This window comes from Bordetella genomosp. 2, assembly GCF_002261345.1.
Classification (GTDB): Bacteria; Pseudomonadota; Gammaproteobacteria; order Burkholderiales; family Burkholderiaceae_B; genus Bordetella_A.
The window spans coordinates 784,224-840,187 of record NZ_NEVT01000006.1; the positions used below are offsets into that span (position 1 = coordinate 784,224).

The 55,964-nt window shown below is 67.9% G+C and carries 55 protein-coding genes (1 of these 55 only partly in view); 19 read left to right on the top strand and 36 right to left on the bottom strand.

Going from position 1 to position 55,964, the window contains the following annotated elements; translation table 11 throughout:
- The 12 genes from CAL24_RS13905 to CAL24_RS13960 form a co-directional block, all read right to left on the bottom strand.
- On the bottom strand, positions 1–348 hold the 5' portion of the coding sequence (locus CAL24_RS13905) for a TRAP transporter small permease subunit (protein ID WP_094806985.1). The gene continues 276 nt to the left of window position 1, outside the view; the window shows 348 of its 624 coding nt (coding positions 1–348); it begins with the start codon at positions 346–348; its stop codon lies off the left edge, out of view.
- 207 nt (positions 349–555) lie between these two features.
- Positions 556–1,650, bottom strand: a complete 1,095-nt coding sequence (locus CAL24_RS13910; RefSeq protein ID WP_028355578.1) for a TRAP transporter substrate-binding protein — start codon at positions 1,648–1,650, stop codon at positions 556–558.
- Between the two features lie 145 nt (positions 1,651–1,795).
- Positions 1,796–2,599, bottom strand: a complete 804-nt coding sequence (gene truA, locus CAL24_RS13915) for a tRNA pseudouridine(38-40) synthase TruA (protein ID WP_028355577.1) — start codon at positions 2,597–2,599, stop codon at positions 1,796–1,798.
- A 6-nt stretch (positions 2,600–2,605) separates the two neighbouring features.
- Positions 2,606–4,375 carry a type IV pilus assembly protein FimV gene (locus tag CAL24_RS13920; RefSeq protein ID WP_028355576.1) on the bottom strand — a complete coding sequence of 590 codons (1,770 nt, stop codon included), beginning with the start codon at positions 4,373–4,375 and terminating at the stop codon, positions 2,606–2,608.
- Between the two features lie 192 nt (positions 4,376–4,567).
- Entirely contained in the window at positions 4,568–5,698 is a 1,131-nt protein-coding gene (gene asd / locus CAL24_RS13925; RefSeq protein ID WP_028355575.1) for an aspartate-semialdehyde dehydrogenase, read from the bottom strand.
- Positions 5,699–5,968: 270 nt separating this feature from the next.
- Entirely contained in the window at positions 5,969–7,045 is a 1,077-nt protein-coding gene (gene leuB / locus CAL24_RS13930; RefSeq protein ID WP_028355574.1) for a 3-isopropylmalate dehydrogenase, read from the bottom strand.
- A gap of 38 nt (positions 7,046–7,083) precedes the next feature.
- On the bottom strand, positions 7,084–7,734 hold the full coding sequence (leuD, locus tag CAL24_RS13935; protein WP_028355573.1) for a 3-isopropylmalate dehydratase small subunit: 651 nt from the start codon (positions 7,732–7,734) through the stop codon (positions 7,084–7,086).
- A 10-nt stretch (positions 7,735–7,744) separates the two neighbouring features.
- Complete coding sequence (gene leuC / locus CAL24_RS13940; protein WP_028355572.1) at positions 7,745–9,148, bottom strand: 3-isopropylmalate dehydratase large subunit; 1,404 nt, start codon at positions 9,146–9,148, stop codon at positions 7,745–7,747.
- A gap of 140 nt (positions 9,149–9,288) precedes the next feature.
- Positions 9,289–10,131, bottom strand: coding sequence for a M48 family metallopeptidase (locus CAL24_RS13945; protein ID WP_081760474.1), 843 nt, complete (start codon positions 10,129–10,131; stop codon positions 9,289–9,291).
- 59 nt (positions 10,132–10,190) lie between these two features.
- Complete coding sequence (gene aroC, locus CAL24_RS13950; protein WP_028355570.1) at positions 10,191–11,249, bottom strand: chorismate synthase; 1,059 nt, start codon at positions 11,247–11,249, stop codon at positions 10,191–10,193.
- 106 nt (positions 11,250–11,355) lie between these two features.
- The gene (locus CAL24_RS13955) at positions 11,356–12,837 is read right to left on the bottom strand and encodes a protein adenylyltransferase SelO (protein WP_038853887.1); all 1,482 of its coding nucleotides are present in this window, start codon (positions 12,835–12,837) and stop codon (positions 11,356–11,358) included.
- Positions 12,834–13,217, bottom strand: a complete 384-nt coding sequence (locus CAL24_RS13960; protein ID WP_028355568.1) for a DUF2069 domain-containing protein — start codon at positions 13,215–13,217, stop codon at positions 12,834–12,836. Before CAL24_RS13960 ends, CAL24_RS13955 begins: the two co-directional genes overlap by 4 nt.
- A gap of 17 nt (positions 13,218–13,234) precedes the next feature.
- Here CAL24_RS13960 and CAL24_RS13965 point away from each other — a divergent pair, with 17 nt between their 5' ends.
- Both CAL24_RS13965 and CAL24_RS13970 read left to right on the top strand, forming a co-directional pair.
- Positions 13,235–14,584 carry a YihY family inner membrane protein gene (locus CAL24_RS13965; protein WP_094806986.1) on the top strand — a complete coding sequence of 450 codons (1,350 nt, stop codon included), beginning with the start codon at positions 13,235–13,237 and terminating at the stop codon, positions 14,582–14,584.
- Positions 14,578–15,039 (top strand): CBS domain-containing protein, encoded by a 462-nt coding sequence (locus tag CAL24_RS13970; RefSeq protein ID WP_028355566.1) that lies wholly within the window; start codon positions 14,578–14,580, stop codon positions 15,037–15,039. The genes CAL24_RS13965 and CAL24_RS13970 overlap by 7 nt, the downstream gene beginning before the upstream one ends.
- 9 nt (positions 15,040–15,048) lie before the next feature.
- Here CAL24_RS13970 and dusA read toward each other — a convergent pair whose 3' ends face one another.
- Positions 15,049–16,056, bottom strand: a complete 1,008-nt coding sequence (gene dusA / locus CAL24_RS13975; protein ID WP_094807275.1) for a tRNA dihydrouridine(20/20a) synthase DusA — start codon at positions 16,054–16,056, stop codon at positions 15,049–15,051.
- Positions 16,057–16,203: 147 nt separating this feature from the next.
- Between dusA and CAL24_RS13980 the strand changes: the two genes are divergently transcribed.
- Complete coding sequence (locus CAL24_RS13980; protein ID WP_094806987.1) at positions 16,204–17,172, top strand: homoserine kinase; 969 nt, start codon at positions 16,204–16,206, stop codon at positions 17,170–17,172.
- A 59-nt stretch (positions 17,173–17,231) separates the two neighbouring features.
- Positions 17,232–18,047, top strand: coding sequence for a BPSS1780 family membrane protein (locus tag CAL24_RS13985; RefSeq protein ID WP_094806988.1), 816 nt, complete (start codon positions 17,232–17,234; stop codon positions 18,045–18,047).
- Positions 18,048–18,082: 35 nt separating this feature from the next.
- On the opposite strand, the gene CAL24_RS13990 is transcribed toward CAL24_RS13985, so the two are convergent.
- From CAL24_RS13990 to CAL24_RS14045, 12 genes are all read right to left on the bottom strand, one after another.
- The gene (locus CAL24_RS13990; RefSeq protein ID WP_094807276.1) at positions 18,083–19,456 is read right to left on the bottom strand and encodes a replicative DNA helicase; all 1,374 of its coding nucleotides are present in this window, start codon (positions 19,454–19,456) and stop codon (positions 18,083–18,085) included.
- A gap of 9 nt (positions 19,457–19,465) precedes the next feature.
- Positions 19,466–20,296, bottom strand: coding sequence for a hypothetical protein (locus CAL24_RS13995; protein ID WP_028355561.1), 831 nt, complete (start codon positions 20,294–20,296; stop codon positions 19,466–19,468).
- A 93-nt stretch (positions 20,297–20,389) separates the two neighbouring features.
- The gene (rplI, locus tag CAL24_RS14000; protein WP_094806989.1) at positions 20,390–20,845 is read right to left on the bottom strand and encodes a 50S ribosomal protein L9; all 456 of its coding nucleotides are present in this window, start codon (positions 20,843–20,845) and stop codon (positions 20,390–20,392) included.
- Positions 20,846–20,860: 15 nt separating this feature from the next.
- On the bottom strand, positions 20,861–21,133 hold the full coding sequence (gene rpsR / locus CAL24_RS14005) for a 30S ribosomal protein S18 (RefSeq protein WP_012249960.1): 273 nt from the start codon (positions 21,131–21,133) through the stop codon (positions 20,861–20,863).
- Positions 21,134–21,208: 75 nt separating this feature from the next.
- Complete coding sequence (priB, locus tag CAL24_RS14010) at positions 21,209–21,532, bottom strand: primosomal replication protein N (protein WP_028355559.1); 324 nt, start codon at positions 21,530–21,532, stop codon at positions 21,209–21,211.
- 52 nt (positions 21,533–21,584) lie between these two features.
- Positions 21,585–21,968, bottom strand: coding sequence for a 30S ribosomal protein S6 (rpsF, locus tag CAL24_RS14015; RefSeq protein WP_028355558.1), 384 nt, complete (start codon positions 21,966–21,968; stop codon positions 21,585–21,587).
- 158 nt (positions 21,969–22,126) lie between these two features.
- Positions 22,127–23,041 carry a DUF817 domain-containing protein gene (locus CAL24_RS14020; RefSeq protein ID WP_094806990.1) on the bottom strand — a complete coding sequence of 305 codons (915 nt, stop codon included), beginning with the start codon at positions 23,039–23,041 and terminating at the stop codon, positions 22,127–22,129.
- Positions 23,042–23,049: 8 nt separating this feature from the next.
- A complete protein-coding gene (gene folE2 / locus CAL24_RS14025; RefSeq protein ID WP_028355556.1) occupies positions 23,050–23,847 on the bottom strand; it encodes a GTP cyclohydrolase FolE2 in 798 nt (265 codons plus the stop codon).
- Positions 23,848–23,994: 147 nt separating this feature from the next.
- Complete coding sequence (dxs, locus tag CAL24_RS14030; protein WP_028355555.1) at positions 23,995–25,875, bottom strand: 1-deoxy-D-xylulose-5-phosphate synthase; 1,881 nt, start codon at positions 25,873–25,875, stop codon at positions 23,995–23,997.
- 8 nt (positions 25,876–25,883) lie between these two features.
- Positions 25,884–26,795 carry a polyprenyl synthetase family protein gene (locus tag CAL24_RS14035; protein WP_094806991.1) on the bottom strand — a complete coding sequence of 304 codons (912 nt, stop codon included), beginning with the start codon at positions 26,793–26,795 and terminating at the stop codon, positions 25,884–25,886.
- Between the two features lie 4 nt (positions 26,796–26,799).
- Positions 26,800–27,066 (bottom strand): exodeoxyribonuclease VII small subunit, encoded by a 267-nt coding sequence (locus CAL24_RS14040; RefSeq protein WP_028355553.1) that lies wholly within the window; start codon positions 27,064–27,066, stop codon positions 26,800–26,802.
- Between the two features lie 85 nt (positions 27,067–27,151).
- On the bottom strand, positions 27,152–27,976 hold the full coding sequence (locus CAL24_RS14045; protein ID WP_038853891.1) for an IclR family transcriptional regulator: 825 nt from the start codon (positions 27,974–27,976) through the stop codon (positions 27,152–27,154).
- 103 nt (positions 27,977–28,079) lie between these two features.
- Here CAL24_RS14045 and CAL24_RS14050 point away from each other — a divergent pair, with 103 nt between their 5' ends.
- The 4 genes from CAL24_RS14050 (at position 28,080) to CAL24_RS14065 (ending at position 32,262) form a co-directional block, all read left to right on the top strand.
- Complete coding sequence (locus CAL24_RS14050) at positions 28,080–29,045, top strand: Bug family tripartite tricarboxylate transporter substrate binding protein (protein ID WP_028355551.1); 966 nt, start codon at positions 28,080–28,082, stop codon at positions 29,043–29,045.
- A 175-nt stretch (positions 29,046–29,220) separates the two neighbouring features.
- Positions 29,221–30,228: an acyltransferase gene (locus CAL24_RS14055; protein WP_028355550.1), complete on the top strand. Its 1,008-nt coding sequence runs from the start codon at positions 29,221–29,223 to the stop codon at positions 30,226–30,228.
- 132 nt (positions 30,229–30,360) lie between these two features.
- The gene (locus CAL24_RS14060; protein WP_094806992.1) at positions 30,361–31,509 is read left to right on the top strand and encodes an aromatic ring-hydroxylating oxygenase subunit alpha; all 1,149 of its coding nucleotides are present in this window, start codon (positions 30,361–30,363) and stop codon (positions 31,507–31,509) included.
- Between the two features lie 183 nt (positions 31,510–31,692).
- Positions 31,693–32,262 (top strand): phosphonate degradation HD-domain oxygenase, encoded by a 570-nt coding sequence (locus CAL24_RS14065; protein ID WP_028355488.1) that lies wholly within the window; start codon positions 31,693–31,695, stop codon positions 32,260–32,262.
- A gap of 9 nt (positions 32,263–32,271) precedes the next feature.
- Here the strand turns inward: CAL24_RS14065 and CAL24_RS14070 are convergent, their stop codons facing one another.
- Both CAL24_RS14070 and CAL24_RS14075 read right to left on the bottom strand, forming a co-directional pair.
- Positions 32,272–33,120, bottom strand: coding sequence for a sulfurtransferase (locus CAL24_RS14070; protein WP_094806993.1), 849 nt, complete (start codon positions 33,118–33,120; stop codon positions 32,272–32,274).
- Between the two features lie 54 nt (positions 33,121–33,174).
- A complete protein-coding gene (locus CAL24_RS14075) occupies positions 33,175–34,029 on the bottom strand; it encodes a DMT family transporter (RefSeq protein ID WP_028355490.1) in 855 nt (284 codons plus the stop codon).
- Positions 34,030–34,177: 148 nt separating this feature from the next.
- Here CAL24_RS14075 and htpX point away from each other — a divergent pair, with 148 nt between their 5' ends.
- A complete protein-coding gene (gene htpX, locus CAL24_RS14080; protein ID WP_028355491.1) occupies positions 34,178–35,059 on the top strand; it encodes a protease HtpX in 882 nt (293 codons plus the stop codon).
- A gap of 40 nt (positions 35,060–35,099) precedes the next feature.
- Here htpX and CAL24_RS14085 read toward each other — a convergent pair whose 3' ends face one another.
- Entirely contained in the window at positions 35,100–36,089 is a 990-nt protein-coding gene (locus CAL24_RS14085) for a quinone oxidoreductase family protein (RefSeq protein ID WP_028355492.1), read from the bottom strand.
- Between the two features lie 79 nt (positions 36,090–36,168).
- Positions 36,169–37,116 carry a DMT family transporter gene (locus CAL24_RS14090; protein WP_094806994.1) on the bottom strand — a complete coding sequence of 316 codons (948 nt, stop codon included), beginning with the start codon at positions 37,114–37,116 and terminating at the stop codon, positions 36,169–36,171.
- Positions 37,117–37,183: 67 nt separating this feature from the next.
- On the opposite strand from CAL24_RS14090, the gene CAL24_RS14095 reads away from it, so the two are divergent.
- The 5 genes from CAL24_RS14095 to CAL24_RS14115 all read left to right on the top strand — a co-directional run bounded on the left by CAL24_RS14095 (position 37,184) and on the right by CAL24_RS14115 (position 42,938).
- A complete protein-coding gene (locus CAL24_RS14095) occupies positions 37,184–38,041 on the top strand; it encodes a DMT family transporter (RefSeq protein WP_094806995.1) in 858 nt (285 codons plus the stop codon).
- 50 nt (positions 38,042–38,091) lie between these two features.
- Complete coding sequence (locus CAL24_RS14100; RefSeq protein WP_028355495.1) at positions 38,092–38,595, top strand: MarR family winged helix-turn-helix transcriptional regulator; 504 nt, start codon at positions 38,092–38,094, stop codon at positions 38,593–38,595.
- Positions 38,596–38,713: 118 nt separating this feature from the next.
- Positions 38,714–40,141, top strand: a complete 1,428-nt coding sequence (locus CAL24_RS14105; protein WP_432759296.1) for an efflux transporter outer membrane subunit — start codon at positions 38,714–38,716, stop codon at positions 40,139–40,141.
- A gap of 20 nt (positions 40,142–40,161) precedes the next feature.
- A complete protein-coding gene (locus tag CAL24_RS14110; RefSeq protein ID WP_094806997.1) occupies positions 40,162–41,352 on the top strand; it encodes an HlyD family efflux transporter periplasmic adaptor subunit in 1,191 nt (396 codons plus the stop codon).
- Positions 41,349–42,938, top strand: coding sequence for a DHA2 family efflux MFS transporter permease subunit (locus CAL24_RS14115; RefSeq protein WP_028355498.1), 1,590 nt, complete (start codon positions 41,349–41,351; stop codon positions 42,936–42,938). The genes CAL24_RS14110 and CAL24_RS14115 overlap by 4 nt, the downstream gene beginning before the upstream one ends.
- Positions 42,939–43,076: 138 nt before the next feature.
- On the opposite strand, the gene CAL24_RS14120 is transcribed toward CAL24_RS14115, so the two are convergent.
- Positions 43,077–44,147, bottom strand: a complete 1,071-nt coding sequence (locus CAL24_RS14120) for a tartrate dehydrogenase (RefSeq protein ID WP_094806998.1) — start codon at positions 44,145–44,147, stop codon at positions 43,077–43,079.
- Positions 44,148–44,285: 138 nt separating this feature from the next.
- Positions 44,286–45,794, bottom strand: coding sequence for an oxygen-independent coproporphyrinogen III oxidase (gene hemN / locus CAL24_RS14125; RefSeq protein ID WP_094806999.1), 1,509 nt, complete (start codon positions 45,792–45,794; stop codon positions 44,286–44,288).
- A 176-nt stretch (positions 45,795–45,970) separates the two neighbouring features.
- Here hemN and CAL24_RS14130 point away from each other — a divergent pair, with 176 nt between their 5' ends.
- The 4 genes from CAL24_RS14130 (at position 45,971) to CAL24_RS14145 (ending at position 50,222) form a co-directional block, all read left to right on the top strand.
- Complete coding sequence (locus CAL24_RS14130; protein WP_094807277.1) at positions 45,971–47,959, top strand: ribonucleoside triphosphate reductase; 1,989 nt, start codon at positions 45,971–45,973, stop codon at positions 47,957–47,959.
- 65 nt (positions 47,960–48,024) lie between these two features.
- Entirely contained in the window at positions 48,025–48,207 is a 183-nt protein-coding gene (nrdD, locus tag CAL24_RS14135) for an anaerobic ribonucleoside-triphosphate reductase (protein ID WP_028355502.1), read from the top strand.
- Entirely contained in the window at positions 48,170–48,931 is a 762-nt protein-coding gene (locus tag CAL24_RS14140; RefSeq protein ID WP_094807000.1) for an anaerobic ribonucleoside-triphosphate reductase activating protein, read from the top strand. The genes nrdD and CAL24_RS14140 overlap by 38 nt, the downstream gene beginning before the upstream one ends.
- A gap of 118 nt (positions 48,932–49,049) precedes the next feature.
- The gene (locus CAL24_RS14145) at positions 49,050–50,222 is read left to right on the top strand and encodes an NAD(P)H-dependent flavin oxidoreductase (RefSeq protein ID WP_283162972.1); all 1,173 of its coding nucleotides are present in this window, start codon (positions 49,050–49,052) and stop codon (positions 50,220–50,222) included.
- 33 nt (positions 50,223–50,255) lie between these two features.
- Here the strand turns inward: CAL24_RS14145 and CAL24_RS14150 are convergent, their stop codons facing one another.
- From CAL24_RS14150 to ubiU, 4 genes are read right to left on the bottom strand one after another with little or no spacing between them, the layout of a single operon-like run.
- On the bottom strand, positions 50,256–50,642 hold the full coding sequence (locus tag CAL24_RS14150; RefSeq protein WP_028355505.1) for a putative zinc-binding protein: 387 nt from the start codon (positions 50,640–50,642) through the stop codon (positions 50,256–50,258).
- Between the two features lie 15 nt (positions 50,643–50,657).
- Positions 50,658–51,074, bottom strand: coding sequence for a ubiquinone anaerobic biosynthesis accessory factor UbiT (gene ubiT / locus CAL24_RS14155; RefSeq protein WP_028355506.1), 417 nt, complete (start codon positions 51,072–51,074; stop codon positions 50,658–50,660).
- On the bottom strand, positions 51,071–51,955 hold the full coding sequence (locus CAL24_RS14160) for a U32 family peptidase (RefSeq protein WP_094807001.1): 885 nt from the start codon (positions 51,953–51,955) through the stop codon (positions 51,071–51,073). Before CAL24_RS14160 ends, ubiT begins: the two co-directional genes overlap by 4 nt.
- Before the next feature lie 5 nt (positions 51,956–51,960).
- Positions 51,961–52,977 carry a ubiquinone anaerobic biosynthesis protein UbiU gene (ubiU, locus tag CAL24_RS14165; protein ID WP_094807002.1) on the bottom strand — a complete coding sequence of 339 codons (1,017 nt, stop codon included), beginning with the start codon at positions 52,975–52,977 and terminating at the stop codon, positions 51,961–51,963.
- A gap of 175 nt (positions 52,978–53,152) precedes the next feature.
- Here ubiU and CAL24_RS14170 point away from each other — a divergent pair, with 175 nt between their 5' ends.
- Positions 53,153–54,961: an alkaline phosphatase D family protein gene (locus tag CAL24_RS14170; RefSeq protein WP_094807003.1), complete on the top strand. Its 1,809-nt coding sequence runs from the start codon at positions 53,153–53,155 to the stop codon at positions 54,959–54,961.
- 17 nt (positions 54,962–54,978) lie between these two features.
- Here CAL24_RS14170 and CAL24_RS14175 read toward each other — a convergent pair whose 3' ends face one another.
- Complete coding sequence (locus tag CAL24_RS14175) at positions 54,979–55,911, bottom strand: 2-hydroxyacid dehydrogenase (protein WP_028355510.1); 933 nt, start codon at positions 55,909–55,911, stop codon at positions 54,979–54,981.
- Positions 55,912–55,964 lie beyond the last annotated feature (53 nt).

Consider the following 55,964-nt stretch of genomic DNA (forward strand, 5'->3'; position numbering starts at 1 on the left):
CATCGGCCACGACAAGTACATGATCAGGATCGCCATGGGCAACAGGAAAAACACCACGCCGAAGATCTCGATGTAGATCTGCGTACGCTTGGACAGGCGCGAGGACAGGATGTCCACCCGCACGTGTTCGTTCTTGAGCAGGGTGTAGCCGGCCGTGAGCAGGAACATGGCACCGAACATGTACCACTGCAGTTCCAGCCACGCGTTCGAGCTCGTCTCGAACACCTTGCGGACCAGGGCGTTGCCGGCGCTCACCAGCACCACCAGCAGCGTGATCCACGTCACGGCTCGCCCCACCCGCAGGTTCAGCGCGTCTATGGCGCGCGAGATAGCGAGTAATGCTTTCATGATGGGAATAATGACCTAGAGTGAATTCACCGCGCGCCCGATGTGGCGCGGGGACATGGCATGCAATGGGTTCCCGGGGTGGCCGCGGTGCCGTCGGCATGCGAAGGCCCGCGCCAGGCCGGCTTGTGGCGGGCGCCGCGGGGGCTGAATCGGACGATTTTATCGCGTCGTCGACCCAGCCCGCCCGGGGCAGCCCGGCGCTGCCTGTTACTTGCGGCCGCTGACCGTGCCCATGAAGCCGTCGAAGCTGCCTTCGGCCACACGGAACCACGGGATCTCGTTGTCGCGGAAGGCCACCATGTCCTCGTAGATTTTCTTGAACATGGGATCCTTGGCCGAGAACTCCTCGTACACCTTGGTGGCCTCGGTATAGCAGGCGTCCATGACGGCCTTCGGGAAGGCCTTGAGCTGGGCGCCCTGCGACACCAGCCGGCGCAGCGCCGCGGGGTTCTCGGCGTCGTACTTGGCGATCATGTCGGCGGTCGCCGCGGCGGCCGCTTGCGAGAGGGCCGCCTGGTAGTGCTTGGGCAGCTTGTTGTAGGCTTCCTGGTTGACATACAGGGAGACCTGCAACGTGCCCTCCCACCAACCGGGGAAGTAATAGTTCTTGGCGACCTTGTGGAAACCGAGCTTCTCGTCGTCGTAGGGGCCGATCCACTCGGCCGCATCGATAGTGCCCTTTTCCAGCGAGGGGTAGATGTCGCCGCCGGCGATCTGTTGCGGCACCACGCCCAGGCGCGACAGCACGGCGCCCGCGAAGGCGCTGGCGCGGAATTTCAGGCCCTTCAGGTCATCGACCGACTTGATCTCGTTGCGGAACCAGCCGCCCATCTGCGTACCGGTGTAACCGCAGGGAAAATTGACGACGTTGTACTTCTGGAACAGCTCGCGCGTCAGCTTCAGGCCGTTGCCATGCCGCATCCAGGCGTTCATCTGGCGGGTATTCAGGCCGAAAGGCACGGCGCCGTCGAAGCACAGCGCGGGGTCTTTGCCGAAGTAGTAGTACGAAGCGGTGTGGCCGCATTCGATGGTGTTGTTCTGCACCGCGTCCAGCACTTGCAGGGCCGGCACGATCTCGCCAGCGGGGAAGGCGCGGATATTGAACTTGCCGTCCGTCGCCTCGGACACGTACTTGGCCAGATTCTCGCCGCCGGTATAGATGGCGTCGGCGCTGCGCGGGAAACTGGAGGCCAGCCGCCAGTTCAAGGTGGGGGAATCCTGCGCCAGGGCCGGCGCGGCAAGGGTGGCGCCGCCGGCTGCGGCGCCCAGGGTGGCCTTTTTGAGGAACGAACGGCGTTGCATTACTGAAGTCTCCTGTTTGGAAGCGATGCAGAGCGTGCCGTTCGTGTGGAACGGCCGCGAAAACGGCAGCTCGTGTAGAGGCTGCCGTTTTTTTCGTTCGCAATAATATAGGGATTCCCGATTACCGCGCTCCTGCTGATAACCCTTAAGTAAATGTAAAAGGAGACAGCAGCCGCGGCCCGCCATCGGCTTCGTTCAGTTGGAATTCAGCCGGATATTCGATGGCGGAAAGGTAGAGCCCGTCGGGCGCAAAGGTGGGAGCGGCCTGCCGGCGGTCGCGCACGGCCAGCACCGCGGCCATCCAGGCAGCCGGCTCGCGCCCCTGCCCCACCTGCAGCAAGGCGCCGATCAGGTTGCGCACCATGTGATGCAGGAAGGCGTTGGCGCGCAGGGTGAATACCAGGAACGGGCCGCGCTCGACGATGTCGAGCTGGTGCAGGGTGCGCACGGGATGGCGCGCCTGGCACTGCGATGAGCGGAAGCTGGAAAAGTCGTGCTCGCCGAGCAGCGCCCGGGCGGCCTGCCGCATGGCGGCGATATCCAGGGGCTGGAAGCACCAGCCGGCACGCCCCGCCCACAGCGGCGGACGCACCCGTCCGCGCCACAACAGGTATACGTAGGTGCGCGAACGCGCGGAGAAACGGGCGTGGAAAGTGTCCGGCACGGCCTGCGCCCACTGTACGGCGATACTGGGCGGCAGGAAGGCATTGACGCCCCGCACCCATGATTCGGGGCGGCGCGCCAGGTCGGTGTCCAGATGCACCACCTGCATCGCGGCATGGACACCGGTATCGGTGCGGCCGGCGCAGACGGTAGCCAGGCTGCCGCCGCCGGCAAAGCTGGCCAGGGCCGCTTCCAGCGTGTCCTGGACCGTCTGCCGGTGCGGCTGGGTCTGCCAGCCTTGCCACGGGGAGCCATCGTAGGCCAGCCCCAACGCCATGCGCGGCATGGGATGTCAGGCGCGCGGCCGGCCGGCAGGCGGCTCGTCGGACGGCGGCTGGTCCAGGTCCAGGTTGATGCCGTCCAGCTTGCGATTGAGCGCGGCGGTGTCGAGCACCGGCTCGCCATAAGAGGCTTCGTCCTCGTCCGCCCGGCGCGCGCCGGCACGGCGCAGCAACCAGGCGATGACGAGCACGATGAACGCCAGCGCCGCGGTGACGATGACGAGCAGGTTATCGGCCAGCCAGCCCGGCATGCTGCTGGCGGATGCCTCGCGCGCGGGATCTGCCGCAGCCTTCCCCTGGCCGGCCTGGTCTTGCCCGCCAGCCGCCGCGGGTGCGCCGGCCGCGCCTGGCGCGCCTGCACCGGCCGCGCCGGCGCCCGGTGCGGCAGCGGTCGTGCCGGAGCCGCTCGTTCCGGCCGCGCCGTTCACGCCGGCGGCGCCCGGCGCCGCCGCGGATCCGCTTGCCGCGCCAGTGCCGTTGGCGCTGGCTGCGGCATCATTGCCGCCAGCGGGCGCCGCGCCCTGGTGGGCATTGGCGCCCGCGGCGGCGCCCTCGGCCGCGCCCGCCTGGGCGCCGTTGGACGCGCCGGCGCCTGTCTGGGCGCCATTGGAAGAGCCGGCATCCGCCGTGCCGGGCGAACCGGACTGGCCGGATGCGCCCGAGTCGCCGGCGGCGCCAGACGCCTGGGTGCCAGCCTGGCCGGCCCCGGCCCCGGTGGCCGCGGCACCGGCCGCGCCCCCCGCCGTCGCACCGGCCTGGCCGCCCTTGCCGCCGGCGGCCTGGCTCAGCGCATCGACGTTGCCCTGCAATGTGTCGACGCGTTGTTGCGCGTCCTGCATGGCGCGCTCGCTGGACGTGCGCGCGTCGGCCTGGGCGTCGGCCGACGAGGTCGCGCTCAGGCGCAGCCGGTCTTGCGGCGTCGAGGAGACACCTGGCTCGGACGGGCCGCCCTGGCTCACCTGGCCGGCGGCGGCCCCGCCAGCACCAGCCACTGCCGCGCCAGCGGCGGCATCCGCGCCGGCCCGGCCGCGATAGCGTTCGAAGGCCGCCACTTGCTCGGCGAAAATGCGGCGCGCCTCGGCGGGGTCGATGGCGCGCACGGTGGCCGCGTCGGGAATCGACAGCGTCTCGCCGGCGCGCACCAGGTTCATGTTGTTCTGGATGAAGGCCTGGGGGTTGGCGCGCCAGAGCGCCACCAGCATCTGGTAGACGCTGGCGTCCGGCACGGCATTGCGACGGGCGATGCGGAACAGGTTGTCGCCCTGGCGGACCGTGACGGCGCCGGCAGAGGCGCCGGATGCGGCCGCGCCACTGCCCACGCGCGCCGGTTGCACGTCGGCGCCCGCCCCTCGCGGCGGCACCAGGATGGTGACCTGCACCTGGCGGTGCCCGGCGCTGGAGCGCACATCGAGAAGCAGATCGACCGCTTGCGTGGCCAGCGGCTGGGTCGACACGATACGTATGTTCTTGCGCGCGGCATCGGCGCCGTCCTGGATGCTGACCTGCACGCTGTCCAGCGGCACGGGCGGATTCAAGCCGGCGCGCTGCCACGCGGCCGGGTCGGCCAGCGATACCTGCAGCGAGGCGACCTCTTCCGGGCTCAGGCCCTGCAGCGGCACCACCACCTGCAACGGCGCGCCGGGCGCCGATACGACGCGCGAATGACCCACGCTGGCGGCCTGGGCCACCGTACCGAGCGACGCGCCGAGGGCCAGGGCCACCGCCCACTGCAGGGCTTTGGTACGAGGGGCGTGCAAGGAATGGCGCGAGCGCAAGGTCATAGTGGGAATCCTGCTGTACGAATCAAGTTACCGGCCAATGCTGGGCGAAAGTTTAATGTATGGACCGTGATTCACAAATCTGCAAGCCGGCGTTGCGAGGGGGCATGATCGACCGCGCAGCCCAGATAGCGCAAAGGCACCCGCAGGTGCCTTCGCCGCCGGCCCCGGCCGCTCGAAGCGGCCGGACGTCCGTCAGGCCTCGGCCAGGGCGATGCGCAGCATGCGGCGCAGCGGCTCGGCCGCGCCCCAGAGCAACTGGTCGCCCACCGTGAAGGCGCCCAGGTACTGCGGACCCATCGACAGCTTGCGCAGGCGCCCCACCGGGATGTCCAGCGTGCCGGTCACGGCGACCGGCGTCAGCGCGCGGATGGTGTCTTCCTTGGTATTGGGCACGACCTTGGCCCATTGCGTCCCCTGGGCGATCAGCGACTCGATTTCGTCGAGCGGCAGGTCGCGCTTGAGCTTGATGGTCAGCGCCTGGCTGTGGCAGCGCATGGCGCCGATGCGCACGCAGAAGCCGTCGACCGGCGTGGCCGGCGTGCCGAACGCGGCGCCGCGGCCGAGGATCTTGTTGGTCTCGGCTTCGGCCTTCCATTCTTCGCGCGACATGCCGTCGCCCAGGTCCTTGTCGATCCAGGGGATCAGGTTGCCGCCCAGCGGCACGCCGAAGTGTTCCTGCGGCAGCGCCGGATCCTGTTGCGCCGTGAGCACGCCGCGGTCGATTTCCAGGATGGCCGAGGCCGGATCGTCGAGCAGCGGCTTGACGGCCTGGTTCAGCAGGCCGAACTGCGTCAGCAGTTCGCGCATGTGCTGCGCCCCGCCGCCCGAGGCGGCCTGGTAGGTCATGGAAGTCATCCATTCGACCAGGTCGTTGTTGAACAGGCCCGCCAGGCCCATCAGCATGCAGCTGACCGTGCAGTTGCCGCCGATGAAATTGCGCACGCCGCGCTTGAGGGCCGCGTCGATGACCGGGCGATTGACCGGGTCGAGGACGATGATGGCGTCGTCCTTCATGCGCAGCGTGCTGGCGGCGTCGATCCAGATGCCGTTCCAGCCCGCCCCGCGCAGCTTGGGGAAGACTTCGGAGGTGTAGTCGCCGCCTTGCGCAGTGACGATGATGGGCAGTTTTTTCAGAGCATCGATATCGTAGGCGTCCTGCAGCGGGCCTGCGCCGTCGGCCCAGGCGGGCGCCGCGCCACCGGCATTGCTGGTGGAAAAGAATACGGGATCGATCAGGGCGAAGTCGTTTTCGTCGCGCATGCGCTGCATGAGGACGGAACCGACCATGCCGCGCCAGCCGACCAGGCCTACTGCTTGCGTCATGTTCAATGCTCTTGAGGTAGATAAAAGAAAAAAGCCTTCGATCCCGACAATTTATCAGAATGCGGGCTCGAATGTTGCGCTGCACGCTAAAAAATCGGGGCCGGATGCGAGCGCACATCGGGGAGGAGCCGGCTGCCTTGGTGCCGCAAAGGTGCCAGACACACTGCGGAGACCGTCGGCGTATTGCCGCCGCGTCTCCGGGGGGGGCTGGCACCTCCCATGCGGGTGTCCGACACCTCCCGGCCAACGCCGGGCGCGCGGACGCGCGCGTCAGCCCAGCGCCTTGAGCACCGCGTCGCCCATCTGGGCGGTCGAGACCTTGGTGGTGCCGGGCTCGTGGATGTCGGCGGTGCGCAGGCCCTGGGCCAGCACCGCACGCACGGCGGCCTCGATGCGGTCGGCCTGCGGCGCGAGGTCGAGCGAGTAGCGCAACAGCATGGCGGCCGACAGGATGGTCGCCAGCGGGTTGGCGATGCCCTGCCCGGCAATATCCGGCGCGGACCCGTGGCTGGGTTCGTACAGGCCCTGTCCGGAGGCGTTCAGCGATGCGGACGGCAGCATCCCGATCGAGCCGGTCAGCATGGCCGCCTCGTCGGACAGGATGTCGCCGAACAGGTTGCCGGTGACGATCACGTCGAACTGGCGCGGGTTGCGCACCAGCTGCATGGCGGCATTATCGACGTACATGTGCGACAGTTCCACGTCGGGATAGTCGCGCGCCACCTCGATGACGATGTCGCGCCAGAACTGCGAGGTCTCCAGCACGTTGGCCTTGTCGACGCTGCACAGCTTCTTGCCGCGCTTGCGCGCCGACTCGAAGCCGATGCGCGCGATGCGGCGCACCTCGGTGTCGGCGTAGCGCATGGTATCGAAGCCTTCGCGCTCGCCGGCAAACGGCCCGTCCGCCGCATCGCGCACGCCGCGCGGCGTGCCGAAGTAAATGTCGCCGGTCAGTTCGCGGATGATCAGGATGTCCAGCCCCGAGACGATCTCGGGCTTGAGCGACGAGGCGCTGGCCAGTTCCGGATACAGGATGGCCGGGCGCAGGTTGGCGAACAGCCCCAACGCCTTGCGCAGGCCCAGGATGGCCTGCTCGGGCCGGAATTCGCGCGGCAGGCTGTCGTATTTCCAGTCGCCCACGGCGCCGAACAGCACGGCGTGCGAATTGCGGGCGAGGTCCAGGGTGGCCGGCGGCAGCGGATGCTCGAACTTGTCGTAGGCGGCGCCGCCCACCGGCGCCTGCTTGATCTCCAGCGACAGGCCCAGCGCGCCCAGCACGCGCACGGCCTGCTCGACGATCTCGGGCCCGATACCGTCGCCGGGCAGCACTGCGATGTTATGCGTCATGAAAAAACCTATGAATGAATGTCAGAAAAACTGGACGGTCACACGACAGGCCGGCTTTCCAGCCAGGGATGGCGGGCCAGGCGCTCGGCCTCGAACGCGCGGATCTTGTCCGACTGGCGCAGCGTCAGGCCGATATCGTCGAAGCCGTTGAGCAAGCAGTACTTGCGGAACGGCTCGATGTCGAACGTCAGTTCACGCCCTTCGCCGGTGACCACCACCTGCCGCTCGAGGTCGATGCGCAGCTTGTAGCCCGGGAACGCCTTGACCTCGTCGAACAGGCGCGCCACTTCCAGTTCCGACAGCACGATGGGCAGCAAGCCGTTCTTGAAGCTGTTGTTGAAGAAGATATCGGCGTAGGAAGGCGCGATGATGGCGCGGAAGCCGTACTGGGTCAGCGCCCATGGCGCGTGCTCGCGGCTGGAGCCGCAACCGAAATTCTTGCGCGCCAGCAGGATCGAGGCGCCCTGGTAGCGCGGCTGGTTGAGCACGAAATCCGGGTTCAGCGGCCGCTTGCTGTTGTCCATGCCGGGCTCGCCGTGGTCCAGGTAGCGCAGTTCGTCGAACAGGTTGGGACCGAAGCCGGTGCGCTTGATGGATTTCAGGAATTGCTTGGGAATGATGAGGTCGGTGTCGACGTTCTCGCGGTCGAGCGGGGCCACCAGGCCTTCGTGAGTGGTGAATGCTTGCATGATCAGGCTCTCAGCGGAAATTGCGGACGTCGACGAAGTGGCCGGCCACGGCGGCCGCCGCGGCCATGGCGGGGCTGACCAGGTGCGTGCGCCCGCCCTGCCCCTGCCGGCCTTCGAAATTGCGGTTCGAGGTCGAGGCGCAGCGCTCCTCGGGCTCGAGGCGGTCGGCATTCATGGCCAGGCACATCGAACAGCCGGGCTCGCGCCATTCGAAGCCGGCCTCGATGAAGATCTTGTCCAGGCCCTCGCGCTCGGCCTGTTGCTTGACCAGCCCAGAGCCGGGCACCACCAGCGCCTGCCGCACATTCGATGCCACGCGCTTGCCGCGCGCCACGGCCGCCGCCGCGCGCAGGTCCTCGATGCGCGAGTTGGTGCACGAGCCGATGAAGACGCGGTCGACGCGGATGTCGGTCAGCGGGGTGTTGGGCTTGAGGCCCATGTACTGCAGCGCGCGCTCCATGCCGCTGCGCCGCACGTCATCCTTTTCGCGGTCGGGATCGGGAACGCGCGCGTCCACCGGCAGCACCATTTCGGGCGAAGTGCCCCAGGTGACCTGCGGCTTGATGTCCTGCGCGTTGACCTCCACGACGCGGTCGAAGCTCGCGCCGGGGTCGCTGTGCAGCGTGCGCCAGTAGGCCACGGCCTGGTCCCACAACACGCCGCTGGGCGCGAAGGGGCGGCCGCGGAAGTACTCGATGGTCTTGTCGTCCACCGCCACCATGCCGGAACGCGCGCCGGCCTCGATGGCCATGTTGCAGACCGTCATGCGCCCTTCGACCGACAGGTTGCGGATGGTGCTGCCGGCGAACTCGATGGCATGGCCGGTGCCGCCTGCGGTGCCGATGATGCCGATGATGTGCAGCACCACATCCTTGGCCGTACAGCCGAAAGGCAGTTCGCCTTCCACCTTGATCAGCATGCTCTTGTTCTTCTTCATGAGCAGGGTCTGGGTGGCCAGCACGTGCTCGACCTCGGACGTGCCGATGCCGAACGCCAGCGCGCCCAGCGCGCCGTGCGTGCTGGTGTGCGAATCGCCGCACACTACCGTCATGCCGGGCAGCGTGGCGCCCTGCTCCGGCCCGATGACGTGCACGATGCCCTGGCGCAGGTCGGCCATGCGGAATTCGGTGATGCCATACTTGTCGCAGTTGGCGTCCAGCGTATCGACCTGCAGTTTCGAGATCGGGTCGTCGATGCCGCGCGCCCGGTTCAGGGTGGGCACGTTGTGGTCGGCCACGGCCAGGTTGGCGCTGGTGCGCCAGGGCTTGCGGCCGGCCATGGCCAGGCCCTCGAACGCCTGCGGGCTGGTGACCTCATGCAGCAGGTGGCGGTCGATGTAGAGCAGACAGGTGCCGTCGGATTCCTGGTGGACGACGTGCGCCTCCCAGAGTTTGTCGTAGAGGGTTTGGGCCATGGGTAGACTCGCGGAAAATCCGGCCATGCCGGATGGGGACATCGAAAAGCGATGCCCCGATTATGCCCACGCTCCCAACCTAGTACAACGAGACTTGCTATCCTAGTATTGGAAGCACCACCCTGGCGCGGCCTTTCCCGCTACTTGCCCTTGCCGCCCGCCTGCTCGTACAGGGGCATGACGCGCTGCGAGGCCGCCTGCAGCTCGGAAATCCGGGAAGCGGCGGAGGGGTGCGTGGAGAGGAACTCGGGCGGCGCATTGCCGCTGTCGGCCGCGCCCATCTTCTGCCACAGCGTCACGGCGGCCCGCGGATCGTAGCCCGCGCGCGCGGCCAGCTCGACGCCCATCAGGTCGGCCTCGGTCTCGTGCGTGCGGCTGTTGGGCAAGGTGAACATGACATCGGTAAGCTTGCTGCCCAGGTCGGCCGACACGCCGGTCGCGATGGACAGCACCGACAGCCCCAGATTGGTGACCATCTGCTGCGATACGCGCTCGCGCGCATGTTCGCGCAACGCGTGGGCGATTTCATGGCCCAGCACGGCGGCCAGTTCGGCATCGGTGGGCTTGATCTGGTTGAGCAGGCCGGTATAGACGGCGATCTTGCCGCCCGGCATGCACCACGCGTTGACCTCGTTCAGCGACAGCACGTGGACTTCCCATTGCCAGTTCGCGGCATCGGGGCGGAAGACGCCGGCCTGGGCGATCAGGCGCTGCGAAATGGCCCTGACCCGCGCCACCTGCTTGGGATCGCGGTCCAGGGCGCCCTGGGCGCGCGCCTTCTGGATGATGTCGGCATACTGCTGGCCGGCTTCCTGCTCGAGGGCCTGCTCGGGCACCATGCTCGACATGTACTGTGTGCGCTCGATGCCGATGGCGCCGGACTGGGTGGTCTGCACGCTCGAGCAACCCGCCAGCGCCACGGCGCCGGCCAGTGCCGCCGTGCGCAGAAACGTCCGCAAAATCGTTGGAATTCCAGCGTTCATGAGGCTCCCTCCCGTCGTAGGCGTGATCGAACCGGCGCATGGCGCCGCGAATGGGTGTCTTAGCCGCATTGCCCCCGATGGCGCAGCGCGTGGTCGATCAGCACGAGCGCCAGCATGGCCTCGGCGATCGGGGTGGCGCGGATGCCCACGCAGGGATCATGGCGCCCGAGCGTCTGGACCATGACGGGTTCGCCGGCGCGGTTGATCGAGCGGCGCTCGACCCGGATGCTGGAGGTGGGCTTGATGGCCAGCGATACGGTGATCGGCTGCCCGGTCGAGATGCCGCCCAGCACGCCGCCGGCGTTGTTGCCGACGAAGCCGTCGGGCGTGATCTCGTCGCCATGTTCGGAGCCGCGCTGCTCGATGCAGCCGAAGCCGGCGCCGATGGAGACGCCCTTGACGGCGTTCAGGCCCATCATCACGTGGGCGATGTCGGCATCCAGGCGGTCATACAGGGGCTCGCCCCAGCCCGCCGGCAGGTTCTCCGCCACCACCTCGATGCGCGCGCCGACCGAATCGCCGTCGCGCCGCAGTTGATCCATATAGGCTTCGAGTTCGGGCACGACGGCCGCGTTGGGCGCATAGAACGGATTGCCCGGCACGTCGTCCCACGACACGAACGGAATGGCGATGGGACCGAGCTGGCTCATGTAGCCGCGCACCCGCACGCCGTGGGTTTCGGCCAGCCATTTCTTGGCAATGGCCCCGGCCGCCACGGTGGGCGCGGTCAGGCGCGCCGACGAGCGTCCGCCGCCGCGCGGGTCGCGCAGGCCGTATTTGCGCGTATAGGTGAAATCGGCGTGGCCAGGCCGGAAGGTGTCGGCAATATTGGAGTAGTCCTTGCTGCGCGCATCGGTATTGCGGATCAGCAGCGCGATGGGGGTGCCCGTGGTGACCCCCTCGTAGACCCCGGACAGGATCTCGACCTGGTCGGCCTCCTGGCGCTGCGTGACATGGCGCGAGGTGCCGGGACGGCGGCGGTCGAGCTCGGCCTGGATGTCCGCGACATCCAGTGCCAGGCCGGGCGGGCAGCCGTCGACCACGCAACCTATGGCCGGGCCATGCGATTCGCCGAAATTAGTGACGCAGAAAAGAGTACCGAGGGTGTTGCCGGACATAGTGCGGGTCGGGAAGCCAGTGGAGCAGGCTCGATTATGACACCGAGTGGGCCGCCGGCCGCTACCAGACGTGTGCGGCGCGGGCCCGGCCCGGGCTGCCGCGTGTTCAGGAAGAGCAGCTGACCTCGATGCCGCCGGCCCAGTCGGGCGGCAGCGCGGCATAGGCCTCGCGGCCGGGCCGCTCGGTGTAGGGGTCGCGCAGCAGGTCCAGCAGGATGTCGATCTCGCCGGCGTCGCCCGCCTTGGCAGCCTGGATGGCCTGTTCGGCCAGGTGGTTGCGCAGCACATACAGCGGATTGACCGCGTCCATGGCGCGGGCCCGCGCCTCGGGCCCGGATGCCTCGCCCTCCTGGGCATGGCGCGCCGCCAGGCGCTCGAACCACGCCAGCGCCGCCGCGCGGTCGATGAACAGGTCCTGGAAGCCCTGCGGCCGTCCCCGCACCGCATCAGCGAGACGGCGGAACACCAGGGTGAAATCGGCGCGGTTGTCGTGCATGAGCCGCAGCAGGTCGTCGACCAGCGGCTCGTCGTCGGCGCGCCAGTCGCGCACCCCCAGCTTGGCCGCCATGCGTTCGTGGAAGGCCCGGGTGAACGTGGCCTCGTAGGTGTCGAGCACGGCCCGCAATGCCTCGACATCGGGCACCAGCGCATGCAGGCTGCCGCCCAGCCGGTACAGGTTCCACAAGGCCACCGAAGGCTGGCGATTCCAGGCGTAGCGGCCTTCGGTGTCGGAATGGTTGCAGATGTGGTCGAGCCGGAACGTGTCCATGAAACCATAGGGCCCGTAATCGAGCGTGAGCCCCAGGATGGACATGTTGTCGGTATTCATGACGCCATGGCAAAAACCCACGGCCTGCCAATCGGCCATCAGCAGGGCCGTGCGCCGCGTCACCTCGGCCAGCAGGCGCAACAGCGGCTCGTGGGGGCCGTCGTCGGCCTGGCGGCAGTCCGGATAGAACTTGTCGATCACGTAGTCGGCCAGGATGCGCAGCTCTTCCGGCTGGCGGCGCGACGACCAGTGCTCGAACGAGCCGAAGCGCACGAAGCTGGGCGACATGCGGGTGACGATGGCGGCGGTCTCGACGGTCTCGCGCATGACGGGGTCGTCCGACACCACCAACGCCAGCGCCCGCGTGGTAGGAATACCCAGGCCGTGCATGGCTTCGCTGGCCAGGTACTCGCGCACCGACGAGCGCAGCACCGCGCGGCCGTCGCCCATGCGTGAATACGGCGTCATGCCGGAGCCCTTGAGCTGCAATTCCCAGGAACCGCGCGGACCGGCCACCTCCCCCAGCAAGTGCGCGCGGCCGTCGCCCAGTTGGCCCGCCCAGACGCCGAACTGGTGGCCGCTGTAGACGGCGGCCAGCGTCTGCCCGCCAGGCAGCGGCTGCTGGCCCGAGAACACGCGCAGGAACTCGTCGGACCGCAGCGCCGCGGCCGACAGACCGATCAGCGCAGCCGCCTGCTCGTTGGCGTGCAACAGGCGCGGCGCAGTCAGCGGCCGGGGCTCGAGCCGCGAATAGAACACGGGAGGCAGCGCGGCGTAGGAATTGCGCACCTCCAGTTGGCCAAGGGTGTCGACGCTCATGATGGACCTCCGGCGCGCCGGGCGCGCGCGGCGCGCTTGGCGGGCCGCACATAGAAGATGGCGGCCAGGAAGAAGACCAGCGACAGCGCCGCCTCCAGGCCCGCCAGGGCGGCCGACAACGGCGCCGGGTCCGACATGGCGCGCACCACGCCTTCCATCAGATACAGCAGCACCAGCATGGACGCCCATTGATAGGTGTACAAGTTGCCGCGCAGGATGCCGCGCAGCGGGAAGGCCAGCGGCAACGCCTTCAGGAACAGCCACGAACCGCCGGGCCGGATGGGCGCCAGCACGGTTTCCCAGGCCACGCACAGCAGGATGAGGCCGAGCAGCGAGGCCGACGCGACGCGCCGCAAGGTGGGGTTGAGTTCGGGATTCATGCTGCTATTATCGCCTGATGAGCCATTCCGCCGAGTCCGCCGTCCAGCCGGCGGCGGCCGCCGCCTCCCGCCAGCGTGCGCCCTGGATCGCGCGCGTGGGCAAAGTGTTCCGCTTCGCCGCGCAGCGCGCCGACGAAGAAAAACTCCTGCAAGTCGCTTCCAGCCTGACCTTCACCACCGTGCTGGGCATCGTGCCGATGCTGGCGGTGGTGCTGTCGCTGTTCACCGCCTTCCCGGTGTTCCAGGATTTCCGCCTGGCGCTGGAGGACTTCCTGGCCCATAGCCTGATGCCGCCGGCCGTGTCCGACAACATCATGGACTACCTCAACCAGTTCGCCCGCCAGGCTTCGCGCCTGACGGCGATCGGCGGCGCCTTCCTGGTGGTCACGTCGCTGCTGCTCATCATGACCATCGACAAGACCTTCAACGACATCTGGCACGTGACGCGCCAGCGTCCCCTGCCCCAGCGCGCGCTGGTGTATTGGGCAGTGGTGACGCTCGGACCGGTGGTGGCCGGGGCCAGCCTGTGGGCAACCTCGTTCCTGGCGCGCGAGTCCATGGGCCTGGTGCGCGACGTGCCGGAGATCCTCAGCCTGGCGATCTCGTTCGTGCCGCTGGTACTCACCGGCCTGGGGTTCGCGGCGCTGTTCGTGGTGGTGCCCAATCGCCACGTGTACTGGCGCGACGCGCTGGCGGGGGGCTTCGGCACGGCGATCGTGCTGGAACTCATGAAGGCCGCCTTCGCCTATTACTTGACGCGCTTTCCCACCTACACCGTCATCTACGGCGCCTTTGCGACGCTGCCCATCTTCCTGCTGTGGATCTACCTGTCGTGGCTGGCGGTGCTGTTCGGCGCCACGGTGGCTGCCAGCGTGCCGCTGATCCGGCTGGGCCGCTGGGAGATCAACCGCAGCCCGGGAGCGCCCTTCATCGACGCGCTGGCCGTGCTGCGCTCACTGCATGCCGCGCAAGGCATGCGGCCGGCCGGCCGCAGCACCAGCGCCCTGGCCAAGCGCCTCCACCTGCACCATGACGAACTAAACGCCGTCCTCGACAAACTGGAAAGCCTGGGGCTGGTGGCCCGCACTGCCGGCCAGCGCTGGCTGCTGGCGTGCGACCCGCGCCAGACCACGCTCGAGCCGGTTTTCGACCACTTCCTGCTGGACCGGCACCAGCCCCGCCTGCGCGACGACCCGCAGGTCGCCGCCGTGGCGGCCGCCGTGCTGGGCGCCGGCAAGGCGCCCACGCTGGAAGAACTGGCCGGGCTGGCGCACAATACACCTGACGGACTCGCGGCGATCGTGCCGCTCGAGGCGGGCAAGCATAGTAGAAGGGGGCCGCGGGCCCCGGGAGAATCATCATGTTGAAGGTCAGCGAAATTCTTCGTGTGAAGGGCGACACGCTCTATACGGCCTCGCCGGACATGCCGGTGGCGCAGGCGGTGCAAACCATGAGCGAGCAGGACATCGGCTCGCTGGTCATCATGGAGTCCGGCATGCTGACCGGCATGCTGACCTTTCGCGAGATCATCCGGCACCTGCATGACCATGATGGCCAATTGGGCCAGACCACCATCCGCGCCATCATGGACGACGCGCCGGTCAGCGTGTCGCCCAATACCAGCGCCGACGAAGTGCAGCGCCTGATGCTCGAAAAGCACGCGCGCTACATCCCCGTCATGGACGGCCCCACCCTGATGGGCGTGATCTCGTTCTACGACATGGCGCAGGCCATCGTGGCCGCGCAGCAGTTCGAGAACAACATGCTCAAGGCGTACATCCGCGACTGGCCGATGGACGGCAGCGCGGCCAGCAAGGCCTGAGCCACCGCCTCAGGATGCCGCCGGCAAGGCCTCGGCGCGCTCGCGCGGCGCGCCCTGCAGGCTGCGCCATGCCTCATAAATAAGTGCCGGATCATTGCCGGCCAGCCGCGCCGGGTCCGACAACAGGCGCCGCCAGCGGCGCGCCCCCGCTTGCCCGTTCACCAGCCCCAGCAAGGGGCGCACGATCACCCGCAACGGCACTCCCAACGCAACTTGCGCAGCCGCATAGCGCACCATGGCGTCCACCACCTGGGCGTCGGTTGGCAGCCTGACCGCCGGCCACAGGCGCAACGAGGCCTCCGACAGCACGCGCGGCGTATGCCAGGCGGCCCGCCCCAGCATCACGCCATCGAATTCCTCGGCCGCAGCCACGGCCTGGGCGGCATCGGCCAGCCCGCCGTTGAGCACGATGATGCTGTCGGGAAAATCGGCCTTGAGCCGTTGCGCCACCGCGTAGCGCAGCGGCGGAATCTCGCGGTTGCCCTTGGGCGACAGGCCCTTGAGCACGGCGTTGCGCGCGTGCACGATGAATACCCGGCAGCCGGTATCGTGGATGGCCCCGACAAAGTCGCGCACGAAACCGTATGACTCGTCGTAATCCAGGCCCAGCCGGTGCTTGACCGTGACGGGCACATCCACGGCGTCCTGCATGGCCTTCATGCAGTCGGCCACCAGGACGGGCTCGGCCATCAGGCAGGCGCCGAAGGCGCCGCGCTGCACCCGTTCGGAGGGGCAGCCGCAATTCAGGTTGATCTCGTCGTAGCCCCACTGGCGCCCCAGCCGCGCGGCGTGCGCCAGCGCCTCGGGTTCGCTGCCGCCCAGTTGCAGCGCCACCGGATGTTCGGCCACGTCGAAATCCAGGTGCCGCCCCACGTTGCCATGCAGCAGCGCCCCCGTGGTGATCATCTCGGTATAGAGGCGCGCGCGCGGCGCCAGCAGCCGGTGAAAGTAGCGGCAATGTCGGTCCGTCACGTCGATCATGGGGGCGACGCACAGCCGCCAGTCGGGGGAACTCAAAAATCGCTCGAACAAGATGGGGAATCCACTATTTTACGGTGTACGCGCGGCGGCGTCCGGGGCCGCGGCGGCGGTAGACTAAAATCGGGGCCCGTACGGGCAATTGCCGTTACGGCGTACCCGCCACCCCACCCCTTCTGCTGATCAATGGCCGTATTCACCCCTGTTTCCGACGACGATGCCCGGGCCCTGCTGGCCCACTACGACCTGGGCACGCTGGTGTCCCTGCGCGGCATCACCGCCGGCATCGAAAATACCAACTACTTTCTGGTGACCACGCGCGGCGAATACGTGCTGACCCTGTTCGAGGTGCTCACCCAGGCGCAACTGCCCTTCTATATCGAACTGATGCACCACCTGGCGGCCCGCGGCGTGCCCGTGCCCCAGCCCCAGACGCTGCACGACGGCAGCCGCCTGACGACCCTGCACGGCAAACCCTGCGCCATCGTGACCCGCCTGCCGGGCGGCTACGAGCCCGCCCCCGGCCCCACTCATTGCCGGCTGGCCGGGGCAACGCTGGCGCGTGCCCACTTGGCCGCCCGCGACTTCCCGCTGCGGCAGCCGAATCTGCGTGGCCTGTCCTGGTGGACGGAAACCGCCCCCAAAGTGATGCCGTTCCTGGACGCCGCGCAGGCCGGCCTGCTGCAGCGCGAGCTGGCCGAGCAGCAGCGCCTGGCCGCCACGCCGACCTGGCAAGCGCTGCCTTCGGGCCCGGCGCACTGCGACCTGTTCCGCGACAATGTCCTGTTCGCCGGCACATTCGAAGACCCGCTGATGGGCGGCATCATCGATTTCTATTTCGCGGGCTGCGACAGCTGGCTGTTCGACGTCGCGGTCAGCGTCAATGACTGGTGCATCGAGCGCGATACCGGGGTCTTCGTGCCCGAACTGCTGCAAGCGTGGCTCGAGGCCTATGCGGCGCAGCGCCCCTTTACCGCAGAAGAACGCCAGGCCTGGCCGCACATGCTACGCGCGGCGGCCCTGCGCTTCTGGCTGTCGCGCCTGTACGACTACTACCTGCCGCGGCCGGCCCAGACGCTCAAGCCGCACGACCCGCGCCATTTCGAAAGAGTGTTGCAAGCACGCCACCGCCCCGGGCTGGCGGCCTTGCCCTGACAGCCACGGCCCCCATAATTGAGTGTAAGCCCCCGTTTTTTCAATCCGTAACGAGACCTATGCAAGCAGCATCCCTACCCGCGTCCTACGGCTGGCAATGGGTACGCGACGGCCTGCGACTGTTCATGAAGCAGCCGCTGGCCATGTTTACCTGGGCCCTGGCCATCAGTCTGCTGGTGCTGTTCGCGACCTTCACGCCGCCGATCGGGCCGCTGTTCTTCGTCGCCCTGATGCCCGTGGTCACCCTCATGACCCTGTCCGCCTGCAAACATGTCGAGGCCGACCGGGTCATGCTGCCGTCCATGTGGCCCCAGCCGCTGACCCGCCCCGGCGTGTTCAAGAAGCTGCTGGTCCTCGGTGTGCTGTACGCGGCGTTGTGCATCGCCGCCGGCCTGATCTCGTTCCTGCCGTTTTCCAGCGCCCTGACCGAGGGCATGCGCATCGCCTCGGTCGAGCAGGACATCACGCCCTTCATCACCGCCATGCGCGTGCCGCTCGCCGTGTTCGGCATTCTGTACGTCATCATCGCCGCGCTGTTCTGGCACGCGCCGGTGCTGGTGGCCTGGCATGGCCTGCGCATCGGGCAGGCGCTGTTCTTCTCGGGCGTCGCCTGCTGGCGCAACAAATGGGCTTTCCTGGTCTATGGCACCGCGTGGGTGCTGGTGTTCCTGTTCATCGACCTGTGCGCGGGCCTGCTGGTCAGCGCCGGGCTGTCGCCGCAGCTCGCCGGCACCCTGCAGATCCCGTTCAACATCGCGGCCGGCGGGGTGCTGTACTGCAGCTTCTATCCCGCTTATACCTCGGTCTTCGGCATCGAGGACTCCCACGCGCACCTGGACGGCGGCTCGAACGACCGCAGCGAATCCGAGGCCTGAGCGGGGCCCGGCGCCGGCCGGCCCGAAGGTAGGCCTTAGTATTGCGGCGCCGCGGTGAAATTCAGGAAGCGCGTGCTCGACCCCTGGAAGGTCAGCCGCACCGTGCCGATCGGGCCGTTACGCTGCTTGCCCACGATGATCTCGGCAGTACCCTTGTCGGGCGAATCCGGGTTGTAGACCTCGTCGCGGTAGATGAACAGGATCAAGTCGGCATCCTGTTCGATGGCGCCCGATTCGCGCAGGTCGCTCATCACCGGCCGCTTGTTGGGCCGTTGCTCGAGGCTGCGGTTGAGCTGCGACAGTGCGATCAGCGGGCAATTCAGCTCCTTGGCCAGGCCTTTCAGCGAACGGCTGATTTCCGAGATTTCGGTCGCCCGGTTCTCGCCGCCGCCATTGCCCGCCATCAGCTGCAGGTAGTCAATGATGATCAGGCCCAATTGTCCGCACTGGCGCGCCAGCCGCCGCGCGCGCGCGCGCACTTCCATGGCGCTGAGCGCCGGCGTCTCATCGATGTAGACCTGGGCATCCTGCATGAGCTGCACGGCATGAGTGACGCGCGGCCAGTCGTCGGCGATCAGCTTGCCGGTACGCGTGCGATGCTGGTCCAGCATGCCGACCGAGCCCAGCATGCGCATGGCCAGCTGCACGGCGCCCATTTCCATGGAAAACACGGCGACCGGCAGGCCCTGCTCGATGGCCACGTGCTCGCCGATGTTCATGGAGAACGACGTCTTGCCCATCGAGGGACGCCCGGCCACGATGACCAGGTCGCCGGGCTGCAGGCCGGAGGTCATCTTGTCGAGGTCAGTGAAGCCGGTGGGCACGCCGGTGACGTCCGAATCGCTGTCGCGGTGATACAGCTCGTCGATGCGCTCGACCACCTGGGTCAGGAGCGGCTGGATTTCCTGGAAGCCGGCGGAGCCCTTCTCGCCCTCCTGGGCGATCTTGAACACCTTGGATTCGGCCTCGTCCAGCAGCTGCCGCGCCTCCTTGCCTTGCGGGTTGAGCGCGGCCGCGGATATCTCGTCGGCGATCGACACCAGTTTGCGCAGCATCGCCCGTTCGCGCACGATCTCGGCATAGCGCCGGATGTTCGCCGCGGACGGCGTGTTGTGGGCCAGCGCGTTCAGGTACGCCAGGCCGCCGGTTTCCTCGGCCTTGCCCGCGCTGACCAGCGACTCGTTGACGGTAATGACGTCGGCCGGGCGCGCCAGGCCAATCAGGCGGGCGATGTGGTGCCAGATGAGGCGATGGTCGTGGCGGTAGAAATCCTCTTCGCCCAGCACGTCGGCAATGCGGTCCCAGGTGCTGTTGTCCAGCAGCAAGCCGCCCAGCACCGACTGCTCGGCCTCGATGGAATGCGGCGGCACGCGCAAGTACTCTAGCTGGGAATCGGCGGGTGTATTCATCATGAACTACTAGTAAAGTGTACGCAGGGTGTCGGCCACCCGGAAGAAACCTTGGATATCGCGCCCCGGCAAGCGGCCGGCCACGGGGCGCAGCACCGCGGCGCACGCGCCCACTACACGGCCCAACCGGGCCAGCCGCGCCCGGACGGCGGGCGCGGGGTGGGCCTGGAAGTACACATCGAGCATGAGCGTACCCAGCCCCGGCAGATTATCATCCTCCAGCTTGCGCAGGGACAGCAGCGACGCCACGAGCTGGAATAGATCGTAAGCCTGCGCCAGCGGCAAGGACAAGGCGCCGCCGATGTTTTCCTCGAAATCGATGCGCCACAGTTCGCCGTCGCGCAAGGTGATGTTGCGCACCTGGGCCCCGCCGTGCCAGTGTCCGCGCGCGTGAAAACCGGCCAGGTCGGCCGCCAGGGCGCGCACCCAGGCGGCGCGCTGCGGCGGGTCGGCATGGCGGATCAGGTTGGCCAGGTCTTCGCCCACGTGCTCGAGCACCAGCAGGCCGGGCTCTTCCCACCACACATGGGGCACCCGGCAGCCGGCCTGCGCCAGCCTGCGCAGCCGCTCCCCCTCGTACGCCAAGCCATTGCGCAGCAGCACACTGGGGCGCGGGAATTCGCCCAGGAACAATTTGCAGCCCAGCGCCAGCCCGAGGGCGCGCACGTACCGCAGCACGTAGCCCAAGCCCTGCAACAGGCCGGCGCGGCGGCGCTTGACCACGCAGGCAACGCCGTCGATGACGACTTCGCGCACCGGGGGCTCGCGGCCGCCGTCGACACTGGCGAGCCAGGCGCGCAGGCCGGCGGGCGCTTGGTGATGCTGGGGCGGCTGGCTCAAGAATATCCTCCGGAACTGACTGGGCACGAAGCGGCGCGCCAACAAAAAAGCCGGCACCTGCGCCGGCTTTTTTGCGGTGCGAAAGCGGCAAGCTTAAGCGATGTCGCCCTCGACGACCACGGTCACGTCCGTCACGACATCGGCGTGCAGCGCAACCTGGATCGGGTACTCGCCCACGGCCTTCAGCGGGCCGCTGGGCAGGCGCACCTGGCTCTTCTCGACGGCGTCGAAGCCGGCCTTCTTCAGGCCATCGGCCACGTCGGCGTTGGTGACGGAGCCGAACAGGCGGCCGTCCACACCGGCCTTCTGCACCACTTTCAGCTGGAAGCCGGCCAGGCGGCTGCCCAGCGCTTCGGCGGCGGCGAGCTTCTCGGCCTGGATCTTTTCCAGTTCGGCGCGGCGCGCTTCGAATTCCTTCAGGGCGGCGTCGGTCGCGCGACGGGCTTTTTTCTGGGGAATCAGGAAGTTGCGGGCGTAACCGTCGCGCACCCGGACGATTTCGCCGAGGTTGCCCAGGTTGACGACTTTTTCGAGCAGGATGACTTGCATTTCAGTGCCCCCGGATCAGTTGTGGTTGTCGGTGTAAGGCAACAGGGCCAGGAAGCGCGCGCGCTTGATGGCGGTGTCCAGCTGGCGCTGGTAGTGTGCCTTGGTGCCGGTCAGACGAGCCGGGATGATCTTGCCATTTTCCTGCACGAAGTCGCGCAGCGTGTCGAGATCCTTGTAGTCGATCTCTTCGACGCCGGCGGCGGTGAAGCGGCAGAACTTGCGGCGCTTGAACAGCGGGTTCTGCTGCGTGAATTTGCGTTTCTCTTTGCGTTTTCCGAAGAAAGCCATGATGTGCCTCTTAGTCTAGCCGGGCCGGGGGTTCATCCCGAGTGCCCGAAATCTGTGTCTGGGTCCGGTAGCCTGTCATCCCACCAACGGATCGTGCCCTGCGCTGCCGCCGACTTTGCGGGCCAGCTGCATATGCAGCTTGACCTTCACCGAATCCTTGCGTGCCGCGGCCAGGAAGCCCTGCACTTGCAATTCGGTCCCCAGCGGGGTGCCGGCCAGCAGTTGTGCCAGATCGCCCAGGGCCACGGCGGAGATCGTCACTTCGACGCGGCGCGGATGCCCCGCTTCGACGACTTCCGATTCGTGGGCCAGCAGCATTTCCAGCGCTGGCACGCCGGCAGGAGTGTGGCGCAAAGGCTCGCATTCGAGAACGCGGGCGCTGAGTTCCAGCTTGTTCATCCGGCCGGGTACTGATGTTTCAACGTCGGGTGGAACGACGGCGCTGGCCGGGTTACTGGGCCTGAGCCTGGGCCGGCGCGGCCGCTTCCGTGCTGGCCTTGCGGGCCTCTTCGCGCTCGACCGACTTCATCATGATCGAGGGCGAGGTCTGCGCTTTCTTGGTCTTGATGACCAGGTGGCGCAGCACGGCGTCGTTGTAGCGGAACGAATGCTCGAGCTCGTCGAGCGTGGCCTGGCCGCACTCGATGTTCATGCAGACGTAGTGCGCCTTGACAAGCTTCTGGATCGGGTAGGCCAGCTGGCGGCGGCCCCAGTCTTCCAGGCGGTGCACGGCACCGCCCTGGCCCGTGACGAGCGACTGGTAGCGCTCGACCATGGCGGGCACCTGCTCGCTTTGGTCCGGATGGACAATGAACACTACTTCGTAGTGACGCATGGGTAAAACTCCTTGAGGATGTCTCGCGGCAAGGGCGCCCGAAAAAACGAAAACGCCCGCGCCCGCAAGGGGCAGCCCGCCACTCCCTTTTCCCCTTCCCCCGTTTGCACGGGCTCGCAAAGAAGCAAAAGGTAGCAGTCGAGCAAGAAAGCTCTCGATTATCGCCGATCTTGCATGGCAACGCAAGCCAGGGGCGCCGCTGGCGCCAGGACGGGGCGCGCGGGACGGTTCACCAGACTGACCATCACGTAGCTGATGATCATCAGCAGGAACCATGACCCCAATTTCGCGGGCGCGACCCAGTCCCATCCCTGCGACTGGTTCGGGTAGCGCCAGGCATGGGCGAAAGTGCCGATATTCTCGGCCAGCCAGATGAACAGCGCCACCAGCACGAAACCGAGCAGCAGCGGCATGCGCCGGTGCGCCCGCCAGATCCGGTAGTAGACCCAGGTGCGGCCGAACAGCACCGCCGCCAGCGCGAACAGGACGCCGCGCAGGTCGGCCATATAGTGATGGGTGAAGAAATTGGCGTAGATCAGCGCCGCCAGGGCCAGCGTGGCGCCCAGCGGCGGGTGCCGGGTGAAACGAAAGTCAAACAGCCGCCAGGCACGCGCCAGATAGCTGCCCACGGCCGCATACATGAATCCCGTGAACAGCGGCACGCCGCCCAGCCGCAGCACGCTGGCTTCCGGATAGATCCAGGAGCCGACGGCCGTCTTGAACAGTTCCATGAGGGTGCCCACCACGTGGAACATCAGGATCACCTTGGCCTCGGCCAGGGTCTCCATGCGCAACGCCAGCAACAATGCCTGAATGGCCAGTGCGGCCAGCGTCAGGAAGTCGTAGCGCGCCAGCGCGGCGTCGGCGGGATACCACCAGTGCGTGGCCAGCAGCAGCGCGCACATCAGACCGCCGAACAGGCAGGCCCAGGCCTGCTTGATGCCGAAGCGGAGGAACTCGTAGCAGGCGGTCGCCAGCCGCCCCCGTGCCGTGAACCGCTGCGCACACCGCGATTCCCAGCCTTCCAGCCGCGCGATCAGCGGCCAGTCGCGCGCGGCCGGCGCGGGCGCCATGGCGGCGCTCAGCCCTCGACGACGGCGTAGGCGGAGTGGTTGTGAATGGACTCGAAGTTCTCGGCCTCGACACGGTAGCGCGCCACGCCGGGATGGGACGCCAGCCGCGCGGCCACGTCGCGCACCAGGTCTTCGACGAACTTGGGATTGTCGTAGGCGCGTTCGGTGACGAATTTCTCGTCGGGCCGCTTGAGCAGGCCCCACAGTTCGCACGAGCCCTCATCCTCGACGAGCCGGATGATGCGGTCCATGGACACCTCGCCATCCAGCACGGCCGACACGGTGACGTGCGAGCGCTGGTTGTGCGCGCCGTACTCCGAAATGGCCTTGGAACACGGGCACAGGCTGGTGACAGGCACTTGCACGACCAGCTCGAACTCGACCTGGTCGCCCGCGGCCCGGGCAATCCACTGCACTTCGTAATCGAGCAGGCTCTGCACGCCCGACACGGGCGCCGACTTGTTGATGAAATACGGGAAAGCCGCCGTGATGTCGCCGCGCTCGGCGTGCAGCAGCGGCAGCATGTCGCGCGCCATGGCCGCGAACAGCGCCGGCGTCATGGGCGTGCTGCGGTACTTCTCGAGCAGCGCCACGAAGCGCGACATATGGGTGCCCTTCTCTTCGGCCGGCAGCGCCACGGTCAGCGTCCAGCTGGCCACGGTGGGCTGCGCGGCACCGTCGGCGCCCGCCACCAGCATCGGGTGCCGCACGCCGCGGATGCCCACGCGCTGAATCGGGATGTGCCGCGTGTCGGCCGAGCTCTGGACGTCGGGCATCACGATGGCGGGATCGATCGGAGAATTCATAGGAAATTACCTGTCAGGGCGGAAAGGAATGAGAATCGCTGTGCCCTGAAATATGTTAGCGGAGCCATTATTACCGAAAAGGCGGGCCGGGAGGGTGGAAAACCCTCCTACTAGTAGGTTGGGAGCCACACTCCGTCCCCACCGCGGTCAGCCGGCTTCGGCGCCGCCGCCCGCTGGCGAGTCAAAACGGGTCCGGATCGAGCGTTCGATGCCCGCTGCATCCAGCCCCACCCCGGCCAGCAAGGCGGCCTGGTCGCCGTGGTCGATGAACTGGTCGGGCAAGCCCAACTGCAGCACGGGCACCCCGACGCCCTCCTGGTGCAGCACTTCGGTGACGGCGCTACCGGCGCCGCCCATGATGGCGGCCTCTTCGACGGTAACCAGGGCCTCGTGGCGCGCCGCCAGCTCGAGAATCAGCGCGCGGTCGATCGGCTTGACGAAGCGCATGTCGGCCACGGTGGCATCCAGCGCCTCGGCCGCCGCCAGCGCGGGCTGCAGCAGCGTGCCGAACGCCAGGATGGCGATGCGCCGGCCCTCGCGCCGCACCACGCCCTTGCCCAGCGGCACGGTGTCGAGGCCGGGCGAGACGGCGGCGCCGCAGCCGGCGCCGCGCGGATAGCGCACCGACGCCGGGCCGGGATGGGCGTAACAGGTCGACAGCAACAGGCGCGCCTCGTTCTCGTCCGAAGGCGTGGCCACGACCATGTTCGGAATGCAGCGCAGATAGGCGATATCGTAGTTGCCGGCATGGGTGGCGCCATCCGCCCCGACCAGGCCGGCGCGGTCGAGCGCGAACGTGACGTCCAGGTTCTGCAACGCGACGTCGTGGATCAGCTGGTCGTAGCCGCGCTGCAGGAATGTCGAATAGATGGCGACCACCGGCTTCTGCGCTTCGCAGGCCAGGCCGGCGGCGAACGTCACGGCGTGCTGTTCGGCGATGCCCACGTCGAAATAGCGGCGCGGAAAGCGCTGTTCGAATTCGACCAGCCCGCTGCCCTCGCGCATGGCCGGGGTGATGCCCACCAGCCGTTCGTCATGCTCGGCCATGTCGCACAGCCACTGGCCGAATACTTGCGTGAACGTCTTGCGCGCCGACGGCTTGCCCTGCTGGATGCCGACGGCCGGATCAAACTTGCCGGGGCCGTGGTACAGCACCGGATCGGCTTCGGCCAGCTTGTAGCCCTGTCCCTTGCGCGTGACCACATGCAGGAACTGCAAGCCCTGCAGCGCCTTGAGGTTCTGCAGCGTCGGAATCAGGGCATCCAGGTCGTGGCCGTCGATGGGCCCGACGTAGTTGAAGCCGAACTCCTCGAACAGCGTGGCGGGCGTGACCATGCCCTTGGCATGTTCCTCGAAGCGGCGCGCCAGCTCCAGCACCGGCGGCACATGCTGCAGCATCGCGCGCCCGACGTTCTTGGCCGCGGCATAGAAGCGGCCCGACATCAGGCGCGCCAGGTAGCGATTGAGCGCCCCCACCGGCGGCGAGATCGACATGTCGTTGTCGTTCAGCACCACCAGCAGATTGATGTCGGGCGTGACGCCGGCGTTGTTCATGGCCTCGAAGGCCATGCCCGCGGACATCGCGCCGTCGCCGATGACGGCGATGTGCTGGCGCTGCACGCCGGCGTTGCGCGACGCCACCGCCATGCCGAGCGCCGCCGAGATGGACGTCGACGAGTGCGCCGTCCCGAAGGCGTCGTACTCGGATTCGCTGCGTTTCGGAAAGCCCGAGATGCCGCCCTCCTGGCGCAGGCGCGCCATGCCTTCGCGGCGTCCGGTCAGTATCTTGTGCGGATACGACTGGTGGCCGACATCCCAGACGATGCGGTCGTGCGGCGTGTCGAACACGCGATGCAGGGCCAGGGTCAGCTCGATGGTACCCAGGTTGGAAGACAAGTGCCCGCCGGTCCGGGATACCGATTCCAGCACGAAGCCGCGCAGTTCTTCCGCCAGCGTCTTGAGTTCGCGGCGATCCAGCTTGCGCAGGTCGGCCGGAGTGTGAATACGGTCCAGTAATTCTGTCGTCATGCTCGATATCAGCGATCTCTGAGTACGATGTAGTCTGCCAGGCGGGCCAGCATGGCGCCGGAGTCTCCCAACGGCGCCAGCGCCCCGTGCGCCGCGGCGCGCAGCTCTTCGGCCAGCGCGCGGGCGCCGTCCAGGCCCAGCAGCGAGACATAGGTGGGCTTGTTGCCGGCGGCGTCCTTGCCGGGCGTCTTGCCCAGGCTGGCGGAATCCGCGGTCACGTCGAGAATGTCGTCGACCACCTGGAACGCCAGGCCGATGGCCTGGGCGTAGTCGTCCAGCGCCTGCCGCGTGCTGGAGCTCGCACCCGACACGATGCCGCCCAGCGCGACACTGCAGGCCAGCATGGCGCCGGTCTTCATGGTGTGCATGGTCTGCAGTTCGTCGCGCGACAAGGCGCGGCCCACGCTGTGCAGATCGATGGCCTGCCCGCCCGCCATGCCCTGGCTGCCGGCCGCGCGGGCCAGGGCCTGCGTGGCCTGCACCACCAGCGCCGGCGCGATGGGCATGTCGGCCAGCAGCTCGAAGGCCAATGGCTGCAGGGCATCCCCGGCCAGCATGGCGGTGGCCTCGTCGAACTGCACGTGGGTGGTGGGACGGCCGCGCCGCAGCGTATCGTCGTCCATGCACGGCAGGTCGTCGTGCACCAGCGAATAGGCATGGATCAGTTCGACCGCGGCGGCCGCGCGGTCCATCGAGGCCTGGATGGCCACGGCGCTGCCGTTGACCGGGCATGCCTGGCCGGCGGCATAGACCAGCGCGGCGCGGACCCGCTTGCCGCCGCCCAGCACGGCGTAGCGCATGGCCTCGTGCAGGCGCGCCGGCAGCGCATCGGCGGCCGGCAGGAATTCGTCCAGGACGGCTTCGATATGCTGCGCGCGGCCCTGCAACCAGTCCGCGAACGCAAGGTGATGTTGCTTCATCCGATTATTCGTCGTCGAGCGCGCGCGGATCCAGCGGGCGCAGCAGGCCATCTTCCAGGATCTTGACCTGCTGCTCGGCCTGCGCGAGGCGCTCCTGGCAGACACGCGTAAGCTCGACGCCGCGGCGATAGGCGGCCAGCGATTGCTCGAGCGGCAGCGAGCCGTCCTCCATGGCCGCGACCAGCGTCTCGAGTTCGGCCAAGGCCGTTTCGAAATCCTGGGGCAAGGGGCGGTCGTCGTGCTGCGGATCGGTTTGCGGGGAAGTGGCCAAACGTGGCTCCGGGCGCGGGGTGAGTTGAGTCGATCCGTGAATTGTACGAGATGCCGGCGCCGCGGCACGACGGACGCAATACCGGTCAGCGCGCGCCGCCCGACAACAGGCCAGCGGCCGCGCGCAGGGCCGGGGCCACGCGCGCGCGCAATTCGGCCTCGGGCAACAGCGAGGCCGGCCCGCCGCAGCTCATCACGAACAGCCCTTCGCCGGTCGCCGCCTGGAACGGCACGGCCACCGCGTTGATGTCGGGACGCCACTCGCCGATGGCAAAGCAGCAGCCCGTCTCGCGCAGATCGGCGCAAGCTTGCTCGACCGCGGCGGCGCCTGGCGCGGCCTGCGGCAGGCGCGCCAGCAACGCGGCCCGCTGCGAGCCGGGCAGCGCCGCCAGGTAGGCCCGCCCCATCGCGCTGTCCAGGCTGGCGCGGTAACCGACCGGCAGGCGCAGGTACAGCTCGGACGAGCCATGCAGGGCTTCGATGTAGACCATCGCGTCGCCATCGAACGCGCCCAGCGCCACGGCCCCGCCGGTGTCGCGCGCCAGTTGCGCCATCGAGGCCCGCGCCAGCTCGCGCACCTCGAGCCCCGCCAGCAGGCTGAAGCCGAGCGCCAGCACGCCATAGCCGGGCGAATACTTGCCGGTGTCGGCGTGGTAGCGCAGATAGCCGAGGCCGGTCAGCGTATGGGTAATGCGGCTGATGGTGGGCTTGGGCAGGCCGGTCAGGTTGGCCAGGTCCTGATTGCCCAGCGTGGCGGCGCCGGGACCGAAGCAGCGCAGCACCTCCAGCCCGCGCGCCAGCGCGGTGATGAAGCCCGGCCCGCCGCTGTCGGCGCCGCGGCGCCGGCGGGCCGGGCCACTGCGGGCGACCGGCTGCGACGCCGGGGATCGAGGAGAAACCGGGGGTTGCATCGTGTGCGCTTCGTTTTTATAGTTGATTTCGATTAACAAAATTAAATTCCATACTACGGAATTTACAACACGCCCACCATCTTCACAACGCCCAGGGGAAATCATGTTCAAACGCGTATCCACCTTCGCCGCCGCCGTGGCGCTCACCGCCTGCGCCGGCCTGGCCCAGGCCGCCTATCCGGAACGGCCCATCACCATCATCTCGCCCTTTCCTGCCGGCGGTGCCACCGATGTACTGACCCGCATCCTGGCCGAGCGCATGGGCAAGGCGCTGGACCAGACGCTCATTGTCGAGAACAAGGCCGGCGCCGGCACCACCATCGGCGCAGCGTATGTGGCGCGCGCCCAGCCGGACGGCTACACCATTCTGATGGCCACCAATTCCACGCTGGTCACCAACCGGTTCCTGTACAAATCGCTGCCGTACGATCCGGACGCCTACGCGCCGATCGGCATGGTGGGCATCGGACCGCTGGTACTGCTCTCCAACGACAAGCATGGCTTCAAGAGCACCGCCGACGTGGTCAAGCAGGCAAAACAACAGCCTGGCACGCTGACCTTCGCCACGTTCGGGCCGGGCACCTCGTCCCACCTGGCCGGCGAGCTGTTCAAGAAAGAGGCCGGCGTGGACTTGCTGCATGTGCCCTTCAAGGGCGCCACCATGGCCCTGCCCGCCCTGATCAATGGCGACGTCGACATATTCTTCGACATGGTGGCCACCGGCATGCCACAGGTGGAAGCCGGCAAGCTCAAGGTGTTCGGCATCACCAGCAAGAAGCGGCTGTCGACGCTGCCCGATCTGCCCACCCTGGCCGAACAAGGCTACCCGGCGTTCGACCTGACCGCCTGGTTCAGCTTCGTTGCGCCCCGCGGCACGCCGCCCGAAGTGCTGGCGACCCTGCAACAGGCGCTGGCCACCACGCTGCAGGACCAGCAGGTGCGCGACAAACTGCTGGCCATGGGCATTGAGCCGCGCAGCGGCACGGCCCAGGAATTGACCGAGCAGATCCGCACCGAGCAGCCAGTGATCGAGCAACTGGTCGAACAGGCCGGGCTGGAGCGCCAATAACGGTCCGGCTTTGCAACAAAATGCCCCCGCAGCGCGGGGGCGACGGCGCATGTTTGCGTTTGCATGCCGGACCTAACGGTTCGAAACACGCCGCCATTGAGGCGCTGATAAGGTAAGGGTATACCCGCATCGCGAGCCTGCGCCGCGGGCTCCCGAAACTTGCCACATCCGCCTCATGCCTCATTCCCAGGAACGTCTCGACCGACTCGACGCCGCCCGTTGGCTGGCGGCGCTGGCCGTCGTGCTGTTGCACAGCGCGGCCCAATCTGTGTCGGATGCGGGTGCCTACGGCAGCAGCGACTGGCTGGCCGCCAATCTCTACGATTCGGCCGTGCGCTGGTGCGTGCCGGTTTTCGTCATGGTCAGCGGCGCCCTGCTGCTCGACCATGACCGCCCCACGGACGCGCGCCACTTCTATCTGCGGCGTGCCACCCGCATCTGCGCGCCGCTGGTGTTCTGGACGCTGTTCTACCTGGCCTGGCGCACCGGGCTCGACTGGTGGGACGACGGCCGGCTCGACCTGTCGTTCTGGCCCCGCAAGGTGGCCGAGGGAGCCCCCTACTATCACCTGTGGTACTTGTACATGATCGTGGGGCTGTACCTGTTCGCCCCGCTGGTGCGCGCCTTGTACGAGCGCAGCCAGCCGGCGGCGCGGCGCCTGTGGGTGGTCGGCATACTGGGCATCGCGATCCTCGATGCGCTGTACCGCCAGGCGCTGGGGGCCGGCCAGGGCTTCTTCCTGACGTGGTTCCTGCCATACCTGGGCTATTTCGTGGCGGGCCGCATGATCTACACGGGCGAACTCCGCATGCCGCGCCCAGGGCTGGTGCTGATGCTGAGCGTGCTGGCCACCGCCTGGGGCGTATCGGCGCTGTCCGACACCGGCCGGCTCAACCTCTATTTCTACGATTATTTCAGCGTCACGGTGCCGTTCATGTCGCTGGCCGCGTTCCAGTGGATCATGAACACGCCGCGCGTGCCGCCGCTGTCGACCCTGGCGCCGCTGACATTCGGCGTCTATCTGATCCACCCGCTGTTCCTGGATCTGGCCGACCGCGCCGGCGCCAAGGCCGGCCCGGGCGCGGCATGGAGCGTGCCAGTGATGGCGGCGGCGGTGTTCGGGCTGTCGGCCGCCAGCAGCTGGCTGCTGCGCCGGCATCCTCTCACGCGCCGGCTGGTATAGGTCGCGCGACGCATGGGGTGCCCCGATGCGAGGGATGGGGTACAATTCACTGTTTGATCGGCCAGACCGATTTTTCTTCGCGCCAGAACGGAACCCTGCCGTCCTGGCTTTTTTATCCGAGCGGAGGGAATCATGACCGACATTGGTCGGATGGCGCACCTGGCGCCAGCTCGCACCCAGCTACCCGTCAGCGCCTATTTTGACGAAGCCCGCTTCGCGCGCGAGCAAGAACTCATCTTCAAGCAATCCTCTTTGTACGTCGGCCACCAGAAGCTGGTGCCCGAGGTCGGCGATTGGCGCACCCTGCCCCAGGAAGACGGCGGGCGCGTGCTCGTGCGCAACCCCCAGGGCGTCGAGCTCATCTCCAACGTCTGCCGCCACCGCCAGGCCCTCATGCTCGGCGGTCACGCCGGCAACGTCGCCAGCCCCGCCCACGGACACGGCAACCTCAAGGACTCCGGCGGCAACATCGTCTGCCCCCTGCACCGCTGGACCTACAACAACCGCGGCGAACTGCTCGGCGCGCCACAGTTCGACAGCACCCCCTGCATGAACCTGCAGCGCTTTCGCCTGCGCGATTGCCACGGCCTGCTCTTCGAGGGCCCGCGCGACCCCGCCGCCGATCTCGCCCCCCTGTTCGCCCGCCCCGAGTTCGACTTCGGCGACTACGTCCTCGACCACGTCGAGGTCCACCACTGCAACTACAACTGGAAGACCTTCATCGAGGTCTACCTCGAGGACTACCACGTCGGCCCCTTCCACCCGGGCCTGGGCCGCTTCGTCACCTGCGACGACCTCACCTGGGAATTCGCCGACTGGTACAGCCTGCAGCGCGTCGGCGTGCACAAGGCCCTCGCGCAGCCCGGCTCCGACGTCTACAAACAGTGGCACGACCGCGTGCTCGACTATCGCGCCGGCGACGCCCCCGACTTCGGCGCCGTGTGGGTCACCTACTTCCCCACCCACATGATCGAGCTCTACCCCCACGTCCTGGTGCTCTCCACCCTCTACCCCAAGAGCCCCCAGGAAACCCTCAACGTGGTCGAGTTCTACTACCCCGAGGAAATCGTCGCCTTCGAGCGCGACTTCGTCCAGGCACAGCGCGCCGCCTACATGGAGACCGCCGTCGAGGACGACGAGATCGCCGAGCGCATGGATGCCGGCCGCAAGGCCCTCATGGCCCGCGGCGTCAACCAGGCCGGCCCTTACCAGTCGCCCATGGAAGACGGCATGCAGCACTTCCACGAATGGTATCGGCGCATCATGCAGGAACCGGCCTGAACGACGACCCCGCCAGGGCCACGCAGGGCGGACCTTCGGGTCCGCCCTGTGTTTTTGGCGCCCCGCCGCGAGCCGCCGTCATCAAATCGTCAAATGCCGGCGGTCTACTGGTCCCCCTGCCCCGTCGCGGCCCGGCTCGCGCGGCGCAGCACCGGGGAGGGGAACACCCCGAGAGGCATCGCCATGGCTTTTACCCTGCAAGATATCGAACGCCTGTTCCTGGAGCGCGGGCACCGCGCCTATGACGGCGAACCCGTCACCCAACTGCAGCACGCGCTGCAGACCGCGGCCCTGGCCGAGGAAGCGGGCGCCACGCCACAACTGATCACGGCCTGCCTGCTGCACGACCTGGGCCACCTCATCGCCGACCACCCCGCCACGCCCACGCTGCGCGGCCTGGACGACAAGCACCAGTATTTCGTGCTGCCGTTCCTGCGTGGGCTGTTCGGCGCCGCCGTGCTCGATCCGATCCGGCTGCACGTCGAAGCCAAGCGCTACCTGTGTTTCGTGGAGCCGGAATACGAGACCATGCTGTCGGCCGATTCGCGCCGCAGCCTGGCGCTGCAAGGCGGCAGTTTCGACGCCGGGCAGGCGGTCGATTTCGCCAGCATGCCGGGCGCCCCCGACGCCATCCGGCTGAGACGCTGGGATGACATGGCCAAGTCGCCGGACCGGCTCACCGAGCCGCTGGACTACTACCTGGACATCGCCGAGCGCGTATCGGGCCGCGCCCGCCTCGCCGCCGTCTGGTAGCGCGCCGGCTCAAGCGCCGGTCGCCACCGGACGGGCCGGGTCGCTGCACCACTCGCTCCACGACCCCGGATACAGGCGCGAGCCGCTCAACCCGGCGATCTCCATCGCCAACAGGTTGTGGCACGCGGTAATGCCCGAGCCGCACTGGTGCACCACGGTCTGCGGATCGCGCTCGCCCAGCAGCGCGGTGAACTCGGCGCGCAACTCGGCCGGCGACTTGAACTGGCCATCGGGCCGCAAGTTCTCGCCATTCGGGCGGTTCAGCGCGCCCGGGATGTGTCCGGCCACCGGATCCATCGGCTCGACCTCGCCCCGGTAGCGGCTGGCCGCGCGCGCGTCCAGCACGGTGAAAGCCGGCCGCGACAGGTTGGCCAGCACGGCCTCGGCGTCCACCGTTTCGACCAGCGGAACTCCCGCCGCCGCCTGGCCGGCCGGCACGGCCGGCGGCGCATCGGCGCTGACCGGCAAGCCGGCCGCCGTCCAGGCCTGCCAGCCGCCGTCCAGCACGGCGACGCGCTCGTGCCCCAGCCAGCGCAGCATCCACCACAGATGCGCGGCGAACATGCCGCCGCTGGCGTCATAAGCCACCACCAGCGTCCGGGGGCCGACCCCGTGCGCCGCCATCAGCGCGGCCAGGTCGGCGCGCGCGGGCAGCGGATGGCGGCCATTCTTGCCGGTGCGCGCGGCAGCCAGTTCGGTTTCGTGGTCCAGGTAGCGCGCGCCGGGAATATGCCCTTGTTCGTAGGCCCGCCGACCGGCCGCGTGGTCCGCCAGGTCGTGGCGCACATCGAAAATGCGCAGGTCCGGCCCCTGCAGCCGGGCGGCCAGGTCGGAAGCGGAAATCAGCGTCGTCGTCATGCGAGGGCTCCTTGCGGAAACGATTGGGAAAGCCGGCGCCCGGCCGGCGGGGTGTCAGGCGCCGGCGGGCGAGCGCATGGTGCGCCAGACCGACAGCAGCCCGGCCGCGATGATCAGGCCGATGCCCGCCCAGGCCAGGCCGTCGAGGTGGTCGCCCCACAGGCCCATGCCCAACAGGGCGGCAAATATGATCGTGGTGTACTGCAAGGCGGCCGTCAACAGGGCAGACCCGGCGCCGAACGCCCGGGTCATGGCCAACTGGCCGAACAGGCCCGCCACCCCCACCCCGCCCAGCGCGGCATAGCCCAGCAGGTCGGCATAGCCCCACCCTTCCAGGGCGAACCCGGCCAGGCTGCTCAGGCACACGCCCAGGGAAAAGAACAGCACGGTGCGCCATTCGGGCTCGCCGATGCGGCCGAGCTGGCGAATCTGCATCATCGCCACCGCCGACATGGACCCGGCGCCCAGCCCGAACAGGGCCGCCAGCCATTGATCGTCATTGATGCTGGGCCGCAGCACGGCGATGACGCCGCCGAAACCGAGCGCCACCGCCGCGATCCGCACCGGGTCGCGCTGCGCGCCGCCCCAGCCGAGCATCCAGCAGGCAATGAACAGCGGCGCGGTGTAGTTCAGGCTGGTGGCGGTGGCCAGCGGCAGGTGCGACAGGGCGAAGAAGCCCAGCCACATGGAAGTCACCCCGGCCACGTTGCGCCACAGGTGCAGGCGCCAGCTGGTGGGGACGATGGACTGGCGCGCGGCGCGGGCCCAGACCAGCAACAGGATCACCGAGGGGAACCCCCGGAATAGCACGATCTGGGGCAGCGAAGCGCCGTGCTCGGTGGCCAGCTTCACGAACGACCCCATTACGGCGAACATGGCGGACGCCAGCAACATCCAAAGAGCCTGCATGGGGCGGAGAGATGAAAAAAGAGAGAGGAAATAGGGGAAAGCGATACTATACTCCGGGTCCGGAAAGCCTACCGTCCCCGGCGGGGAACCGCCTCGCCGCGTGCCGGTCGAAACAGACGCTCATCGCTCGCAGAGGAACACAACAAGCATGAAACGCATCTTTCTGTTCATCGTCACCAACCTGGCCGTCGTGGTGGTGCTGTCGGCTACGCTGCGCATCCTGGGGGTGGACCGCTACATCACGGCGCAAGGCATCAATATCCAGGCTCTGCTGATCATGTCCGCCGTCATTGGCTTCACCGGCGCCATCATCTCGCTGCTGATCAGCAAGCCCATGGCCAAATGGAGCACCGGCGCCCAGGTCATCGATCCCAACGCGCCGCGCGGCCAGCGCGAGGCCTGGCTGGTCGACACGGTGCACCAGTTGGCCGATCGCGCCGGCATCGGCCGCCCCGAGGTCGCCATCTACGAGGGCGCTCCCAACGCCTTCGCCACCGGCGCGTTCAAGAACAACTCGCTGGTCGCCGTCTCGACCGGCCTGCTCGACAACATGACCGAAGAGGAAGTCGCCGCCGTGCTGGGCCACGAGGTCGCCCACATCGCCAACGGCGACATGATCACCCTGACCCTCATCCAGGGCGTGGTCAATACGTTCGTGGTGTTCCTGGCGCGCCTGGTGGGCTATTTCATCGATCGCGCGGTCTTCAAGAACGAGCGCGGCGTGGGCATCGGCTACTACGTCACCGTGCTCGTCTGTGAAATCATCTTCGGCATCCTGGCCTCGATCATCGTGGCCTGGTTCTCGCGTCAGCGCGAATACCGCGCCGACGCCGGCTCGGCCCAACTGATGGGGTCGCGCGAACCCATGATGCGCGCGCTGGCGCGCCTGGGCGGCATCGAGGCGGGCGAGCTGCCCAAGTCGTTCGAGGCCTCCGGCATCGCCGGCAAGGGCGGGCTGGCGGCCATCTTCGCCTCGCACCCGCCGATCCCGGCGCGCATCGCCGCCCTGCAGCACATGCGCGTGGCCTGACGGTCGCCCGGGGCGGCCGGCCCGGCCGCCCCGCCCCGCCTCAGTCCAGGGTCAGCACCGTGGCGCCCGTGGTCTTGCGGGCGGCCAGCGCGGTCTGGGCCTGGCCGGCCTCTTCCAGCGGGTAGCGCTGGTCGATGCGCACCTTGATCTTCTTCTTCAGCACCAGGTCGAACAATTCGCTGGCCGCCGCGTTGAGCTTCTCCGGCGTATTCACGTGCAGGCCCAGCGACGGGCGGGTGACGTACAGGCACCCCTTCTGGTTGAGCGTGGCCAGGTTCACGCCGGATACCGGCCCGGACGCATTGCCGAAGCTCACCATCAGGCCGCGCGGCTCGATGCAGTCGAGCGAGGTTTCCCAGGTGTCCTTGCCCACGCCGTCATAGACCACCGGCACTTTCTTGCCGTCGGTCAGTTCGAGCACGCGCTCGACCACGTTCTCGCGCGAGTAGTCGATGGTCTGCCAGGCGCCGTTGGCCCGCGCCAGCGCGGCCTTCTCGGGGCTGGACACGGTGCCGATCAGCTTGACCCCCAGCGCCTTGGCCCACTGGCACGCGATCAGGCCCACGCCTCCGGCGGCCGCGTGGAACAGGATGGTCTCGTTGCCCTGCAGGCGGTAGGTCTGGCGGAACAGGTACTGCACGGTCAGGCCCTTGAGCATCAGCGCCGCGGCCTCGTCGAAAGCCACGCCCTTGGGCAGCTTGACCACCTGCGCCGCCGGCACGTTGCGCGCCTGCGCGTAGGCGCCGATGGGGCTCTGTCCGTAGGCCACGCGGTCGCCCTTCTTCAGGTGCTTCACGTCGGCGCCGACCGCCTCGACCACGCCGGCGGCCTCGAATCCCAGGCCATGCGGCAGCGGATGGGGGTACAGCCCGGTCCGGTAGTAGATATCGATGAAGTTCAGCCCGGCCACATGCTGGCGGATGGTCACTTCGTTGGCCGCCGGCGGCGGCACCTCGACCTCGACCACTTTGAGAACTTCGGGACCACCGTGCTGCTCGATGCGTACTGCCTTGACGAGATTGCTGGCCATGCCGGCCTCCTTTTTGTGTGTTGAATACCCAGACTGACTGAGCGGCTCGACGCCGCAAGAACTGTTTGCCATCCTGCCCTCAACTGCCGCCGGCGGCCGGGCGGCCCATCAGGACGAACACGCCGCACAGCACCAGCGCCGTGCCGGCGAGCTGCCAGACCGTGATGGGCTCGTCCAGCAGCCAGGCCGCCAGGAACAGCACCGACACCGGCCCCACCATGCCCAGCAGCGACGCGGTGGGCGCGCCGATCAGGGCCACCGCCCACATCAGCATGAATACCGGCACCACGGTATTGAGCGTGGCATGCAGGAACGAATAACCATAGACGCCGGCCGGCTGCACCAGCATCGATGGCGGATGGACGATAAAGAACTGGATGACACAGGCCACGCACGAGACCAGCATCGCATAGGCCACCAGCCGCGTAGCGCCAACCCGCTTGACCAATTCGCCGGAACAGATCAGGTACACAGCATAGCTGAGCGCCGAGCCGAAAATGAACAAGGCCCCGAGCGGCACATGGGAACCGGCGCCCTGCGCCAGGTCCTGGGCGAACACCAGGATGACGCCCAGGTATGACGCCACCATTGCCACCCACTGGCGCAGCGTCACCGGGCGCTTCAGCCACCAGGCCGACAGCAACACCACCATCGAGGGAGACAGGAACAGGATGAGCCGCTCCAGGCTGGCGGAGACATAGCGCAGCCCGAGGAAATCCAGGAAGCTCGAGAAGTAGTAGCCCAGCAGGCCCAGCAGGCACAGTTGCACCCGCTCGCGCGCAGCCAGCACGGGCAATTCGCCGCGCGCGGCGCGGCGCGCCTCGCGCCAGGCCACCAGCGCGAAGAACGGCATGGCGAACAGCATGCGAAAGGCAATCAGGGTGACGGCGTCGATGCCATACTCGTAAGTGAGCTTCACCACGATGGCCTTGGCGGCGAAGAGCACGGCGCCCAGCGTCGCCAGGAAGAAGCCGAGTGCGCGTGTAGAGACGAAATCGAAGGGGCGGGACTCGGCGGCGCGATTCATGCGATGATTTTATATTTTCCGGCGCCGGCCGGTTTGCCGCGCATCCCGCCTTCCATCTGCTTCCCGCATGACCCGCCAACGCGCCCTAGCCTATATCCACATTGCCGCCGTACTGTTCGGCCTGACCGGCGTTTTCGGCGAGCTGATCCAGGCCGGCGCGGCCGTGATCACCCTGGGGCGCGCCGCCTTCGCGGTCGTCGCCCTGGCGGGGTTTGCCCGCCTGCAGCGCCGCCCCCTGTTCCGCGCGCTCACCCCGGCCCAGTTGTTCGTGCTGGTCATCGCGGGCTGCCTGCTGGCCGCCCACTGGGTCACTTTCTTCATCTCGGTCAAGACGGGCGGCATCGCCATTGCCACGCTCGGCTTCGCCAGCTTCCCGGCATTCATCACCCTGCTCGAAGGCCTGCTGTTCCGCGAGCGCGTGCGGGCCGCGGAATGGCTGTTGCTGGGCCTGGTGACCGCCGGCCTGGTGCTGGTCACGCCGTCGTTCGACTTCGCCGACCAGGGCACCATCGGCCTGGCCTGGGGCATTCTCTCGGGCCTTTCCTTCGCCTTGCTGGCACTGACCAACCGGCGCTCGGCGGTCGGCCTGGATGCCATGCAGGTCGCCTGCGGCCAGAATATCGTCGTGGTGCTCGCCCTGCTGCCCTTCGCCGCCGGCCAGTTGCCCCTGCTGCCCGCGCTGGACTGGCTGTGGCTGGCGCTGCTGGGCATTTTCTGCACCGGCCTGTCGCATTTCTTGTTCGTTTCCAGCCTCACCCGCCTGAATGCGCGCAGCGCCGGGCTGGTCATCGCGCTCGAACCGGTCTACGCCATCGGCTTCGCCTGGCTGCTGTTCGCCCAGCAACCCACCTTGCGCATGATGCTCGGCGCCGCGCTCATCGTCGCCGCCATCGTCTGGTCCGGGCTGCGCAAGGCGGCGCACTAGGCGCGCCCAAATGCCTTGACAATATCTGCCTAGGCAATAAAATGGCGGACATGAATCCCCCCCGCTCTCCCGCCGCGCCCGATACGCCGGTCCATTACCGCGGCAATTTCCGCTGCATGACGGACGAGAACGTCGGCTTCGTCATCAAGCAGGTGTACAACTCGCTCAACCGCATGCTCGACCTGGAAATGGCGCCGCTCGACCTCACCGCCATGCAGTGGCGCCCCATCGCCATGGTGGCGCGCGGCAGCGCCGACACCCCCGCCGAACTGGCGCGCCTGCACGGCGTCGATACCGGCGCCATGACGCGCACGCTCGACCGCCTGGAAGCCAAGGGCCTGCTGCGCCGCGTGCGCAGCCAGGAGGATCGCCGCGTGGTCAAGATCGAGCTCACCGAGCTCGGCCAGGAAAAAGCCAGGGCGATCCCGGCCAATATCGCGCGGGTGCTGAATCACCACCTGCGCGGCTTCTCCGCCGACGAGCTGGCCCAGCTCAAGCACCTGCTCGGCCGCATGCTCGCCAACGGCTCGGCCGGCGGCGCGCCGGATTCCTGAGCGCCGCGGCGCACGCCCGTACGACCCTGCGCCCTGTCGGGGAATTCCCGGTCCTTGCCCGTCATTGCGCCATAATAACTGCCTAGTCAAATACAGTTTGATCAATCATTTTAAGCAAATCGTCAGGATGAAACTCGCAATCCCCGTGATCCTCCTGCTGGCCCTGGCGGGCTGCGCATCGATGGACCCCGCCTCCGAGCCCGTGGCCCAGCTCGACGCGGCCCGGCTCGGGCTGCACGGCCAGTCGGTCACCTGGCCCGATACCCAGTGGTGGCGCCGCTACGGCGATCCGCAACTGGACGCGCTGATGGATGAGGCGCTGGCCGCCAACCCCTCCATGACAGCGGCACAGGCCCGGCTGGCCCAGGCCAACGCGGCGGTGCGCGGCGCCCGCGCGCCCCTGTTCCCCCGCGTCGACGCCAATTACGACCTCACCCGCCAGCACCTGCCCGAGAAGTACATCTACCAGCCGCCCATGGCCGGCGGCGTCAGCTCCGACAACCGGCTGGCGCTCGATTTCAGTTATGAACTGGACTTCTGGGGCAAGAACCGGGCGCGCCTGAAGGCCGCGGTATCGCAGCAGGCGGCCGCCGAAGCCGAGACCCAGGCTGCCCGCAACGTGCTGGCCCGGGCGGTCGCCCGCAGCTATCTGAATCTGCAGAACGCCTTTGCCCAGCGCGAGGTGCTGCAGCGGATCCTGGAGCAGCGCGCCGATGTCCTGAAGCTCACGCGCGGCCGCCAGAGCGCCGGCCTGGATACGCAGGTCGAAGTCAAGCAGGCCGAATCGTCGCTGGCGGCGGCCAAGGTGGAGCTGACCCAGACCGAGACGACCATCGCGCAACTGCGCAACCAGGTCGCGGCCCTCGCCGGCGCGGGTCCCGAGCGCGGCCAGAAATTGCAGCCGGTCGCCTTGACGGCGCCGGCCGGCGTGCTGCCCGACTCGGTGCCGCTCGACCTGCTCGGTCACCGTGCCGACGTCACGGCGGCGCGCTGGCGCGCCGAAGCCGCCCGGCACGAGATCGAGGCGGCCCGCGCGGCGTTCTATCCGAACGTGAACCTGGTGGCCTTCGCCGGCTTCCAGGCCATCGGCACGGGCAACCTGCTGGAGGCGGGCAGCCGCACGCTGGGCATCGGCCCGGCGATCACGCTGCCGATCTTCCACGGCGGCGAACTCAACGCCAACCTGGCCGGCCGGCAGGCTGACGCCGATCTGGCCGTGTCCGACTACAACCAGAGCGTCCTGGACGCCGTGCGCCAGACCGCCGATGCGCTCGACGCGCTGCGCCTGCTCGATCGCGAGCAGGTCCAGCAGCACGAAGCGCGCGCGGCGATCGACGCCGCCTACGACCTGGCAGTGCAGCGCTATCGCGCCGGCATGGGCAACTACCTGACCGTACTGGTCGCGCAGACCGGCGTACTGACCCAGGCGCGGCTGGACACGGACCTGCGCTTCCGCGCCTACCAGCTCGACGCCGACCTGGCTTATGCCCTGGGCGGCGGCTATGCCCCGCCCGCCCCGGCCCAGGCCCCCTCTTCTTCACATTGACCGACCCGGATCCCGAAGTCATGACCGCAACTCCCGTAGCCAATCCCGCACGCAAACGCATGCTGCTGATCGCCGCCGGCGTCTTCATCGCGCTGGCGGTCTTGTATGCCATCTGGTGGGCGCTGTTCGGTTCCCGCGTGGAAAGCACCGACGACGCTTACGTACACGGCAACCTGGTGCAGATCACCCCGCAGGTGCCCGGCACCGTCATCGCCATCGAAGCCGGCGACACCGAACACGTCAAGGCCGGCCAGCCGCTGGTCCGGCTCGATCCGGCCGACGCCGAAGTGGCGCTGCAGCAGGCCGAGGCCCAGCTGGCCCAGACGGTGCACCAGGTGCGTACGCTGTACGCCCAGAACGACTCCCTGGCGGCCGACGTCGAGGTACGCCAGGCCGACATCGAGCGCGCCCAGGCCGACCTGAGCCGCGCGCAAACCGACTTGCAGCGCCGCCAGGCCCTGTCCAAGTCGGGCGGCGTCAGCGGCGAGGAGCTCACCCACGCCCGCACCGCCCTGAAATCGGCCCAATCCGGCCTCGCGCAGGCCAAGGCGGCGCTGGCCGCCGCCCAGGCGCGGCTGGCAACCAACCAGGCGCTCACCGAAGGCACCACGGTAGCCGACCATCCCGACGTACGGCAGGCGGCCGCCAGGCTGCGCGATGCGTGGCTGGCGCATTCGCGCACCGTGCTGCCGGCGCCGGTCGATGGCCTGATCGCCCGCCGCAGCGTGCAGGTGGGGCAGCGCGTGGCGCCGGGCGCCACGCTGATGAACGTCGTCCCGCTCGACCAGGTCTGGGTCGAGGCCAACTTCAAGGAAGGCCAGTTGCGGCGCATGCATCCTGGCCAGACCGCCACGCTGACGGCCGACATGTACGGCAGCTCGGTCACCTACCACGGCACGGTGGTTGGGCTGGACGCCGGCACCGGCAGCGCCTTTGCGCTCCTGCCGGCGCAGAACGCCACCGGCAACTGGATCAAGGTGGTGCAGCGCGTGCCGGTGCGCATCGAACTCGATCCCGAGGAACTGAAGGCGCATCCGCTGCGCGTCGGCCTGTCGATGGAAGTCGAGGTCGACGTCAGCCAGGACGGCGACCAGCTTGCGCCGCTGCCGCAGCGCCATGAGCCGGCCTGGTCCACCAAGGCGTTCAGCGATACCCAGGCCGAGGCCGACGCGCTGATCGCCAAGATCATCCGGGCCAACCTGGCATCATGAGCACCGCCGCCCGTTCCCAGGCCGCCGGCGGCGCCCCGCCGCCGCTCGAGGGCGCGACCCGCATCATCGGCTCGATCGCGCTGTCGACCGCGGTGTTCATGAATGTGCTGGACACCTCGATCGCCAACGTCTCCATCCCCACCATTTCGGGCGACCTGGGCGTCAGCACCAGCCAGGGGACCTGGGTCATCACCTCGTTCGCGGTCGCCAATGCCATCACCGTGCCGCTGACGGGCTGGCTGACGCAGCGCTTCGGCCAGGTGCGGCTGTTCCTGGCCTCCACGCTGCTATTCGTGCTGGCCTCCTGGCTGTGCGGGTTCTCGCCGTCGCTGGAGGCCCTGATCGCATTCCGCGTGCTGCAGGGCGCCGTGGCCGGGCCGATGATCCCGCTGTCGCAGGCCCTGATGCTGGCCAGCTTTCCCAAATCCAAGGCAGGCATGGCGCTGGCGGTATGGTCCATGACCACCCTGGTCGCGCCCGTGGCCGGGCCGCTGCTGGGCGGGTGGATCTCCGACAACTACACCTGGCCGTGGATCTTCTACATCAACGTGCCGGTGGGCCTGCTGGCCGCCTGGATCAGCTGGCGCGTCTACCGCGATCGCGAATCCGCCACCCACAAGCTCCCCATCGACAAGCTCGGCCTGGTACTGCTGGTGGTCTGGGTAGGCTCCCTGCAGATCATGCTGGACAAAGGCAAGGAACTGGACTGGTTCGCCAGCCCCGTCATCCTGGCCCTGGCCATCGTGGCGTTCGTGGCGTTCGTGTTCTTCCTGATCTGGGAGCTGACCGACGCGCATCCGGTGGTGGACCTGCGCCTGTTCAAGCAGCGCAACTTCACGGTCGGCGCGCTGACGCTGGCGGTAGCCTACGGCGTATTCTTCGGCAACGTCGTGCTGCTGCCGCTATGGCTGCAGAGCAACATGGGCTACACCGCTACCTATGCGGGCCTGGTGACTGCCCCGGTAGGCCTGCTGGCGATCCTGCTCACGCCCATCGTCGGCAAGATGCTGGCCACGCGCGACCCGCGCCTGCTGGTCACCGTGGCGTTCCTGATCTTCGCGGTAGTGTGCTTCATGCGGGCGGATTTCAACCCGCAGGTCGACATGCGCACGCTGATGATCCCCACCATCGTGCAAGGCGCAGCCATGGCGGCCTTCTTCGTGCCGCTGACCTCGATCACCCTGTCCGGCCTCGAGCCGTGGCGCATCCCGGCCGCATCGGGCCTGTCGAACTTTCTGCGCCTGACCGCCGGCGCATTCGGCACGTCGATCGCCACCACCGTATGGGAGAACCGCGCGTCGCAACATCACGCCCGCCTGACCGAGATCGCGGCGCCCGGCCACCAGCCGTTCGACCAGGCCATCGCCACGCTGCAGAACAGCCTGGGCATATCGCACCAGGAAGCCATCACGCGGCTGGACGGCATGATCAATACCCAGGCCTTCACCATGTCGGCGCTGGACGTCTTCTATGCGTCCGGGGTGATCTTCATCCTGCTTACCGGCCTGGTCTGGTTCGCCCATGGCCGCGACAAGGCCGCGAGCGGCGGTGGCGGCGCCGCCGAGGCGGCGGCCGGCGCGCATTGACCCGTCGCCAGGCGCCGCCAACAGTCGGCCCGGACGTGGATTGCGATGTCGCAGGCGTGGCTGCGATGGTGCAGGTGTCAGACACCCTCCGGGTGTCTGACACCTTGTTAGTGACACCTTGTTAGCGCAAGTAGACAGTCAGCCCCGCGCCACGACTTCGGCGATGGCCTTGCCGACGTCCACCGTCGAGGCATTGCCCTTCATGTCGCGCGTGCGCGGCCCCTCGGCCAGCACTTTCTCGATGGCGCTCACCACGGCTTGCGAAGCTTCGGGGTAGCCGAGGAAATCCAGCATCAGCGCGCCGCTCCAGATCTGGCCGATCGGGTTGGCGATGCCCTGGCCGTAGATATCGGGCGCCGAACCGTGCACCGGTTCGAACAGCGACGGGAACTTGCGCTCCGGGTTCAGGTTGGCCGACGGCGCAATGCCGATGGTGCCGGAGCAGGCCGGCCCCAGGTCCGACAGGATGTCGCCGAACAGGTTGGACGCGACCACCACGTCGAACCAGTCGGGATGCTGCACGAAGTGGGCGCACAGAATATCGATGTGGTACTTGTCCCAGCGCACGTCGGGATAGCGGCTGGCCACGTCGGCCACGCGCTCGTCCCACCACGGCATCGAGATCGAGATACCGTTCGACTTGGTCGCCGCGGTCAGGTGCTTGCCGCGCTTCTGGGCCAGCTCGAAGGCGAACTTCAGCACCCGGTCGGCGCCCACCCGGGTGAACACGCTTTCCTGGATGACGACCTCGCGCTCGGTGCCCGCAAACAGCCGGCCGCCGCTATTGGAATACTCGCCTTCGGTGTTCTCGCGGACGATGAAGAAATCGATATCGCCCGGCTTGCGGTCCGCCAGCGGCGACGGCACGCCCGGCATCAGGCGCACCGGGCGCAGGTTGATGTACTGGTCGAAATCGCGGCGGAAGCGGAACAGCGAACCCCACAGGGCTTCGTGGTCCGGCACCGTGGCGGGCCAGCCGATGGCGCCGAAGAAAATCGCCTCGTGGCTGCCGATCTGCGTGGCCCAGTCGTCCGGCATCATCTTGCCGTGCTTGGCGTAGTAATCGCAACTCCAGTCGAAGTGATCCCATTGAAAGTCGATGCCGAAGCGCGTCGCCGCGGCGTCCAGCACGCGCAGGCCCTCGGGCACCACTTCCTTGCCGATGCCGTCGCCGGGGATCACGGCAATCTTATGCTTGTTTCCTGCCACCAGTATTCTCCAAATGAGGTCTGAACCGATTCAGCGCGGCACGGCGCGCCGGGAAGGCGATTCCCGGCGCGCCGTGCCGCCTCGGCGTCAGTTTATCTCTGTCTACCGGTTGGCGACGAGCGCCCCCTGGGCGTCGCCCTATACAATGCGCGAATACTGCGCCTGCGTGCTGCGCTCGCGCAGATGGCGGTCGAACACCATGGCCACGGCCCGCACGAAGTACCAGCCCATGTCGGTGACCCGCAGGCCGCCCGGGACGAGACGGACGAGGTCCATGGCGGCCAGGTCGCGCAGCCCCTGCAGTTCGGTGGCGAAATATTGCTCGAAGGCGATGCCATGGGCCTGCTCGACGGCGCGGAAATCCAGCCCGCCCTGGCACATGATGGCCATGATGACGTCGCGGCGCAGCAGGTCGTCGGCATCGAGCTCCAGCCCGCGCTCGACCGCGAACCGGCCGCTCTCGATATGCGCGTAATAGTCGTCGAGCCCCTTGGCGTTCTGGCTGTAGGTGGCGCCGACCCGCCCGATCGCCGACACCCCCAGCGCGATCAGGTCGCAGTCGGGCTGGGTGCTGTAGCCCTGGAAGTTGCGATGCAGGCGCCCCGCGCGCCGGGCCTGCGCCAGGGTGTCGTCATGCAGCGCGAAGTGATCCATGCCGATGTAGTCGTAGCCCGCGTCCAGGAACCGGCCGATGGCCAGGCCAAGCAGGCCGACCCGGGTTTCGCCGTCGGGCAGTTCCGCCGGCAGGATGCGCCGTTGCGGCTTGAAGCGCTGCGGCAGATGGGCATAGCCGTACAACGCGATGCGGTCCGGCCGCAGGCCGCATACCTGTTCCAGCGTGCGGGCGAACGAGGCAAGCGTCTGCAGGGGCAGGCCGTAGATCAGGTCCATGTTGACCGAGGCAAAACCCGCTGCGCGGGCGCTGGCCACCAGGTCGCGCACGCTGTCGTAGGACTGCACGCGGTGCACGGCGCGCTGGACGGCGGGGTCGAAATCCTGCACGCCGAGGCTCAAGCGGTTGAACCCCAGCCGGGCCAGGTGGGCCAGCCGCTGCGCCGTGGCGGTACGCGGATCGACCTCGATCGAGACCTCGGCGTCGGGCAGCAGCCGGAAATGGCTGCGCAGCGCCGCCATCAGGCGATCGAGCTCGGCGTCGGACAGGAACGTGGGCGTCCCGCCGCCGAAGTGCAACTGCGACACCGGCTCGGCATGGCCGATCAGGCGCGCATGCAGGGCCATTTCGCGCTCCAGGGCGTCCAGGTAGCGGGCGGCGCGCTCCTTGTGGCGCGTGATGACCTTGTTGCAGGCGCAGTAATAGCACAGCGATTCGCAGAACGGGATGTGCACGTACAGCGACAGTGGCCGCGGCCCGGCGGCGGCGGCATCCTGGGCGCGCCGCTTGAGCGCCTGCGTGTATTGCGCCTGGCCGAAGCCGTCGTGGTAGCGATCGGCGGTGGGATACGACGTGTAGCGTGGTCCGTTCTTGTCCAGCCGGGCCAGGATGTCGCGCGAGAAAGGCAGCGGCCGGGAAGTTGCCTCGGGAGCGCGGCAAGCCGTGGAGGGCGGCGAAGGCGGCGGTGCGGAGGCGGCTGGGGGGGGATGGGAAGGAAGGCCCGGACAGGCGTCGGCGGAAAGAGGGGATTGCATGACCCCATTATCGGGAAGCGCCCTCGCCAACATCTTGATTTAGCGCAAATATTTAGCAATTGATCGCTGCGCTTGCGCCGCATCAAGCGTCCGCCGATTGCCCTGGCTGGCAAGCTTCCGGACCACATCATGTAGTAGTAGCCTACCAGCACTCACACTACATGAAGTATATCGCCATGACTCCCCAGCAGATCCTCAAGCGCGACGGCCGGATCGTCGATTTCGATGCCTCCAAGATCGTCCAGGCCATCGCCGCGGCGGGCAGCGCCACCGGCGAGATCGACGCAGCGCGCGCCGGCACGCTGGGGGCCCGCGTGATCGACCGCCTGGCGGAGCAGCCCTGCCCCGGCATCGAGACCATCCAGAACCTGGTCGAGGACACGCTGGTCGAAGCCGGCCACTGGCGCACGGCGCGCGCCTACATCGTCCATCGCGAGAGCCACGCCCGCCTGCGCTCGCTGCGGCATACGCTGGTGGACGTCGAAAGCGCCATGGAAGAATACCTCGACCAGCGCGACTGGCGCGTCAATGCCAACGCCAACCAGGGCTACAGCCTGGGCGGGCTGATCCTCAACGTGGCAGGCAAGGTCACGGCCAACTACTGGCTTTCGCACGTCTACAGCCCGCAGGCGGGCCAGGCGCACCGCGACGGCGACATCCACATCCACGACCTCGACATGCTCAGCGGCTACTGCGCCGGCTGGTCGCTGCGCCAGTTGCTCACCGAAGGGTTCAACGGCATCCCCGGCAAGGTGGAAGCCACGCCGCCGCGCCACATGTCGGCCGCCATCGGCCAGATCGTCAATTTCCTCGGCACCCTGCAGAACGAATGGGCCGGCGCCCAGGCATTCAGCTCGTTCGATACCTACATGGCGCCGTTCGTGCGGCGTGACCGGATGCGCTACGCCGACGTCAAGCAGGCCATGCAGGAGCTCATCTACAACCTCAACGTGCCGAGCCGCTGGGGCACCCAGACGCCCTTCACCAACCTGACCTTCGACCTCACCTGCCCGGCCGACCTGCGCGAGCAAATTCCCTACATCGGCGGCGAGGAAATGCCTTTCAGCTACGGCGACCTGCAAGCCGAGATGGACATGACCAACCGCTCCTACATGGAAGTCATGATGGCCGGCGACGCCAAGGGGCGCGTCTTCACTTTCCCCATCCCCACCTACAACATCACGCCCGATTTCGACTGGAACCACCCCAATACCGAGCTGCTGTTCGAAATGACGGCCAAGTACGGCCTGCCCTATTTCCAAAACTTCCTGAACTCGGACCTGGAACCGCACATGGTGCGCTCCATGTGCTGCCGCCTGCAGCTGGATCTGCGCGAACTGCTCAAGCGCGGCAATGGCCTGTTCGGCTCCGCGGAGCAAACCGGCTCGGTGGGCGTGGTCACGGTCAACTGCGCGCGGCTGGGCTATCTGCATGCCGGCGACGAATCGGCGCTGCTCGGGCGGCTCGACACCCTGCTCGAATTGGGACGCGACGTGCTCGAGGTCAAGCGCAAGGTCGTCCAGCGCTATATCGACCAGGGCCTGTATCCGTACACCCGGCGCTACCTGGGCACCCTGCGCAACCATTTCAGCACGCTGGGCGTGAACGGCATCAACGAAATGGTCCGCAATTTCAGCGGCGACGCCTACGATCTCGCCTCGCCCCAGGGCCATGCCATGGCGGTCCGCCTGCTGGACCACGTGCGCGCCCGCATGACGGAATTCCAGGAGTCCACCGGTCATCTGTACAACCTCGAGGCCACGCCGGCCGAAGGCACCACCTACCGCTTCGCCCGCGAAGACCGCAAGCGGTGGCCCGACATCCTGCAGGCCGGCACCGACGCGCAGCCGTACTACACCAACTCCAGCCAGCTCCCGGTGGGCTACACCGACGACCCCTTCGAGGCGCTGGCCATGCAGGAAGCGCTGCAAAGCAAGTACACCGGCGGCACGGTCCTGCATCTGTACATGAACGAGGCCGTGTCGTCCGCCGCGGCCTGCCGCCAGCTCGTGCGCCGCGCCCTGGAGAACTTCCGGCTGCCCTACATCACCGTCACGCCCACGTTCTCGATCTGCCCGACTCACGGCTACCTGTCCGGCCGGCACGAGTTCTGCCCGAAATGCGATGCCGACTTGCTCGCCAGGCAAGCGGCATGCTGCAGCTAGGCGCCGTCCGGCGCCTGCGCGAGCCGGCCCGCCGGCCCGCACTCCCCTTCACCCAAGGAGCCATCATGCAAGTCCTATCTCCCGACACTCCCGCCCGCACCGCGGTCCAACTCGACGACAGCCAGCGCGTGCGCTGCGAAATCTGGACCCGCGTCATGGGGTACCACCGCCCGGTCGCCTCGTTCAATACGGGCAAGCAAGGCGAATTCAATGAGCGCCGCTTCTTCAGTGAACGACGCGCCGCCTGAGCCCCTCGGCGCGCGCGCAGGGCGGCCGTCGATGCCGCTCGCCGTGGCAGGCGTCCCGCACGGCGCCCCCCGCATCGGCGGCCTCGTGCCCTACTCCAGCGTGGACTGGCCCGGCATGCTGGCCGCCGTCGTCTTCATCGCCGGATGCCCGTGGCGTTGCAGCTACTGCCACAATCCGCACCTGCAGCCCCGCGCCGGGCACTACGCCTGGAACGACGTGCTCGGCTTCTTGCGTGGGCGCCGGGGCCTGCTCGATGCGGTCGTGTTCTCCGGCGGCGAGCCGCTGGCCGAGCCGCGCCTGCCGGACATGGTGCGCGCCGTCCAGGCCATGGGGTTCCGCGTCGCCCTGCATACGGCCGGCATCTATCCCGCGCGGCTGCGCGACCTCCTGCCTCGCCTGGATTGGGTAGGGCTCGATATCAAGACCGATCCCGCCGGCTACGACGCCCTGGTCGGGCGCCCGAACAGCCATGCCGCAACGCAGGCCTGCCTGGAGGCATTGCTGGCAGGCGCGGTCGAATTCGAATGCCGCACCACCTGGAGCCCGGAATGGCTCGGCGAACCGGAACTGCTGGCGCTCGCGCGCGATCTCGCCGCCCGCGGCGTACGTCAGTACGCGGTGCAGCACCATCGCGCCGCGCCGGACGCCGCCCCCACGGCATTGCTGAGCTCCGCCGCGCTGGACCAGCTCCAGGCGTTGTTCCAGCGCTTCTCCTATCGCTAGGGCTTCGTAACTAAGTCCTAGGTTTCCATTGATCTCGCGCAATACAGGGACGCACATCATGCCCTACCGTTGCGCCATTGCCCAAAATAGGGATTTCTTTTCCATGTAGTTCAAGACATTGACGCTCGCCGGCCGCGAGTTGCTGCCCATCGTCCAGGGCGGCATGGGCGTGGGCATCTCGGCTCACCGCCTGGCCGGCGCAGTGGCGCGGGAGAACGCCGTCGGCACCATTGCCAGCGTCGATCTGCGTCATCATCACCCCGACTTGCTCGAACAAACCATCAAGTGCCGCGACCGCGCCGCCATCGACCAGGCCAACTGCGTGGCGCTCGACCGCGAAATCCGCGCCGCGCGCCAACTCTCGGGCGGCCGCGGCCTGATCGCCGTCAACGTCATGAAGGCGGTACGCGACCATGCCGCCCTGGTCCAGCAGGCCTGCGAAAGCGGGGCCGACGCCATTGTGATGGGCGCCGGCCTGCCGCTGGACCTCCCCGAAATGACGGCCGGCCACGACAAGGTCGCGCTGATCCCCATCCTGTCGGAAGCCCGCGGCGTCGGCATCGTCCTCAAGAAGTGGCTGAAAAAGGGCCGCCTGGCCTCGGCCGTCGTCATCGAGCACCCCGGCCATGCCGGCGGGCACCTCGGCGCCACCAAGCTGTCCGAACTGCGGGACGAGCGCTTCAGCTTTGGCCGGGTCCTGGCCGAATGCCGGGCAATATTCGACGAACTCGGCCTGAGCCGCGACGCGCCCAAGCTCATCGTGGCTGGCGGCGTCGGCAGCCACGAAAAAGTGCGGCACTGGCTGTCCAATGGCGCGGACGCCGTGCAGGTGGGCACGGCCTTCGCCGTCACCGATGAAGGCGACGCTCACCGCAACTTCAAGCAAGTCCTGATCGATGCCGACCCCACCCAACTGAAAGAGTTCATCAGCGTGGCCGGCCTGCCCGCGCGTGCCGTCGCGACCCCATGGCTGACCCGCTACCTGCGCCAGGAAAAACGCCTGCAGGAACATGCCCGGGCCGATCCACGCCGCTGCACCCAGCGCATGGACTGCCTGACCCAATGCGGCTTGCGCGACGGCATCGCCCGGTTCGGGCAGTTCTGCATCGACCTCAAGCTGGCTGCCGCCGTCCGGGGAGAAATCGACCGAGGCCTGTTCTTCCGTGGCGCGTCCAAGCTACCTTTCGGCAATGCCATACGTCCGGTGCGCGAACTCATCGATTACCTGCTGCACGGCAGCATGCCGGCGACGCCCCCTGCCGCCGCCGACGCCTCCCTGGCAACGACTTGATATCCGGCGCCCCGTTGCGGGGCACCGTGCCATTCACTCCACGCAGTGGCCGGCCTGGAGCAGGCTGGCCGCGGCTTCCCGCACGGTTTGCCATACCGCGGCGTTTTCTTCTTCCGTGCAGTCCTGGTGATACCGTTTGACCGCACCGTGTTCATTGAGCAACAGGTGCCGGTCCGGGCGAATGCCGGCACGCGCCAGGCATGCCTTCACGCATCCCAGCACGCAACCATCCAGCGCCAGGATGGGCCGCCCACTGCGAGCCCGCTTCACCAGGGCCGGCACGCCTCCGCCCACCCCGCTGATGCAGGACATCTCGGCCATGCCTTCGCGGTCCAGCCTGATGGCAAGCCGGTTGGCCAACTGCGCCACGCTGGAGCAGCCGGAGCACGAGTACACGAGGGGCAACGAAGGTTTCGGCATGGCGGCGCCCGGTGGTCAGGCCTGGCCGTCGGCGCGGCGGAGCCATGCCGGACGGTCGGCGGCATCCAGCCAGTTCTTCACGATGAGTCCAAGCTCCGTGTCGCCGGCAATGCGCAGGCGCCGCTGGAAGAACAGGGTATCCGCATCGGAAGTGCCTCGCACCAGAGCGAGGAAGTCGCCGAACGAGGCGCCAAGCTCCAGGTCGGCCTCGGTCGTCCATAATGGTCGGAAACGGCCGTTCCGGCAGGTAAAGCAGCTGCGCAGGCCGACGTCATCGACCTTGATGGCAAAGCGCCTGCCTTCGATTTCGGGCGGCGGGACCAGCCACTTGAGCAGCCTGGCCACTTCCAGGCCGAGCACGAAATGCGCCGAGACCAGCGGCGGCGGTAACAGGCGGTCCAGCGCGGGCAGCAGTGAAGGATGGCGTTTCATGGTGAGGTACTTATCAAGTCGATACCGGCTCGCCCATGCCAGTAGCCGTTGCACCGGCCGATGCCGGCGGGCGGCGATACCGGCCGGGGCTGCCGGCCATGGCGTATGTCGTCCAACGCCGCGATGGCATCCAGGGTGCCCTGCGAATGGGGGCTCACGCGCAGGACATCGACCTGCATCTCGACCAGGTCGGCGCCATGATCGAGCAGATCCAGGCAGGCCGCGGACTGGGTCTGGATGCCGTTGATCGCGAGGAAATCCTGCGACTCGCGCGTGCGCACGCACAGGCCATCCGGGTAATCGATGCAGCGGAACTCGCAGGCGTCCTTCTTCAGCCGGAAATGCCGCGCCGTGAAACAGCGCGCCGAGAAGGCCAGCGGCAGGCGGCCCCATACCATCACCTCGGCCTGCATCCCGGCCGGTCTGTCCTGCAGCAGGCGCTGCAGGGATTGCCGGTCCATTTCGAGCGGTGCGACAAAGCGCATCGCCCCTTGCGCCGCCAGCCAGGCCAGCGTGTCGCCGTGGTAGACATTGACGTGCGGGCCGGCGACGAAATGGCGCCCTTTCAGATGGCGCAAGGCGCCGATCTCGCCGGCCTCGATCAGGAAATCGTCGTTTTCGCACAAGCGCCGCAGCGCGTGCGCATCGGCACTGGTTTCGATCAGCGTCTGGCTCGACAGGACCACGGTCTTGCCGGCATCGCGCAGCGCGCGCGCCAGCTCGAGCCAGTCGGCGGCGCGCAGCTCGTGGCGCCGGCTGCAGACGGTTTCTCCCAGGTAGATGACATCCACCGGCGTGTCGATGAGGCCGGCGCAGAAATCCAGCACGGTTTGCCTGGGCCAGTAGTACAACAACGGGCCCAGCGAGATCTGATACGACATGGCGGTCATTTCCAGGGACGATCGAAAGCGCCTTGCGTGACCTGCGACCCCTCGGCGTGGCGGGCCAGCGCAGCCAGCCAGTCCGGCTTGACGGCGTAACGGGCGGCGTCGGCGTGCACGGCGTCCAGGGCGGCCCGCAATGTGCTTACCACCTGGGCCACATAGGCCGGGCTGCGTTGCCGCCCTTCGACCTTGAGCGCCGCCACTCCCATCGCGTGCAGCGCGGGCAATAGCCCGAGGGCGTTCAGGCTGGCGGGCTCTTCAAGGGCGTAGTCGGCCGTACCCTCGACCTCGAAGCGGCCCTTGCACAGCGTGGGATACGCCGCCGGCTCGCCCGGCGCGTAGCGGTCGATGAGAATGCCGTTGAGGCGCGCATCCATGTGGCCGTCGGTGTCGATCCAGCGCACGGCATGCGCCGGCGAGCAGACGCCCTTGTTGTTGGGAGAGTCGCCCGTCGCGTAGGAGGACAGCAGGCAGCGGCCTTCGGCCATGACGCACAGGCTGCCGAAACCGAAGACTTCGATCTCGACGGTGGTCTGGGCGCAGATCTTGCCGATTTCGGCCATGGTCAGCACGCGCGGCAGGATGACCCGGCTGATGCCGAATTGCTCGCGCATGAACTCGATGGCGTCGACGTGGGTCGCGGAGCCCTGCACCGACAGGTGCAGGCGCAGTTCGGGGTAGCGGTCGCGCGCGTACGCCAGCAGGCCCGGATCGGCCATGATGACCGCATCGGCCTGCAGCGCATACGCCGCGTCGACCGCGGCGCGCCATTCCTGGCTGTGCCCGGCCTGCGGGAAGGTGTTGATGGCGAACAGCACCTGGCGGCCCATGGCATGCGCCTGGTCGACACCGGCGCGGATATCGTTCTCGGTGAAATTGAGCCCGGCAAAGTTGCGCGCGTTGGTGGCATTCTTCAGCCCCAGGTAGACCGCGTCGGCACCGGCGTTCAGTGCGGCCTTCAGGGCCGCCAGGCTGCCGGCGGGAGCCACCAGGCCGATGGGGGTCGTTCGGATTTCCATGCCCGGCAGTGTAGGAGGTGGTCCTACTTTTTTGCCTTGTCGCAGATCAAGCTGGCCCGGCCGCCCGGCCGGCGCCAAGGCTACCGCACCCAGCGGCCCGTTCATAGCACTGTCACCGTTGTGACCCAGACTGTGCGCACTCCAAACGACCGCGTTCCGCGCGCGCCCACCGAACATGGCCAATCGCATCTCCCGCCGTCGCTTCCTGCGCAATGCCGCGGGCTCCCTGACCGTCGCCTCGACCCTGACGCTGGCTGCCTGCGGCAGCAGCGATGACGACGATGACCGGCCCAAGGTCAGCTTCGACCATGGGGTAGCCAGCGGCGATCCCATGGCCGACCGGGTGATACTCTGGACCCGCGCCACGCCGGAGCGGGACGCCACGCTGACAGTGCAATGGGAAGTGGCCGAAGACGAAGCTTTCAGCCGGATCGTCGCCAGCGGCGAGGCCACCACCGACAGCATGCGCGACTACACGGTCAAGGTCGATGCGCAGGGCCTGCAAGCGGCCACCGCCTACTGGTATCGCTTCGCGCATGGCGAGACCCTGTCGCCGGTCGGGCGCACCCGCACGCTGCCCACCGGCGCCGTGGCGCAAGTCCGGCTGGCGGTGTTCTCATGCTCCAATTTCCCGGCTGGCTATTTTCACGTCTATGCAGAGGCCGCCAAGCGCGGCGACCTGGATGCCGCCGTGCATTTGGGCGACTACATCTATGAGTATGGGCGGGAAGGTTATGCCTCCGGACAGGCGGCCGACATGCAGCGCGAAGTGCTGCCCGACCGGGAGATCATCACCCTGGCCGACTACCGCCAGCGTTACGCGCTGTACCGCGGCGATCCCGATCTACAGGCGTTGCACGCGGCCATGCCCATGATCGCAGTCTGGGACGATCATGAAGTCACCGACAACACCTGGAAGGATGGAGCGGCCAATCACCAGCCCGATTCCGAGGGCGACTTCGAGCTGCGCAAGGCGGCTGCCATCCGCGCCTACCATGAATGGCTGCCCACCCGCGAACAGCAGCCGCTGAACCAAGTCTTCCGCCGCTTCGACTTCGGCGACCTGCTGTCGCTGCATATGCTCGATACCCGCGTCCTGGCGCGCGACCGGCAACTGGCCCTGGAGGCTTACTTGCCCGAACTGCTGGGCAACCCCGATCCGCAGGCAGGGCTCGAGCAGTTCATCGCCAGGTTCGGCGCCGACGTCAGCGCGGCGGATCGCCAGTTGCTGGGCGCACCGCAGGTGGAATGGCTGCGCGCGGGCCTGGCCGAATCCCGCGCCACCTGGCAGGTGCTGGGCCAGCAGGTATTGATGACGCCGGTGCAACTGCCGTTGCCGGTGTTGCTGGGCATGCTTTCGGCGGCAGGCCGGCTTGGCGACGTGAAGGTGCCCGCCCATCTGCTGGCGAGCCCGGCCCAGTACGTCAATTTGCTGCAGCGCCAGGCAGCCGGCGACCCGACTCTGACCGAGTCGGAGCAGGCCTTGCTGGCCCTGCCCTGCCTGCCCTACAACCTGGATTCCTGGGACGGCTACTGGGCTGCCCGCGAGAGCGTCCTGGCCGCGGCGCGCGACCTGGACCGCAACCTGGTAGTGCTGGCCGGCGATACGCACAACGCGTGGGCCGGCGAGCTGCGCGACATGACAGGCACGCCGGTGGGCGTCGAGTTCGCGACCTCGTCTGTCTCGTCGCCCGGTTTCGAGGAGTACCTTGCCGGCGCGGGCACGCCTGCCGAACTGGCGGCGCTGGTGACCGGACTGACCAACCTGAACAATCTTCCGCCCATCGGGCGGAACTGGGCAGGCAGCCTGAAGTATGCCGAAACCAGCCTGCGCGGCTATATGGTGCTGACCGCCACCCATGAGGCGGTGCGCGCCGACTGGCACTATGTCGACACCGTCAAGCAGCCGCAATATACGGCCACGCTGGGACATGGCCTGCGCTGCCTGCCCGGCCAGGGCAACCGCAAGTTGCTGCCGGCCTGATCCGGCGCGGCACCGGCTCAATAGCCGCGGTCGCGCTCCACCACGCCGGTGAGCGGTTCGCCGCGCATGAAGCGGCCGATCTTGTCGGCGACCTGCGCGATGGTCTGGCGCCGCAGGCTCAGCGCAGCCACGTGCGGCGTCACGGTCACGCGCGGATGGCGCCAGAACGGATGCTCCTGGGGCAGCGGTTCCTGGCGGAACACGTCCAGCGTCGCGCCGCTGATATGCCCCGTGTCGAGCAACGCCAGCAGGTCCTCTTCGACCAGATGGTCGCCGCGCCCCATGTTGACCAGGTAGGCGCCGGGCAACAGTTGCCGCAACGTATCGCGGCGCATGATGTCGCGCGTTTCGGGCGTGAGCGGCAGCGTATTGACCAGCACCCGGGTGCGCGCCAGGAACGCCGGCAATTGATCCGCGCCCGCAAAGCCTTCGACGCCGGCCGGCACTTTGCCGCTGCGCGACCAGCCCGCCACCGGGTAATCGAGCGCGGCCAGGGTCTGGGCCACGCGCGTGCCCATCACGCCGGTTCCCAGCACGCCGACGGGCCACTGGGCACGATCGAGCTCCGGCAGGGGCTGCCACTGGCCGGCCCCCTGCTGCGCTACATAGGCATCGAACTGGCGGCTGGCGCGCACTACTGCCCAGACGGCGTACTCGGCCATCTGCACCGCCATGCCCGCGTCCTCGAGCCGCACCACGGGCATGTCGGGCGGCAGCGAAGGCAGGCGGAACAACGCATCGACGCCGGCGCCCAGGTTGAACACCGCGCGCAACCTGCGTTCGCGCTGGAACAGCGCATCGGGCGGCGTCCAGACCACCGCCACGTCGGCATCCTGCGCCGGGAGATCGGGACGCCACAAGACCACTTCGGCTCCCGGCAGCGCCTGCGCCAATGGCTCGATCCATTCGTGCTGGGAAATTTCATGGCTGGAAGCGAAGACGATTTTCATGCGCGCAGATCCCCGGCGGTCGTGAACCAATGAAAGCAGGCGTGCGCCGCTGC

Coding starts and splice junctions, on each gene's coding strand:
- CAL24_RS14070 (WP_094806993.1), bottom strand. CDS start 33,120: ATGACGACGACGCTGATTTCCGCTTCCGACCTGGCCGCCCGGCTGCAG.
- dxs (WP_028355555.1), bottom strand. CDS start 25,875: ATGACGACAGAATTACTGGACCGTATTCACACTCCGGCCGACCTGCGC.
- CAL24_RS14020 (WP_094806990.1), bottom strand. CDS start 23,041: ATGGCGCCCGCGCCGGCCGCGCGCGACTGGCCGCTGATCGCGCGGCTG.
- CAL24_RS14110 (WP_094806997.1), top strand. CDS start 40,162: ATGACCGCAACTCCCGTAGCCAATCCCGCACGCAAACGCATGCTGCTG.
- priB (WP_028355559.1), bottom strand. CDS start 21,532: ATGAACAAGCTGGAACTCAGCGCCCGCGTTCTCGAATGCGAGCCTTTG.
- rpsF (WP_028355558.1), bottom strand. CDS start 21,968: ATGCGTCACTACGAAGTAGTGTTCATTGTCCATCCGGACCAAAGCGAG.
- htpX (WP_028355491.1), top strand. CDS start 34,178: ATGAAACGCATCTTTCTGTTCATCGTCACCAACCTGGCCGTCGTGGTG.
- CAL24_RS14060 (WP_094806992.1), top strand. CDS start 30,361: ATGACCGACATTGGTCGGATGGCGCACCTGGCGCCAGCTCGCACCCAG.
- CAL24_RS13970 (WP_028355566.1), top strand. CDS start 14,578: ATGTTGAAGGTCAGCGAAATTCTTCGTGTGAAGGGCGACACGCTCTAT.
- ubiU (WP_094807002.1), bottom strand. CDS start 52,977: ATGGAAATCCGAACGACCCCCATCGGCCTGGTGGCTCCCGCCGGCAGC.
- CAL24_RS13990 (WP_094807276.1), bottom strand. CDS start 19,456: ATGAATACACCCGCCGATTCCCAGCTAGAGTACTTGCGCGTGCCGCCG.
- truA (WP_028355577.1), bottom strand. CDS start 2,599: ATGCCGCGCATGGCGTTGGGGCTGGCCTACGATGGCTCCCCGTGGCAA.
- CAL24_RS14055 (WP_028355550.1), top strand. CDS start 29,221: ATGCCTCATTCCCAGGAACGTCTCGACCGACTCGACGCCGCCCGTTGG.
- CAL24_RS14090 (WP_094806994.1), bottom strand. CDS start 37,116: ATGAATCGCGCCGCCGAGTCCCGCCCCTTCGATTTCGTCTCTACACGC.
- rpsR (WP_012249960.1), bottom strand. CDS start 21,133: ATGGCTTTCTTCGGAAAACGCAAAGAGAAACGCAAATTCACGCAGCAG.
- CAL24_RS14150 (WP_028355505.1), bottom strand. CDS start 50,642: ATGCCGAAACCTTCGTTGCCCCTCGTGTACTCGTGCTCCGGCTGCTCC.
- CAL24_RS14115 (WP_028355498.1), top strand. CDS start 41,349: ATGAGCACCGCCGCCCGTTCCCAGGCCGCCGGCGGCGCCCCGCCGCCG.
- CAL24_RS14130 (WP_094807277.1), top strand. CDS start 45,971: ATGACTCCCCAGCAGATCCTCAAGCGCGACGGCCGGATCGTCGATTTC.
- CAL24_RS14075 (WP_028355490.1), bottom strand. CDS start 34,029: ATGCAGGCTCTTTGGATGTTGCTGGCGTCCGCCATGTTCGCCGTAATG.
- CAL24_RS13980 (WP_094806987.1), top strand. CDS start 16,204: ATGGCCGTATTCACCCCTGTTTCCGACGACGATGCCCGGGCCCTGCTG.
- CAL24_RS14100 (WP_028355495.1), top strand. CDS start 38,092: ATGAATCCCCCCCGCTCTCCCGCCGCGCCCGATACGCCGGTCCATTAC.
- leuC (WP_028355572.1), bottom strand. CDS start 9,148: ATGGCCCAAACCCTCTACGACAAACTCTGGGAGGCGCACGTCGTCCAC.
- leuD (WP_028355573.1), bottom strand. CDS start 7,734: ATGCAAGCATTCACCACTCACGAAGGCCTGGTGGCCCCGCTCGACCGC.
- aroC (WP_028355570.1), bottom strand. CDS start 11,249: ATGTCCGGCAACACCCTCGGTACTCTTTTCTGCGTCACTAATTTCGGC.
- CAL24_RS13985 (WP_094806988.1), top strand. CDS start 17,232: ATGCAAGCAGCATCCCTACCCGCGTCCTACGGCTGGCAATGGGTACGC.
- CAL24_RS14095 (WP_094806995.1), top strand. CDS start 37,184: ATGACCCGCCAACGCGCCCTAGCCTATATCCACATTGCCGCCGTACTG.
- CAL24_RS14170 (WP_094807003.1), top strand. CDS start 53,153: ATGGCCAATCGCATCTCCCGCCGTCGCTTCCTGCGCAATGCCGCGGGC.
- ubiT (WP_028355506.1), bottom strand. CDS start 51,074: ATGAAACGCCATCCTTCACTGCTGCCCGCGCTGGACCGCCTGTTACCG.
- CAL24_RS13960 (WP_028355568.1), bottom strand. CDS start 13,217: ATGAATCCCGAACTCAACCCCACCTTGCGGCGCGTCGCGTCGGCCTCG.
- hemN (WP_094806999.1), bottom strand. CDS start 45,794: ATGCAATCCCCTCTTTCCGCCGACGCCTGTCCGGGCCTTCCTTCCCAT.
- CAL24_RS14045 (WP_038853891.1), bottom strand. CDS start 27,976: ATGCAACCCCCGGTTTCTCCTCGATCCCCGGCGTCGCAGCCGGTCGCC.
- CAL24_RS14140 (WP_094807000.1), top strand. CDS start 48,170: ATGAGCGCCGCTTCTTCAGTGAACGACGCGCCGCCTGAGCCCCTCGGC.
- CAL24_RS13920 (WP_028355576.1), bottom strand. CDS start 4,375: ATGACCTTGCGCTCGCGCCATTCCTTGCACGCCCCTCGTACCAAAGCC.
- asd (WP_028355575.1), bottom strand. CDS start 5,698: ATGACGCAAGCAGTAGGCCTGGTCGGCTGGCGCGGCATGGTCGGTTCC.
- CAL24_RS14050 (WP_028355551.1), top strand. CDS start 28,080: ATGTTCAAACGCGTATCCACCTTCGCCGCCGCCGTGGCGCTCACCGCC.
- CAL24_RS14065 (WP_028355488.1), top strand. CDS start 31,693: ATGGCTTTTACCCTGCAAGATATCGAACGCCTGTTCCTGGAGCGCGGG.
- CAL24_RS14085 (WP_028355492.1), bottom strand. CDS start 36,089: ATGGCCAGCAATCTCGTCAAGGCAGTACGCATCGAGCAGCACGGTGGT.
- CAL24_RS13965 (WP_094806986.1), top strand. CDS start 13,235: ATGAGCCATTCCGCCGAGTCCGCCGTCCAGCCGGCGGCGGCCGCCGCC.
- CAL24_RS14160 (WP_094807001.1), bottom strand. CDS start 51,955: ATGTCGTATCAGATCTCGCTGGGCCCGTTGTTGTACTACTGGCCCAGG.
- CAL24_RS14035 (WP_094806991.1), bottom strand. CDS start 26,795: ATGAAGCAACATCACCTTGCGTTCGCGGACTGGTTGCAGGGCCGCGCG.
- CAL24_RS14175 (WP_028355510.1), bottom strand. CDS start 55,911: ATGAAAATCGTCTTCGCTTCCAGCCATGAAATTTCCCAGCACGAATGG.
- CAL24_RS13945 (WP_081760474.1), bottom strand. CDS start 10,131: ATGAACGCTGGAATTCCAACGATTTTGCGGACGTTTCTGCGCACGGCG.
- nrdD (WP_028355502.1), top strand. CDS start 48,025: ATGCAAGTCCTATCTCCCGACACTCCCGCCCGCACCGCGGTCCAACTC.
- CAL24_RS13910 (WP_028355578.1), bottom strand. CDS start 1,650: ATGCAACGCCGTTCGTTCCTCAAAAAGGCCACCCTGGGCGCCGCAGCC.
- leuB (WP_028355574.1), bottom strand. CDS start 7,045: ATGACGCATAACATCGCAGTGCTGCCCGGCGACGGTATCGGGCCCGAG.
- CAL24_RS13955 (WP_038853887.1), bottom strand. CDS start 12,837: ATGAGCGTCGACACCCTTGGCCAACTGGAGGTGCGCAATTCCTACGCC.
- rplI (WP_094806989.1), bottom strand. CDS start 20,845: ATGCAAGTCATCCTGCTCGAAAAAGTCGTCAACCTGGGCAACCTCGGC.
- folE2 (WP_028355556.1), bottom strand. CDS start 23,847: ATGAATTCTCCGATCGATCCCGCCATCGTGATGCCCGACGTCCAGAGC.